This window comes from Pseudomonas marginalis (assembly GCF_001645105.1).
Lineage (GTDB): Bacteria > Pseudomonadota > Gammaproteobacteria > Pseudomonadales > Pseudomonadaceae > Aquipseudomonas > Aquipseudomonas petroselini.
The window spans coordinates 1-56,434 of sequence record NZ_LKEG01000046.1 but is presented as its reverse complement, the minus strand read 5'-3'; the positions used below and the strand labels follow the sequence as shown (position 1 = coordinate 56,434).

Sequence of the window (56,434 nt, the reverse complement as noted above, 5' to 3'; positions counted from 1 at the left end):
GGCCTTCAATACATTGGCGCCCGTGAAGTTATTTAAAATGTTATTAATTGTCGGAAAACTTCAGGCCCGACCGTACTTGTCTTCAAAGCGCACAATGTCGTCCTCGCCCAAATAAGACCCCGACTGCACCTCGATCAACTCCAACGGGATCACGCCTGGGTTTTCCAACGCGTGCACCTGGCCGATAGGGATATAGGTCGACTGGTTCTCCGAGACCAGGTACGTCTGCTCGCCATTGGTGACCCGCGCCGTGCCACTCACCACAATCCAGTGCTCGGCGCGGTGGTGATGCATCTGCACCGACAGCTTGGCCCCCGGCTTCACGGTGATGCGCTTGACCTGGTAGCGCTGGCCGCTGTCCACCGAGTCATACATGCCCCACGGCCGATACACTTCACGGTGGTTGAGGTGCTCATGCCGCCCCGCCTGTTTAAGCTGGTCGACGATGCCCTTGACCTGCTGCACCTGGTCCTTGTGCGCCACCAGCACCGCGTCCTTGGTCTCGACAATGATCAGGTCCTGCACCCCGACAGTGGCGACCAATCGGCTGTCGGCGTGGACGTAGGTGTCGCGGGTGTCGAGCGCCAGCCCATCGCCGCGCAGCACATTGCCGTTGGCATCTTTGGCACTGGCCTCCCACAGCGCCGACCACGAGCCGATATCGCTCCAGCCGGCCTGCAACGGCACCATCACGGCCTCGCTGGTTTTTTCCATCACGGCGTAGTCGACGGAGACGTCCGGGCACGCGGCAAACGTTGCGCTGTGCACGCGGGTGAACGGCAGGTCCTGGCTGCCACCTTCCAACGCCACGCGACACGCTTCGAGGATCGCCGGCTGAAAGCGCTCCAACTCTTCCAGGTAACGGCTGGCACGGAACATGAACATGCCGCTGTTCCAGGCGTAGTCACCGCTGGCCACGTATTTCGCGGCGGTGGTGGCGTCCGGCTTCTCGACAAAGCGCTTGACCCGGTAACCGCCCTCGCCCACCGCCACGCCCTGTTCGATGTAGCCGTAGCCGGTGTGCGCACAGGTGGGGGTGATGCCGAAGGTCACCAGCTTGCCGGCCCGGGCCAGGGGCAACGCCACTTCCAGGCTGGCATGGAACGCCGGGATGTCTTCGATCAGGTGGTCCGCCGCCAGCACCAGCAGGACCGGGTCGTGGGCCTCGGCCACCGCCTTGCACGCCGCCAGCGCGATGGCCGGCGCCGTGTTGCGCCCCACCGGTTCCAGCAGAATGCTCGCCTGTTCCAGGCCCAACTGGCGCAATTGCTCAGCCACCAGAAAGCGGTGCTGCTCGTTGCAGATCAACTGGGGCAAGCCCACGTTGGCGCCGGTCAGGCGTGTGATGGTCTGCTGCAGCATCGACAGGTGCGCATCGGTCAGGCGCAGGAACTGCTTGGGGTTCAATTGCCGCGAGAGCGGCCACAGGCGCGACCCCGAACCGCCAGCCATGATCACGGGTATTAACATGAGGGCATCCTTGGGCGAGAGCATCAGAAATAGGCGCGGGTGTTGGCATGCACCCGCTGGCTGAAGCGCAGTTCATCCTCCGGCCACCAACGGTATTGCTGGTGTTGTTCCGTAGGCGGCTGCAGGGTTTCGTCGCTGGCCAGCTCCAGGCAGTAGCTGAGCACCACATAGTGGGTGTCCGGCCCGGCCCCGGCGTTGGCAAACACACTGTCATCGTAGAAATGCTCGAACACCCCCAGCAGCCGTGCAGTCGCGCGCTCGAAGGGGTGCCCCAGTTCATCCTGGGTGATGCGTCGGAAGGCGCCGTCCAGGCTTTCGTTTTTCTGGATGCGCCCACCGGGCACGAACCAGAAGCCGTAGGCCGGTCGATTCACACGCAGGCCGAGCAAAACATCGCCACGACGGTTGCGTACCACCAGGTCGATCGCCACCAGGGGCGTCGACGCTACGACCGTTTGGAAGGTCGGTAAATCAAGCCACATACTCGTCAGACCTGTGCCAGAAAACGTTGCAGAATGCGTTCCTTGTCGAGGAACTCCTTGGCGTAGTTCAACGCCACACTATTGCCCGCAGGCAATGCCAGAACCTGCTCGATCCCGGCGTTCAGCGCCGCGAGCGATTCCGGTTCGATCAACACCGCAATGCCTGGGTGCTCCTCGCACAGGCGGCCGAGGGTGGTGCCGGGGTCGGCGGTGATAATTGCATGACCGCCCACCGCCAGAATGTTGGTGAGCTTGGACGGCAAGACGGAATCGGCCACCCCACGTTTCTGGATCACCAGGTGCCCGTCAGCCGAGGCCAGCAGCGCGGGTAAATCCTCGTAAGCCTGCAAGGGCGCGAACAGCACATTGCGCAGGCCTTCGTTGTGTACACGCTCAAGCAAACGCGCCTTGCCAGTGCCCTGGCCGACAATCAGGAACACCACCTCCGTACGATCGACGTGGGCCCGCGCCGCATCCAGAATCAGCTCCAGGCCTTGCTTCTCACCGATATTGCCGGCGTACAACAGCACCTTGGCGCCCGGCGGCACACCCAAGCGTTCAAGCAACGCGCGGTTGTGCGGCACCTGGCGAAAACGCGCAGTCTCCGACCAGTTGGGAAAGAACATCAGCCGCTTGCTGTTCACGCCTTTGCCACGGGCCTTGTCGAGCATGCCGCTGGAAATCGTCGAGACCCGATCAAAGCGCCGCAACAGCCAGCGCTCGATGCCGAACGCCAAGCGTCGCAGCAGCGAGCCGCTGCCCATGCCCAGGCCAAACATCGCATCCACTTCATAATCCTGGATATGCAGCACCGAGCGCGCGCCACTCAGCTTGGCCAGCAGCAGCGCCTGGGGCGCACAAAACAGCGTGGGCACCACCAGGATCACCAGGTCCGGCTTCCAGCGCAGTTGCCCCAGGACCGCCAGGCACGAGCTGGCGGAAAAGCTCACCAGGTGCAGCAGGCGCGTCAGCGCCGTGGGCTGGCGCGGCACATACAGCGGGCAGCGAATCACGGTGACGCCGGCGTCCTGCTCGGTGCGAAAACGCCACGGCGAATAGCCCTCGCCCACCTGCCACTGCGGGTAATACGGCGGTGCGGTCACCACGCGCACTGCATGCCCTTGCGCCGCCAGCCAGCGCGCCTGTTCCCCGCTGTATTTGCCGATGCCGGTCAGCTCCGGGCTGTAATTGATGCCGTACAAAAGGATCTTCATCACTGGCCCCGAGGCTGTTCGAGCGCGGCGAGGTAAGCGTTGTAGGCATCGCGCAGGCCCTCTTCCAACGGCACGTAGGCTTCCCAACCGAGGGCGTTGATACGGCTTACATCCAGCAATTTGCGCGGCGCGCCGTCGGGCTTGCTGGCGTCGAAGCGCAAGCGCCCCCGGAACCCGGTGACCCGCACCAGCGCCTCTGCCAGCTCGGCGATGGTGCAATCCACGCCAGTGCCGACGTTCAGGTGCGAGCGCATCGGCTGGGTCTGCTCGCGGTAGCGCGCGGCGTCGAGTTCCATCACGTGCACACTGGCCGCCGCCATATCATCTACATGCAAAAACTCACGGCGCGGGCGGCCGCTGCCCCAGATCACCACCTCGTCATCACCGCGCTGGGTCGCCTCATGAAAACGTCGCAACAAGGCTGCAATCACGTGGCTGTTCTCCGGGTGATAGTTATCACCCGGCCCATACAGGTTGGTCGGCATCACACTGCGGTAATCGCGCCCGTGCTGGCGGTTGTAGCTCTCGCACAGCTTGATCCCGGCAATCTTGGCCACCGCGTAGGGCTCGTTGGTGGGCTCCAGCGCGCCGTCCAGCAACACCGCCTCGATCATCGGCTGCGGCGCATGCACCGGGTAGATGCACGATGAGCCAAGGAACAACAGGTGCTGCACGCCGTGGCAGTGGGCAGCGTTTATCACGTTGGCCTGGATCATCAGGTTCTGGTAAATGAAATCGGCCGGGTACGTGGCGTTGGCGTGAATCCCGCCGACCTTGGCGGCCGCCAGGTACACCTGGTCCACACGGTGCCCGGCGAAGTACGCCTGCACCGCCGCCGAGTCGAGCAGGTCCAGTTCATCGCGGCCAGCGGTAAGGATCTGCGTATACCCCAGCGCCCACAGCCTGCGAACAATGGCCGAACCGACCATGCCGCGATGGCCGGCGACAAAGATCCGTGCATCAAGATCGCGTGCCATGCTCAGTTCTCCACGGCAATCGGTGCGTCGTGCCCATGCAGGCGCAACAGGGCGTGACGCTGGGCGACCTTGAGGTCTTCGCGGACCATTTCGGCACACATTTCCTGCGCACTGATCTCCGGCACCCAACCTAAAGAACGCTTGGCCTTGGACGGGTCGCCGAGCAGCGTCTCCACCTCTGCCGGGCGGAAATAACGCGGGTCCACCCGCACAATCACATCCCCCACCAGGATGCCAGGGGCCAGGTCGCCGTCGATCTGCTCGACCACCGCCACCTCCTCCACGCCTTCGCCGACAAAACGTAACTGCAGCCCCAACTCCGCCGCCGACCAGCGAATAAAGTCGCGCACCGAATACTGCACGCCGGTGGCAATCACAAAGTCTTCCGGGCGGTCCTGCTGCAGCATCATCCACTGCATGCGCACGTAGTCCTTGGCGTGGCCCCAGTCACGCAGGGCATCCATGTTGCCCATGTACAGGCACTGTTCCAGACCCAAGGCGATGTTAGTCAGCGCACGGGTGATCTTGCGTGTCACGAAGGTTTCACCACGGCGCGGCGACTCGTGGTTGAACAGGATGCCGTTGCAGGCATACAGGCCGTAGGCCTCGCGGAAGTTCACGGTGATCCAGTAGGCGTACAGCTTGGCCACCGCATAGGGCGAGCGCGGGTAGAACGGCGTGGTTTCCTTTTGCGGGGTCTCCTGTACCAGGCCGTACAACTCGGAGGTCGAAGCCTGGTAGAACCGGGTCTTCTTTTCCAGGCCCAGCAGGCGGATCGCTTCGAGGATGCGCAGGGTGCCCAAGGCATCCACATCAGCGGTGTATTCCGGCGAATCAAAGCTCACGGCCACATGGGATTGCGCGCCGAGGTTGTAGATTTCGTCGGGCTGGATCTGCTGGATGATGCGCGTCAGGTTGGACGAATCGGCCAGGTCGCCGTAGTGCAGGATCAGGTTTTTATGCAGGGCCTGGGGGTCCTGGTAAATGTGATCGATGCGCTGGGTATTGAACGACGATGAACGTCGCTTGAGACCGTGCACGGTATAGCCTTTTTCCAGCAGCAGTTCCGCCAGGTACGAGCCATCCTGACCGGTAATCCCGGTAATAAGCGCGACTTTGTTCATGTCTGTCTCCCGATTGATAGGCGAGCGAAGGCCGACACCCAAACTTGGGTGTTTGTTAAAAACGGTCAGTTACTTCGGTGTGGGCAGGTTCAAGTTATGTCCGGTCAACTTTGAAAGTTCGCGGACAATGGCTTCCTTATCGTTTAAATGCGCAATCGCGGTTTCCAGTTCGAGCACTTTCGCGCCCACCAGAAAGCGGTACCAGTAACCCTGGAGCAGGTGATAGACCAGGCCGCTGCGGCCATCGAGAAACCCCATTTGAATGATGTAGCGCCACAAGAAATACGCCGTCGAGCTCAGGGTGAACGGCACGCGGTTATACAGGCGGTTCTTGATCAGCCGCTTGGCCTTGGCCTGGAACGAACTCTGCCCCGTATGCACTTCATCGCGGATCGCGAACAACCCGAGCCGTGCGTTGAGCACTTCTATGGCTTCGCGGGTGGCGTACTGGTTGTGCTTGTGGGTGAAGAAGGTCAGGTCATGCAGGTTATGGTCGGCAAACCCGCCTTCCAGCGTGATGGTGCGGCCCTCGGCCACCGAGATGTGCTCGTCCATCCAACGGTCTTCCATGCGCCCCAGGCCCGTGCGCCACAGCCGCAGCATCTTCAGGGGATAGCGGCCGCCATGGCGTACCCAGCGGCCCATGAAAATATGCTTGCGCTTGAAGTTGATGCCGGTGATGTCGCTGGCCAACGTCGACAGGCGGGAATTGATCGCGGCGGCAAGGTCCGCCTCGATGATTTCGTCGGCGTCCAGGCGCATCGTCCAGTTGCCGGTGATCGGCAAGTTGTCCAACGCCCACTGGAACTGCTTGGCCTGGTTGATGAACGCGTGCTGCACCACCCGCGCGCCGTGGCGGCGGGCGATGTCGCAGGTGTCGTCGCTGGAGAATGAATCTACCACCAGCACTTCATCACTGAAGGCGCGCACCGAGTCGATGGCCCGGGCGATGTGCAGGCTTTCGTTGTAGGTGAGGATGATGACGCTGATGGTTTCGCGGTTCATCTCAGGCCCCATGCAATTGCAGGACTTCACTGCACAGCCGGCGCGGTGAACGCGCGGCGCGGAAGTGGCTTTCCAGGGGCAGGCCCACAGCGATCATCATGATCAAGCGTTCGCTGGCCGGGATGGCGCCGAGGCTGCGGATCTTCCTTTCCACCGAATTGAGGATCGCCAGGTTCAGCGGGCAGGCACCCAAACCATTGGCGTGGCAAGCCAGTAACAGGCCCATGGAAAACAGTGCGCCGTCCACATACAGCTGGTTGCGCTGGCCGGCGCCGCCCCAGGCGGTGACTTCCGACGTGACCACGAACAGGTTGTCCACGGACTGGGAAAAACCACGCGAGCCGCCTTGCAGCTCAAGCAACTGCGCGATCACCGCACGGTCCTGGTACACATGCACCCGCGACGATTGGCGGTTGCATTGCGAAGGTGACGACTGCGCCAGTTCCACCAGCGAGGTCAGCAAGCCGCTGTCGATCTTGCCGGCCTGGAACATGCGGCAACTGGAGCGCGACTGCAGGAAGGCCTTGGCGTCCAACCCCTCACTGCCGGGCCACGGCGCGGCGCGCTTGATGCCGCCCGTGCCAGGAGTGCCGTCACGCTTGAGGTGCTCGACATAGGCTTCCAGGTAGAACACAAAGTCGTCGCTGATGCCCAGGGTGCGGTGCAGGTCGAGGTAGCCCTGGAACGCGCCGAGGGCCATCTCCAGCGGCAGCGCCGAGTACGTGCGGTCGTAGTCGTTGAGCATGCGGATGATGGCGTTGATCTTGTCCTTGCCGAACAGCGGCTTGGGCTCCTTGAGGGACAGGCCCTTTTCCACCGTGTGGGTTTCGATGAGGATCTTGTAGAACAGCTTCTTGTTGCGGCTTTCCAGCGGCGAGTACCCGTTGTGGCGAATAAACGTGAGCATGTCGCGGAAAAATTCGCTGACGAACAACATCAACTTCCATGCCTTATCCATCATGCGTTTCACCTGTTTCATAGTGCGATGTCTCTCGGTTTGAGGGGGCGGCACGGCGCACCGACGCAAATCATCCAGGCCGGCAGGCTGGTGATGACCACCGACCGCGCGCCCACCACACAGCCCTCCTCCAGCACACAACCGGGGTGAATGAAGGACTCGGCGGCGACCCACACGTGGTCCTTGATCACGATCTCGCGGGTCACCAACGGCCGCAGCAGGCTGCGGGTGTCATGGGTGCCGGTGCACAAAAAGCTGCGCTGGCTGATGGCGACCTTGGAGCCCAGGGTGATCCTGGCCATGGCGTACACATCCACGCCGTCGGCGATGGCGGTGTAGTCGCCGATCTCCAGGTTCCACGGCGCCCAGATGCTGCACGTGGGCGCGATCCGGCAGCCGACGCCGACCTTGGCGCCAAAGCGGCGCAGCAACCAACAGCGCCAGCTGTGCAGCATCCAGCGTGGCGTGGGGCGAAACAGCAAGTGGTAGATGATGCTCCACCACAGGCGACGGGCCTTGTCGCTGCGCGGCAAGGTGTCGACGTACTTGAGTTGGGCGAAGTCGCTCATGGCTTGAGCGCCGCCAGTTGTTCCAGCAAGTAGCGTTCGCCCACCTGCTGCAAGGCCTGGCGCCGGGCGCTGACCGCCACCCAATCGATGGGGGCGGCGATCAACGCCTGTACCTGGTCGATGTCGTCCGCCGGCAGGAAGCGCTGGGACAGTTCCAGCTTCTGCAGCAGGTTGCGCACCCGGGCATTCAGCGAGGCCTTGTTGCCCGGCAGGCCCACGGCGATAAAGGGCTTCTCGAAGATGATCGCGAACACCGTGGCATGGAACGAGTTGGTCACCACATAGGCCGACTCCTTGAGCAGCTTGAGCCAGTCCTGCGGGCCGACCTGCACGGTCTCGCCGATCTGCCGCCAGCGCCGGTGCGCGTTGTACGGCGAGACAATCGGGCCGGCCACGTACCGGGACAGCGCCTGCGCCACTTCACGCACCCCCACGCCGGTGCGCAATGCGTAGCAGAACACGTGACCGGTGCGGGCCTGGGTGGCCGTGGCGAGCAGCGCCGAATAATCACGGTGCAACAGCGTCGGGTCGGGCACGCATTCGGCGGCCAGCCCCGCGACCTGCTGCACGATGCCCACCCCGCTCTCTTCGCGCACGCTGATGGCCGACAGTTGCTTGAGCAGGCCCTGCGCTTCGGCGTGGTATTCGGGCTCCAGGTACTCCTTGCCGAAACTGGCGGCGTAAGAGATGCGCCGGGTCGCCGGGTCGCAATCGAACGCCAGGAAGTACGCTGGGTCCAGGCCGGTCTGGCCCGAGGGGTTCCAGATCTGGTCACTGCCCGCCACCAGCAAGTGCTGGCCGGCTACTGCCTGGTTGAGCTGGGCGGCATGGGCGTAGCGCAGCTCCTGGACATTCAGAAACCGCGCCTTGAACGCCTGGAACTGCTGCGACTGCACATTCGGCCCCAGCACCTGGGTTTTCAACGCCAGGGCCTTGAGGTACAGCGCCTTGAGATTGGCCTTGAGCTGACGTGGGTTGAGCACCTGGCGAATCTCGCTGCCGTCTTCCACATAAGCCGGATGGTAGTTGATCAGGCTGACCTGCAAGCCCTGTTGCTGCAGCCAGCGCTGCAAGGCGTAGGCTTGCAGCACCGCGCCGAAGTTCTCGCTGAAATGGTACGTCAGTATCCCGGCCCTGACGGGGCGTACAGATGCGCTCATGATCCAGCCTGCTTCAGTAAGTAAGGGGGGTAAACCGTCTGGCGCGCAGGCGTGACTTTGTTGAGCAGGCCGATGCACATCGACCACACCAGCAAGTAGCTGCCATCAAACGTGGTGAAGAACTGGTAGCTGGTCTTGAACGAAAAAATCAGCAGGATCGCCACCACCGCCAGCGACACGGGGTTACGCGGCAAGCCACTGAACAGCAGGCAGAACAGCGCCACGCCGACTACGCCGAGCTTGGCTGTCACGCCCCAGTAGCCGTTCTCGATATCGAACTTGGAGTTCTCGAACCAGCGCTCGTCATTGGTAGGCACGCCAGGGGTCAATTGCTTGGCCAGGCCATTGCCGAGGAACACCGTGGCCGGGTTTGCCAGGAACGACTCCTTGGCATGGGCAATCTCGAACGCACGGGTTACGTCCTCACCCTTCTCTTCGAACAGGTAGGTGGCAAAACGCGATACCGCCAGGGGGCTGCTATAGAACGTCAGCGTGCCCAGGGCGCCGATGGCCAACACCAGCACTGCGAGGGATTTGAGCTTGCGCTGGGTAATCGCCGACAGCAGGATCATCACCGCCATCGCCGCCAGGATGGTCTTGGAACCGGCGGCCAGCAGTGTGACGGCCAGGATCAGCATCAACCCGACTTTGCGCTGGCAACAGGCGTAGAAAAACAGCAGCACCGCCGAGCTGGTGGGGAACAGCATGATGCGGCCCACCTCGTCGCTGGATTTGGACGCGGCGTTGGTCAGGTCGATACCCACACCGTACAGGCTCACCTGCAACAACTGGCCGAGGGCGAAGACATAGATGACTCGCTCGAAGATGCGGCGGTAGTTGATGCTATGAGCCAGGGCGATTTTTTCCAGATTGGCCGCCACATAGCCGTACCCGGCCAACAGCAGCACAAAATAGAAGAACGGAATGCCCGAACGCAGGAACTGGTACAGGGAGATCTTCGCGCCGCTGCTGACCAGCACCTGCAACACGCTGGACGCTACCACCAGCGCCAGCAACGGCAAAGCGCGGGTAAAGCCTCGCGCCGCATACACCACAAAAGGCAGCAACAGCAGCAACGCCAACGGCTGCGACAGGTTGTTGCTCAACGCCAAGGGCAAGGCAAAGAACGTCAGCGGCAAGTAGAGGGTCAGGCGCGCCTGGGACAGCATCATGGGCGCACCTCCCCGACACCGACTACCCGCAGGTACACCAGCACCACCAGCTCGGGCAACGACAACAACAGCGAGGCGCCCAACAACGGGTCAATACGTTCCTTGCACGCCAGCCACACCACCAAGGCCGCCGCGCTGCTCAAGGCATAGATCAGCGACGTGCGGGTGTGGCGGTTGGTGGAAATCAGCAGCGCCGCGAGGATGAACCAGGCCACATTCAAGATCGTGTGCGAGCCGATCAGCGCCAGGGACAGTCGGTCGACCTGCACCAGACCGTGGCTCCACCACAGGATGATCTGCGGCCCGGCCCAGATCCCGGCGACGTACACCAGCACGCACAGGCTCAGTACCCGTGAACTGGCGCGCCGGGTAAAACGCCGCGCCTCGTCGAGTTGCCCACGCCCGGCCAGGCGTGAGATCTCCGGTGTGAGGGCATTGCTGCACGTGATCCCCAGCTGGATGATCAGCCGCATCAAGGTACGCGCCATGGTGTAACCCACCACCACCGCCGGGCCGGCGATCTGGTTGAGCACTTGCAGCCCGCCTTGCAGGGTGATCGCCTGGGCCAGCGGGATCGCCGCACTGCCCACCGCCGGTTTCCAGATACCGCGAAATTCAGCCCAGGAAGCTGATGCCAGGCCCAGCAGCGGCCAGGGCGAAATGCGCCGCACAAACACCGTCACCAGCAACAGGAACAGCACCTGACTGAAGAACATGCCCTGGGCCAATTGCAGCTCCGTGCCGCCGAGCAGCAGTACGGCGATGGACAGTACGATATCCAAAGTCCTGCGGTTGGCCATGATGAAGACACCGCCGACCGTCCTGTCAATGGTGCGAAACCAGGCATCGATCGGTCCACCCAACAGGCGCGTGCACAGGTAGCCGGACATGAACACCACCACCAGGCTGGCCTGCTCGGGCGCCAGGGTCTTGAGCTTGAGCAACGCGACCCAGTCGAGCCACTGGCCGAGGGTCAGGGCAAACAGCAGCACCAGCGCGACCACCGCCAAGGTGAATGCCAGCGCGGTCTGCACGCTGCGCCGCGCCCCCGCGACATCGCCTTGGCTGGCGCGCAACGTGGCACTGGTGGCCGACGCCTGGGCTACCCCAAGGTCGAGCAGGCTGAGCATCGACGGGATACCTGTGAGCACCAGCCAATCGGCATAGCGTCCGGTGCCCCAGGCATGCAGGAAGAACGGCACCAGCACCAGTTGCGCCGCCAGCGTCACAAGTTGGGTGTAGCCGTAGCTCAGGACGTTGAGGCGAAAACGACGCGACAACGAACGAGGCATTTCAAGCACTTTGTTCATCGCGCATCAGGCCTTGTCGGACTGATAGGCATAGCTGTAATAGCCGTAATCGCCATAGCCATAACTGGCGGAACGACGTTTTTCCACGCCATTGAAGATCGCGCCCTTGAGCTCAATGCCGTTCTGATGGAAGCGCCGCAGGGTCAGTTCGATCTCCTTCGCCGAGTTCACCCCAAAACGTGTGACCAGCAGGCTAGTACCGACCTGGCGTCCGATAATCGCGGCATCCGTGACGGCCAGCAGCGGCGGCGTGTCGATGATCACCAAGTCATAGCGCTCGCTGACTTCAGCCAGCAACGCAACAAAATTGGGGTGCATCAACAGTTCTGACGGGTTGGGCGGGATCTGCCCACGGCCGATGAAGTCGAAGCGCTCGATCTGGGTCGGTTGAATCGCCTCGTGCAGGTCACAGCGTTTGACCAGCAGATCGGATAAGCCCGCCTCCACCACCTTGCCCAGCATCTTGTGCAGGTAGCCTTTACGCATGTCGGCATCGATCAGCAGCACGCGCTGGCCGGCCTGCGCGATGATGGCTGCGAGGTTGGCCGAGACAAACGTCTTGCCGACCTCCGGGCTTGGGCCGGTGATCATCAAGCGGTTGTTCTTGGACTCGAGCATGGCGAAATGCAGGCTGGTGCGCAGGCTGCGCATCGCCTCCATCACCAGGTCCTGGGGGTGATTGAGCGCCAGTAACGAGGGCGCCGCCGAGCGGCTCTTTGCCGCGTTGACCTCCTCGGCCTTTTGCAGCAGGCTGAAGGGAATCGACGCGTACACCGGCAAACCGAGTTTCTCGATGCCATCCGGCGTTTCCAGGCCACGGTTGAGCAGGCTGCGCACCAGCACCAGGCCCACCGACAACATGCCGCCGAGCAGCATCGCCAGCAGCACCACGATGATTTTGCGCGGTTCCACAGGCTTGGCCAGGTTGGCATCGGCACTGTCGATCAAACGCACGTTGCCGACCGTGCCGGCACGCATTACGTCCAGCTCCTGGGAACGGTTAAGCAGTTGGGTGTAGATCTCGGTGCCCACCTGCACGTCGCGGGTCAGGCTGAGCAACTCCTGCTGGGTGCTGGGCAAGCCTTCCACGCGCTTGGTCATCTGCGCCTGCTTGGCGTTGAGCTCAGCCAGCTTGGCGATCAAGGCGCGGTAAGCCGGGTGCTGAGGGGTGAACTTGCGGTCCAGTTCGGCCTGCTGCAGCTTGAGCTCGGAGATGCCGGTGTCGAGGGCCACCACCTGATCAAGCATGGCCTTGGCCTCAAGGCTGATGTCGATGGATTTGCTGCGGGTCTGGAAGCGGTTCAAGGCGTTCTCGGCCTTTTCCAGGTCACGACGCACCTGGGGCAACTGGTCATTGAGGAACGACAGGCTCTGCGCCGCCTCGGCCGAGGTGCGGTCGACGTTCTGCTTCACATAGAGGTTGGAGATTTCATTCAGCGTACGAATCGCCAGGGCCGGGCGTGTGCTCTCCAGGGACAGACTGATGATGCCCGACTCCTTGCCGCGCTCGATCACGGTCAGCAGGTCTTGATAATCCGCCACTGCATCCAGGCGTGGCTTGCGCACGATCTTGAAATGTGCGCCGGGGTTGGCACGCAATTCCTTGACCAGCACCTCGACACCGTTGGCCGCAAACGGCTCGCCGACGTGGCCCGCGGCGATCTGCCGGTCATCCTCATCAAACAGGGCATAGGCCTGGGCTTCGCCGGCCACGAGCACCAGGGAGGTACCGAGCAGCGCGGTCGGCAGCTTCAAGCTGCTCAACTCCAGTTGCTCGCCACCCGCCGAGTAGCGGCTGACACCAAACAGCGGCGGCGCGATATCGCCCTTGTGCTCCGGCATATACCGCCGCGCCAGGAAGCCACCGATCAACGGGAAATGCTGCGGTGTAATCGTGATATCCAGCGCCAGGGTGTCGACGGTCTTGCCGATGATGGTCCGCGACTTGATCAGTTCGATCTCGGTCACCGCCGGCGACTCCTTGCCCAGCAGGCTGCTCACATCGGAAAAACCGAGCATGTCGTTTTTCTTCGGTTCCACCTGGATCAACGCATTCGCCTGGAACACCGGCGCCGCCAGAATGGCGTAGGCCGCGCCGATGAGCATGCAGGTGCCGGTGATCCCTGCGATCAGCCATTTGTGATCGATCAGGGTGCCGAGCATGCCGAGCACATCGATCTCGTCGCGATGAGGGCTATCCGGGGAAGCGTTCTGGGGTGAATACATAAATCGCGTCTTCGTCCTTGCAATCATTTAAAGAGGGAGCGTCAGCGCGCCAGGCGCTGGGCCCAGGCTTGGGCGGCTTGTTCGATCAATGCATAGGCCTGTACAAAGGCAGGTTTGCCCTGGCGATAGGGGTCAGTGATCTCGCGGTCGTGCTGCCACTTGCCCAGCAGGAACACCTTGCCCCGCGCCTCGGGAGCCAGGTTGAGCACGCCGTCGATGTGCCGCTGCTCCATCACCAGGATCAGATCGGCCTCGCTCACCGCTTGAACGCTCAGTTGCCGCGCCTTGTGCGCCTGGGGCGCATGCCCGTGCTCCTGCAACACTTGCCCCGCCAGAGGCTCAAGCGGATGGTCACGCAACGCCGCCAGGCCGGCCGACCTCACCGTGATCCCACAGGGTTCGAGCGCGGCGCCCAATAACTGTTCTGCCGTGGGGCTGCGGCAGATATTGCCGATGCACACAATCAATATGTTTTTGAACAAGGCAACCTCCCACGCACCGCACACTTATTCTTCGGCAAAAGGGATGACCTTATTGGAATACCACCAACTAACGACCGGGCAATTATGACCACAGCCCCCTAAGTACGACTATCTATCGCGCAAGACAAAAAATAACAATCGCGCAACTAACCGACTAAAAATAACATTCCAGCACTTTTCCACCCCCGCATAATAAAGTGCCACTCGAGTGCAACAACAAGGGGACGGCCATGAACACTTCGAAGTTATTGGTAGAGCGTATTGGCCTATTTCCTTCTTCGGGAAATATTCATGTTGAAGTGAATAACTCGACCCGCGTCGTCGAGCGCATGCAGGTGTTGTATGCCGATAACTCCCTGGACAGCGATGAGTCCGGCTCTGGGCTGTCGATGGTGTTTGCCGATTGGCGTTTCAAGTTGCAGGTCAGTGATGCGGCGTCGGTGTGCCTGTGCGTGGAAAGTCGTGGCGACAGCCAGTTCATGCAGGTCAAGACCGCCGAATTGCTGGCGAATATCTCCGGCACTGAGGAGCGGCCATGAGCCTATTGGACGATGTAATACGCAGTTACGCGCTGAGAAAGCTCACGGGGATGTTTGAAGGTTTCGCCGAGCCGGCGGTGGGCACACAGTACCGGCGCAATACCCTGGCGATCGGCCGTTGGCTGGAACAGCTGCAGGGCAGTTCGCCGCAGCAGATCACCCATACGCTGTTCAAGCAGATGATCGAGGCGCGGCGTCGCGGTGATGTGCAGCGCTTCAACGCGCAGACGGTGTTGCTGGAACTGATGGTGGAAAGCAACCGGGCGCTGGACCTGGTGACTTACTCAGCCCTGCTGTGCGCCGCTTCCAGTCGCCAGGAAGGCTCTTGATGGGCGCGTTCGGCACCTGAGAGGGTGATTGCCACGCGGTTGAGCAACAACTCGGCGTTGTACTTGGGCGCCATGGCGCACACCAGCAAGGCTGCCAGGCCGGCACCGATGTAGGCCGGGGAAACCTTGACGTCAACGGGCTCGATTCGCCACAGAAACGCCATGGCCGCCACAGCCCCCAGCGTGGCACCGGCCAATGCTTCGTTCAGCGGATGGATGTAAGGCGCAACACAATACGCACTGAACCAGGCACTGGCCATTAACCCCACCCCCGCCGCCGGCCAGCGTAATCGCGGATTGAACTGGCGCGCAATCAGACTCGCTGCCACCGTGATCATCAGGGTCGTGTTCATGGCATGCCCACTTAATACGGCAATGTCCAAAGGCTCAAACGACAAACCCCAGCCTTTGAACAGCAACTTACTGAACGCGACAATCGAATAACTAACGCCGACGGTGATGACCCAGGCGCGAAGGGCCCATGGGTTCGAATACCTCAGCCACACCGCAATGATGATGGCGGCCGGAATCATGACGGTAATGCCGCCATAGTGTGCAAGTTCTGCGCGCATCATTCCCCAACCATCGACGTGCCCCTTTCGGCGCCCATCAGACCTGAGCATCGGGGAAATTACAACGTTATCTACGGTCAGGATGGTGCTGAAAGCCCGGCGAGGCTTCAGGCTAAAATGCATTTTCCTGATACAGCCAAAGCTTAATACTATTTTTTTTAATAATTAGGTTAGAACCAAACGGCATTTTACAGGCGCCGTCCCTGCCCCTACTTTGGACATGAATATCCGACCCCCTGCCCGGTGGAGGTGCCCATACCGCAAGAGACCACGCCCCAGATAAGGACAGACCATGAGCATTGAATTCATCGGCTACATCGGCGGCCATCACGCTTCCGAAATCCATCCACGCAGCGGCCCTACCCTGCAACCCGACTACGTTGAGACCGTGGCCCGCGCCCACGAAGACGCCGGTTTCGATCGTGCCCTGGTGGCCTTCCATTCCAACAGCCCGGACAGCACGCTGATCGCCTCCCACGCCGCCAGCGTGACCAAGAAGCTGCAATTCCTCATCGCCCACCGCCCGGGTTTCACCCAGCCCACCCTGGCCGCGCGCCAGTTCACCACACTCGACGTGTTCAACGGCGGGCGCACCGCCGTGCACATCATCACCGGTGGCGACGACCGCGAACTGCGTGCCGACGGCAGCCATATCGGCAAGGACGAACGCTACGCGCGCACCGACGAATACCTCAGCGTGGTGCGCCAGGAATGGACCAGCGAACAGCCTTTTGATTTTGACGGCACCTACTACCAGGTCGAAGGAGCGCACTCCACCGTTAAATCGCCGCAGCAACCGCACATCCCGTTGTATTTCGGCGGCGCCTCCAAGGCCGCGATCGAAGTGGCGGGCAAGCATGCCGACGTCTACGCGCTGTGGGGCGAAACCTACGAGCAAGTGCGTGAAATCGTGACCCAGGTACGCGCCGAAGCCGCCAAGCATGGGCGCACGATTCGCTTCAGTTTGTCGTTGCGACCGATCCTCGCCGAGACCGAAGCGTTGGCCTGGGCGCGCGCCGACAGCATCCTGCAGCAGGCCACGGCGCTGGCCGAGAAGAATGGTTTTGTACGACGCGAACCGCCGAACGAAGGCTCGCGTCGGTTGCTCGCGGCAGCGGCGCAGGGCTCGCGGCTGGATAAGCGCCTGTGGACCGGGATTGCCGGGTTGCTGGGCGCGCAAGGCAACTCCACCTCGTTGGTGGGCACCGCTGAGCAAGTCGCGGAAGCACTGGTGGATTACTACGACCTGGGGATTACCACGTTCCTGATTCGTGGGTTTGATCCGCTCAATGATGCGATCGACTACGGCAAGCGCTTGATCCCCCTCACCCGCCAACTCATCGCAGAACGCGAGCAGGCCAAGCAGGTAGCCTGAGAACAACACAAAACCCAAGGTGGAAGGGGCTTGCCCCCTCCCACATTAAGATCAGTTTTTATAGTCGGTATCGCTACGCTCCAACTGCCGAATCAACGCATTCCAATGCCGCGCCACCCCAGGGCCTTCACCCGTCGAATGCGCCTTGGCCTGCTGCTCGACCTTCTCCACCACGTCCTTCGGCGGGAAGATCAACTCCGCATTCCCCGCCGCCTGCGCCGCGACCTGGATAGTGCACGCGCGCTCCAACTGCTGCAGTTGCTGGAACGCGTGTTCTACGCTGACACCGGCAGTCAACAAGCCGTGGTTACGCAGGATCATTACGCTCTTGTCGCCCAGGTCCGCCACCAACCGCTCGCGTTCGTCCAGGTCGAGGGCAATGCCTTCATACCCGTGGTACGCCACCCGCCCGGAAAAACCGATGGAATGCTGGGAGATCGGCAACAGCCCGTCTTTTTGCGCCGACACCGCGATACCGTCGCGGGTGTGGGTGTGCAGCACCGCTTGCAGGTCGTGGCGTGCGCCGTGGATGGCGCTGTGAATCACATAACCGGCGTAGTTGATGCCCAGGCCGGTAGGGTCATCGACGATCGTGCCGTCGAGGTCAACCTTGACCAGGTTGGAGGCGCTGATTTCGTCGAACAACAGGCCGAAGGCGTTGATCAGGAAATGCTCCTCGGGGCCCGGCACGCGGGCGGAGAAGTGGGTATAGATGTGGTCGGTCCACTTGTACAAGGCCGCGAGGCGATAAGCGGCGGCCAGTTTGACGCGCACTTCCCATTCTTCCGGAGTGACGCGTTGGCGAACATTGTTGGAAACGCTGGAAATCGAGGTGACGCTGCTCATGGCAAAACTTCCTGGATGGCCTTAAGGACTTCCAGGCAAGCCTAGGGGATGCAAAAAAATAATAAAAAGCACATTTTAATCTAAGCTAATTATTATTTTTTTTCATATCAGGCAGCATCCTTGATCTTGTGCAACGAGGCAGCCACCCACTTGCCAAACGCATCCACCGGGCCCTGCAGGTTGCCGAGGAAGTGCGGGTAGATCAGCCAAAGATCCATGACCGGCTTGAAGTCCTTGAGCGGCATCACCGCCAATTGCTCGCGATGCGCGCTGCGTTCCAACAGTGGCCGAGGCACCAGGCCCAAGCCCAGGCCGTCCGCCACCAAACCCAGTTGCAGCTCGGTGCCGAAGGTTTCCAGGTTGACCCGCAGGGCCAGGCCTTGATCGGACAAGGTCCGCTGTAAACCGGCACGGAAACCGCAGCCGTCCGGGTTGAGGATCCAACCGTTCTGGTAGACGTCCGCCAGTTTGCACGGCTTTTTCGGCAGCTGGGATTTGGCGCACACCACCACCAGTTCCATCTTGCCGATGGACTCGCCGATGATGTTATCCGGGAAGATCTTGCCCGCTGGGAACAACGCCGCCGCCGCATCCAGCTCGCCGCGCTCGATCTTGCCCACCAGTTGGCTGCCCCAGCCGGTGGCGACCTGGGCACGCAGTTCAGGGTATTCGGTACGCAGGTGCTTGAGCGCGTCCAACAGCACCACATCGCCGATGGTCTGCGGCACGCCCAGGCGTAACACGCCGGTAGGCGGTGCGTCGGTGGCCACCAGCTCGCGCAGGGCATCCATCTCGCGCAGGATCAGCCGGCACTGCTCGTAGACGCGAGTGCCGATCAGCGTAGGCTTGAGAGGTTTGGTATTGCGGTCGAACAGCTCCACGCCCAGCGCCTGCTCGAAGTTCTGCACACGGCGGGTGATGGCCGGCTGGGTCAGTTGCAACGACTCGGCGGCATGGCTGATGGACTGGCAACGAATCACTTCGACAAAGGCATCGATATCGTCAATTTTCATTTGGGCCGCACATAGAGAACAGTCATTAAGATGTGTGCGAAGCATAGTTGCAGGAAGGCTGCCTGGATAGCCCACCCTGTGATCGATAACGTCTAACACTATTCAGACCCGTTATAAATTACCTTCAGCTATAAGCTAATCATTAAAAAATAGCATATTAACCATTAACATTATGCTTAGATAAACCCATCACTACCGACCACACGATGGAATTGTCATGACCCAGGCCCGACACCCCGAGAGACTCAGAGCCTTCATAGGCGCCCTGGCGGAATTGATCGACGGCAATCCACGCGAAGGCGACCTGCTGCACCGTGGCGGCAAGCTACTGGCGCAACTGGTCAGCCATGATGACTGGCTGCCCGATGAATACGCCCAACCCGACCCCGAGCGCTACCAGCAGTTCTTGCTGCATGCCGATTCGCGCCAGCGTTTCAGCATCGTCAGCTTTGTATGGGGGCCGGGGCAAAGCACGCCGATTCATGACCACCGGGTGTGGGGGCTGATCGGCATGTTGCGCGGGGCAGAGTTTTCCCAAGGTTTTGAACGTGCCCCCGATGGCCGCCTGGTAGCCGAAGGCAAGCCGATCCAGCTGGTGCCGGGTCAGGTTGAAGCGGTGTCGCCCAAAGTCGGTGACATCCACCAGGTGAGCAATGCCCACAGCGACCAGGTGTCCATCAGCATCCATGTGTACGGCGCCAATATCGGTGCGGTGCGCCGCGCGGTGTACCAGCCTGACGGCAGCGAGAAACTGTTTATCTCCGGCTACTCCAACGCCTTCCTCCCGAACATCTGGGATTTGTCCAAAGAAAAGAGCCCTGCCCTATGACCACCGTATCGACTCGCAGCTTTGCCCGGATTCGCCAGGCCCTGTTGGACCATGAAGAAGTCGCCCTGGTCGACGTGCGCGAAGAAGCGCCGTTTGCCGAATCCCACCCGTTGTTCGCCGCCAATATCCCGCTGTCCAAGCTGGAGCTGGAGGTGTATTCGCGCATTCCACGGCGCGATACCCAGGTCACCGTCTACGACAACGGCGAAGGCTTGGCCGCCCGCGCCGCCGAGCGCCTGGTCGCGCTGGGCTACACCCAGGTAAGTGTGTTGGAAGGTGGGTTGGACGGTTGGCGCAAGGCCGGTGGCGAGCTGTTTATCGACGTGAACGTGCCGAGCAAGGCGTTTGGCGAATTAGTCGAGAGCGAGCGCCACACGCCGTCACTGGCCGCCGAAGAAGTGCAGGCGCTGCTCGACAGCCAAGCCGATGTGGTGGTGCTCGATGCACGGCGTTTCGACGAATACCAGACCATGAGCATTCCCACCGGCATCAGCGTGCCGGGCGCCGAACTGGTGTTGCGTGCCCGTGAACTGGCGCCGGACCCGGCCACCCGTATCATCGTCAACTGCGCCGGGCGTACACGCAGCATTATCGGCACCCAATCGCTGATCAATGCCGGCGTGGCCAACCCGGTGTCGGCCCTGCGTAACGGCACCATCGGCTGGACATTGGCCGGGCAGAAACTTGCCCATGGTCAATCGCGACGTTTTGCACCGACGTCGGAAGAACATCGCCAGGCTGCCGCTGCCGATGCACGCCGAGTGGCCGACAAGGCCCGCGTGGGTCGTGCCACCCTCGCTGACCTGCACGCCTGGCAGCAGGAAAAAACCCGCACCACCTACCTGTTCGATGTACGTACTCCGGAAGAATTCGAAGCCGGTCACCTGCCGGGCGCGCACTCCACGCCCGGCGGGCAGCTGGTGCAGGAAACCGACCACGTCGCCAGCGTGCGTGGCGCCCGGCTGGTGCTGGCGGATGACGACGGCGTGCGGGCCAATATGTCCGCATCCTGGCTCGCGCAATTGGGCTGGGAAGTGCATGTACTGGATGACCTGCACGCGGCGCACTTCAGCGAAAAAGGCGCCTGGGTCGCGCCGGTACCGGCCCCGCCTCAGGCCGAGCTGATCAGCCCGCACACCCTGGCCGAGTGGCTGAAGCATGGCGACACCGTGGTGCTCGATTTCACCGCCAGCGCCAACTACGTGAAACGCCATATCCCTGGTGCCTGGTGGGTGCTGCGCGCCCAACTGTCCCAGGCCCTGGCCAAGGTGCCCTCCGCCCAACGCTACGTGCTGACCTGCGGCAGCAGCCAATTGGCGCGCCTGGCGGTGGCCGAAGTCGAAGCCATCACCGGCAAACAAGTGTTCCTGCTGCAAGACGGCACCGCCGGCTGGATCAACGCGCAACTGCCGCTGCAAGAAGGTGAAACCCACCTGGCTTCACCGCGCATCGACCGCTACCGCCGCCCATACGAAGGCACCGACAACCCCAAGGAAGCCATGCAAGCGTACCTGGATTGGGAGTACGGCCTGGTCGACCAATTGGCTCGCGACGGCACCCATGGTTTCTACGTGATCTGATCCACCTGAAACGCCTGCCCCCCAAAACCAGCCACCGGCGCTCTANCCCGAAAAAACACGGTGGCATTGATAGGGCTGCTACGCAGCCCAGCGCAGGGCAAGCCTGCTCACCACAAAAAGCCCTCCCCTTATGCGCATTTGCTCCTGTCTGGCGCAGGCCAGGTCCAGACGCGTTTTGACCCTGTTACCCCAACCCCTGTAGTGAGCAGGCTTGCCCTGCGCTGGGCTGCGAAGCAGCCCCAAAACCAGCCACCGAAGTTCTACCCGAAAAACACGGCGGCCNTTGATAGGGCTGCTACGCAGCCCAGCGCAGGGCAAGCCTGCTCACCACAAAAAGCCCTCCCCTGATGTGCATTTGCTCCTGTCAGGCGCAGGCCAGGTCCAGACGCGTTTTGACCCTGTTACCCCAACCCCTGCGCCGGGCTGCGAAGCAGCCCCAAAACCAACCACCGAAGTCCTACCCGAAAAAACCCGGCGACATTGACAGGGCCGCTTCGCACCCCAGCGCAGGGCAAGCCTGCTCACCACAAAAATCCCCCCTGACGAGATATTCGCCTTGGCACGCAACGCACCAACAAATGCAATTATCGAATAATCAATTCACACATAATCAAATATTTTAATAATTAACTTATAACCAAAAAGAACTTCACAGCGCGTTTTTATGGGCATAACGTTAACCCATGCACCGACCCCTTCTCCAGGCGGAGGTAATCAAACCCTTTCTTGATCTGCCTGGAGCCTGCATCCCATGGTCCTTACCACCCCTTTCAAAAGCCTGCTCTTGGCCACTGCCCTCGCCTTCGGCCTGATCGGCAGCGCACACGCCGCCGACCTGCAACCCCTGCGCGTGGCCAATCAGAAATCCACGATCAAGGCATTACTGGAAGTCTCCGGCGAAACCAAAAACGTGCCCTACGAGATCCAGTGGTCGGAATTCCCGTCCGCCTCGCCCCTGGGCGAAGCCTTGAATGCCGGCGCCGTGGATATCGGCGCCCTCGGCGATGCGCCTTATGTGTTCGCCCTGGGTGCCGGTGCGTCGCTCAAGGTGGTCAGCATCATCCACGCCGAAGGGCGCAACACCACTGCCTTGCTGGTGCCCAAGGACTCGCCGATCAAGACCGTCGCCGACCTCAAGGGCAAGAAGATCGTCACCGGGCGCGGTTCCATCGGCCATTACCTGGCGATCAAGGCCCTGGCCACCGCCGGCCTGACCACCAAGGATGTGCAGTTCATTTTCCTGCTGCCCAGCGAATCACGCCTGGTGCTGGATAACGGCACTGTCGATGCCTGGGCCACCTGGGACCCGTACACCACCGTGGTCACTTCGCAAAGCCAGGCTCGCGTGTTGATCAGTGGTAACAAGCTGCTGAGCAACCACCTGTACCTCGCGGCCACCCAAAAAGCCATCGCCGACAAGCGCCCGCAACTGGATGACTTTGTCGCACGCGTCGACCGCGCTTACGCCTGGGCCAACACCCACCCTGATGAGTACGCCGCCGCCCAAGCCAAGATCACTGGCCTGCCGTTGGCCGTGCACATCGAGGTGGCCAAGGACACCCACCTGACCCCGGTCGCCATCGACGACTCCGTCATCAGCGGCCTGCAAGCGACCGCCGATACCTATCAAAAAGAAGGCCTGCTGACCCAGCACATCGACGTGTCACAGGGCTTCGATAAGAGCTTCAACGCCAAGCGTGCCCCCCTTTCCCAAGCATCGCGCTAACAGGAGCAGAACATGAGCAAGCCACATCAAGCAAAACCACGTCATTTGAAACTGGGCGCCATGGTCCACGGCGTGGGACACGGCTGGGGCGAATGGCGCCACCCGAACGCCCAACCGAATGCCAGCACCAGCTTCGGTTTCTACAAGCAGCAGACTGAATTGGCCGAAGCCGCCAAGTTCGACTTCGTCTTCATCGCCGACAGCCTGCACATCCACGCCAAGTCCAGCCCGCACTACCTCAACCGTTTCGAGCCGCTGACCATCCTGTCGGCACTCGCGGCGATCACCACGAATATTGGCTTGGTCGCCACCGTGACCGTCAGCTACACCGAGCCCTACCAGGTGGCGCGCCAGTTCTCGTCCCTGGACCATATCAGCGGCGGCCGCGCCGGTTGGAACGTGGTCACCTCGTGGCTGAGCGGCACCGCTGACAACTTCAGCAAGGCCGAGCATCCACCCCATGCCGTGCGTTACCGCATCGCCAAGGAACACGTGAACACGGTCCAGGGCCTGTGGGATTCGTGGGAAGACGATGCCTTTACCTACAACAAACAGACCGGCGAGTTTTTTGCCCCGAGCAAGCTGCATGCACTCAACCACAAGGGCGATTTCTTCTCGGTGAAAGGCCCGCTGAACATCGCCCGCTCGCGCCAGGGCCAACCGGTGATTTTCCAGGCCGGCACCTCGGAGGATGGGCGCAACTTTGCCGCGCAGAACGCCGATGCGATCTTTGTGCACGTGGACAGCATCGAAGATGGCCTGGCCTATTCCCAAGACCTGAAACGTCGCGCCAAAGGCTTTGGCCGCGACCCGCAAAGCCTGTCGATCCTGCCGGGCATCCGCCCGATCGTCGGCCGCGATGAGGCTGAAGTGGAAAGCCGCTATCAGCAAGCCGTCGACCTGGTCACCGTGGAAGACGCAATCGTCGCCCTCGGTCGCCCGTTCAACGATCACGACTTCAGCAAATACCCCTTGGACGCGCCGTTCCCGGAGCTCGGCGACCTCGGTTCCAACAGCCAGAAAGGCGGCTCCGACCGCATCAAACAACTGGCCAAGGACGAAGGCCTGACCCTGCGTGAAGTCGCCCTGCACTTTTCGCGGCCAAAACGTGATTTTGTCGGCACCCCGGAGCAAGTCGCCGATGCGATCCAGACCTGGTTCGAGACCGGCGCCAGCGATGGTTTCATCATCAACTCGGTGCTGCCGGACGGTTTGCAGTATTTCACCGAATGGGTGGTGCCGGTGTTGCAGCAACGCGGCCTGTTCCGCAGCGAATACACGGGCCATACCCTGCGCGACAACTTGGGCCTGGACGTACCGGCCAACCGCTACAGCGTCGCCGCCGAGGTTGAAGAGCAGCAAGAGGCGCTGGCATGAGCCAATCCTCACAACCTTCCTTACGCTCCGTGGAAGTCGCCAACTTCGAAGCCCTGCTCGAACGCCTCAGCACCGAGCTGGCCAGCACCGCGCACCTCTATGACGAGAGCGGCGCCTTCCCTCATGCCAACTTCACGTTGCTGCACGAACAAGGCCTGGTCGCCCTCACGGTGCCCAAGTCCCTGGGCGGCGGCGGTGCCAGCCTGCCCCAGGCGCGCAAGGCGATCAGTGCGATTGCCAAGGGCGAACCGTCCACCGCGCTGATCCTGGTGATGCAGTACCTGCAACACACACGCCTGCAAGACAGCAAGACGTGGCCGGCGCACTTGCGCACGCAAGTGGCGAATGACGCAGTGCGCGACGGCGCCCTGATCAACGCCCTGCGCGTCGAGCCCGACCTGGGCACCCCGGCCCGTGGCGGACTGCCGGCGACGACCGCCGTGCGCACTGCCGAAGGCTGGCGCATCAGCGGACGCAAGATCTACTCCACCGGCAGCCATGGCCTGAGCTGGTTCAGCGTGTGGGCGCGCAGCGATGACGCCGATCCATTGGTCGGCGCCTGGCTGGTGCCAAAAGACAGCCCCGGCGTGAGCATCATCGACACCTGGGACCACCTGGGCATGCGCGCCACCTGCAGCCATGAAGTGGTGCTCGACAACGTGCGGGTGCCACTCGATCACGCCGTCAGCGTCAGCCCGTGGAGCGCGCCCTCGCCGGAGCTGGACGGCGAGGGTTTCCTGTGGATGTCGGTGTTGTTGTCCTCAGTGTACGACGCCGTGGCCCAGGCCGCGCGAGACTGGCTGGTGAACTGGCTGGAAGAGCGCCAGCCGTCCAACCTTGGCGCCGCGCTGTCGACCTTGCCGCGCTTCCAGGAAACCGTCGGCCACATCGACACCCTGCTGTTTGCCAACCGCAGCCTGCTCGACGCCGCGGCCGAAGGCCATACCCCGTCGGCCAATGCCGCGCAGTTGAAGTACCTGGTCACCCACAACGCCATCCGCGCCGTGGAGCTGGCCATCGAGGCCTCGGGTAACCCAGGCCTGTCGCGCCATAGCCCGCTGCAACGGCATTACCGCGATGTGCTCTGCAGCCGCGTGCACACCCCGCAGAACGACGCCGTGTTGCAAGGTGTCGGCAAAGCCGTCTTCGCCCAACGCCACAAGGAACGCCCATGAGCCAGGTGATTATTGCCAGCCAGTTGGACGAAGATTACAACGACGTGATCCGCCAGCGCCTGGCCTCGATCCACCCCGGCGCGCAAGTGATCGGCGTGCCCGTTGGCGTACCCAGCGACCTGCCGCCCCAGGCCAACATTCTATTGCTGCGCCCGATCAACGTGCGTGGCTACACCGCGCCGGACACGCCGCCACCGGGTTGGCCGTACGGCGCGCAGTGGGTGCACCTGGTGTCGTCGGGCATCGACTTCTACCCGCAGTGGCTGTTCAACGGGCCGCCGGTGACCACCTCGCGCGGCAGTGCCGCCGACAACCTGGCCGAATTTGCCTTGGCCGCGATCTTTGCCGCGTCCAAGCATCTACCGGAGATCTGGGTGAAGGACGCCCAGTGGCAATTCACCCCGCTGCGCCCGCTCAAGGGCACGACGCTGGGCATCCTGGGGTTTGGTGCGATTGGCGAAAGCCTGGCGCAAAAAGCCCTGGCCGTGGGGATCAAGGTGGTGGCACTGCGTCAAAGCCCGGCGCCGTTCAGCACGGGGGTTGAAGCCGCCAAGGACATTCACGACCTGTTCGCGCGCGCCGATCACCTGGTGGTGGCGGCACCGCTGACCGAGTCCACACGGCATATCATCAACAGTGATGTGCTGGGCAGCGCCAAGCCAGGGCTGCACTTGATCAATATTGCACGGGGTGGCTTGCTGGACCAGGAGGCGCTGCTGGAAGCGCTGGATAACGGGCAGATCGGGCTGGCATCGCTGGATGTAACCGAGCCGGAGCCGTTGCCGGATGGGCATCCGTTGTACACCCATCCAAGGGTGAGGTTGTCGCCGCACACATCGGCGATTTCGACCAATAGCCGCAACGAGATTGCCGATACGTTTTTGGCGAACCTGGAACGGTATATCGACGGTCGGACGTTGGAGAATCTGGCGAATTCATAACGCCGAACAGCAATCAACAGGTGGGAGGGAGCAAGCCCCCTCCCACATTGGGTATTGTGGTCAGGCGGAAAGCATCATCCCCATAACGCATAAAGGTGGGTTACTTGATGCGGTAGTGGAACGTGTTGCGCACTGCTGGCACGGGCACGGGTTTTCCCTCAACAATCCGTGGCTGGTAGCGGAAAGTATTTGCCGCCGCCAATGAAGGTCGCATGAACAACGGGTGGCAGCCGTCCAGCACTCTGGGGTTTTCCACACGGCCCTGAATGTTGACGGTGTATTCCACGGAGCAATCGCCTTCGATGTTCTTGTCCAGGGCACGCTCGGGGTAGTCCGGCGCTTCCTTGCTCAAGGGCTGGTATTGACGGCTGTCAAAGGCTGGCGCGGGGGCGGGTGCTGCGGGACGGGCGCGTTCAGCGGCGAGGCGTTCCTGGCTCACTCGCTGTTGCTCCAGCTCGCGGTTGCGCTGTTCAGTCGCCAAGCGTTCTTGTTGCTGCTCGATTTTCTTGTCTTCGACGCGCTTGCGCGCCAAGGCGGCCTTCTCAAGTTTCTGCGCCTGGATCTGCGGATCGACGGTGGGCTTCACCGGTACGGGAACAGCGACGGGCTCCGGAGGTGTAAGGGCCACCGGCTCAGGTACGGGAGCGGGAACAGGAACAGGAACAGGCGCAGGTGGCATCATCACCCACTGGGTATGCATCACCCTGGGTGCTTGCACCGGCGTTTTTTCTGTTGACCCACCCAGCATCAGCGCTGCCAGCACGCCCACGTGCAGCGCCACCGCCAGGCTCGCCGCGAAGCTGTTTCTCCAGAACCCGGACGGTTGCCCGTGCGCCATCGTTAACGTCGGACTGTGCATGATCATCGCCGTCATTGCGGGGCCTCGGTCACCAGCCCCAGGTTGCTCACACCACCTTTCTGCAACACCGCCATGGCCGCGACCACCCGGCCGTATCCGGCGTTGTCATCGGCGCGGATGTACACCTGGGTGTCGCTGCGCGCCGCCACCACCTGCATGACCTTGGCGCCCATTTCTTCCAGGGTCACGGCGCTGTCGGTCTGGTGCCGGGTGTCGAGCTCGCCGCCGAGGTTCCAGTAGTAACCCCCGTCGGCCTTCACCGACAGCGTGAGGATCTGCTGGCGGGTGTCGGTGGCCAGCGCTTCGGCGGCGACCTTGGGCAGTTCGATCTTCACGCCCTGGGTCAACATCGGCGCGGTGACCATGAAGATCACCAGCAGCACCAGCATCACGTCGATGTAAGGCACCACATTCATCTCAGCCTTGGGCCCGTGCTTGCGTTGCGGCCTGGTCAACATCGGTTTGCTCCTTGTTCAGGCGGCCACGGCCAGGTTGATCGGCGTACCGCGCAAGGTGCGGTGCAGACGCACTTGCAGTTCATTGCCGAAGGCGTAGTAGCGGGTGAGCAAGGTCTGGCCGCGTGCCGCGAAGCGGTTGTAGGCGATCACCGCCGGGATGGCGGCAAACAGGCCGATGGCGGTGGCGATCAACGCTTCGGCGATGCCCGGCGCCACCGTCGACAGCGTCGCCTGCTGGACCTGGGACAAGCCGATAAAGGAATTCATGATCCCCCACACGGTACCGAACAGACCGATGTAGGGACTCACCGAGCCCACGGTCGCGAGGAATTGCAGGCCCTTTTCCAACTCGATTTCCTGCTCGGTGATCGCTACCTGCAACGCACGTTCGACACCTTCCAACACGGCCGGATCATGGCTGTGCAGGTGCTGGTATTCCTGCACGCCTGCGATAAAAATCGGCGCAATGCCGCCCTCGCCCGCCTGCACCGTTTCGCGGTACAGCGGCTGCAGGTCGGACGCGGCACGAAAGCGCAGCACAAAGCCGTTCAACTGGCGCTCCAGGCGGCGCAGCACACTGCCGCGCTGGATGATCAGGTACCAACTGAGCAGGGACGCCAGCAGCAAAGTGACCATCACCGCCTTGACCAACAGGCTGGCGTCGCTGATCAAACCCCAGATCGTCATATGTTCCATCGTCGCGTGCATGGTTAGGCTCCTATTCGATTAAAAAGTGATGACCGGCTGATGACCGTTCAGGGCAATTTCAGTGTGCGGGTCACCTCCGCCCACGGCACGAACTTGAAGTTCTGGGTCTGCTCGGGCATGCGCTTGCGCCCGTCCTGCACCACCAGCATGCCTTGGCTCCAGGGCCCGCCGAGGTTGAGGGCGGTGACTTCCAGGCCATCGGTTTCCGACGCGCCGTCTATGCCGGCGGCGGCGTTCAGGCCCACGCGAAAAGCACCGTGCGTGGCGAACGGCGGCTCGGCATCCACCACTACATAGCTGTCGTTGCCTTGACTGGAGATCACCAGGTAATCGCGCTTATCGCTCTGGTACAGCGCCAGGCCCTCGACATCCGCCTGCAGTTGCGGGCCGACCTTGATCACGCTGGTGAGCGTGGCCGGTTGGTCGGCACGCGCATCCACCGCCCACACGCCGACATCTTCTTCACCGATAAACAGCCGCTGGCGCTGGTCATCGGCCACACAGCCTTCGGGCTGGCTGTCGACCTTGAACTGGCGCACCAGCTCGCCCTGCACGCGGCCATCCGGCGCGCTGAGGCGGTATTGCAGGAAGGTGCCGTCCTTGCCGTTGGCGATGGCGTAGAGGTCCCCGCCAGCGGGCTGGAACAGGCAGATACCGTAGATGTCCTTGAGCGGCGTCGGCACTTCACCGGCTTCACGCAGTTCGCCGCTCTGGCGGTCGATGCTGAACAGGCTCAGGCTGTTGCGATCACGGTTACTCGCCACGGCAAGGTCAACGGTGTGCGCGCCGAGTTTGAAGTGGGGGCGGACGTCGACGTTGTTGAGACGGCCGACCGCCAGTTCCTGCAACAGCTTGCCGTCGAGGTCATAGGCCAGCAGGCCCTGCTTCTTGTTAGTACCGAGCACGCGGCTTTTTTCCGGCTGCGTGGGGTGAATCCAGATCGCCGGATCATCCGCTGCATCGCCCTGGCGGCCGACCGGATCGGTTTGGCGCAGCGCAGCGACTTCCGGCAGTACCGGCGCGGCCGCCACAGGTTTGGCTTGCCAGTTGAGTGTGCCTTGATACAGCTTGCCGGTATCGTCATCACGCACCAGCAGGTGCTGGCCATTAACGCTGAGTTGTTCCGGTTCCTTGAGACCTGGCAGCGTCAGGCTCGATTGCTCGACCCAACGCTCGCCGGTGTGCTGGAACAGGTGCAGTTGGGCGGTCTTGGGGTCAAGCGCCACCACACCGCCCGGTACCAGCGCCATGGCCCCGGCTTCGCGCTTGGGGTTGTCGAACAGGGCCACCGGGGCGCGTTTGACATCGGCTTCCGGGTGCGCCGGGTAGGCCCACCAGCCGACGTTTTCCTCATTCACCACCAGTTGCTGGGTGGCGTCATCCACCTGGCAGAACTGCGCCGACGGCGGCAGCGGCAAGCCGCGTACACGCTGGGCTTCGGCGAGCAACGTCGAGCCGTTGCCTACCAGCCATTGCTCGCCCTTGCCCTCCTCGCCCACCAGGAACACAAACAGGTTGGCCGCCCCGTCGCGGTACAGGCACAGGCCATTCACCGGGTAATCGCGGGTGGGCAGGTACAGCGGTTGGCCAAAGGTCTTGGTGGACGCATCGAGGCTGATCAGCAAGGCCTGTTGGCGGTCGTTGTCGAGGCTGGCCACCAGCACCTGGGCACCGACGACGCGGGTGTCGAGGCTGCTGAAATTGCCTGCGAAGCGGGCCAGTTCGGCGCCCTTGCTGTCGAGCAGTTGCAGGCCGTCGCGGGTGCCGGCGGCCAGGCGTTCGCTGCCGTTGGGCAGGAAGGCCATGGCTTCGGCATTCAGGCTGGGTGCCCAAGGCGTCAGCGCCAGGTCGGCGGCCATTACCGGTGAGCAAGCGGCCAACGCGATCAGCAGGTACAGCTTGGAAATTCTCATGAACGAACAAATCCTTCGAAAGCAACGGAGATCCATGTGGGAGGGGGCTTGCTCCCGATAGCGGTGTATCAGCCAATAAACGTGTACCTGACCCCTCGCCATCGGGAGCAAGCCCCCTCCCACATTGGAATCGAGGTGTGGGTTAGAAATGGGTGAACGTCAGGCCCAGCTTGTAGGTAGGGCCGTACTCCTCGTACTGGCCGTTGTAGCCACGGTGGCCGGTGTAGACGAAGTACGACTCATCGGTGAGGTTCTGCGCCTCGAAGCTGACTTGCAGGTTCTTGGTCAGCGAGTAGCGCGCGCTGAAGTCGACAAAGGTCTGAGCGTCGACGTGCAGGTCGTGAGCCTTGTCGTTGATCGAGGCCAGCTCATAGAGGTACGCCGATTTGTAGTTGGCCGAGACGCGCAGGCTGAGCTTGTCGTCTTCCCAACCGAGCATCAGGTTGCCGACGGTGTCGGACTGGTTGGGCAGGCTGATGTTGCGCTTGCGGTTCGTGCCGCTGGTGCTGTCGAAGCCTTCGATGTCGGCGCTGGAGCGGCTGAACGTGCTGTTGGCACCGATCAGCAGGCCGTTCCACGGTGCAGGCAGCCAGTCGAATTTCTGTGAGTAGGCCAGTTCCAGGCCGTAGAGCTTGGCGCTGTCGCCATTCGCGTAGGTGTGGGCCTCGGCGAAGTTGGTCCAGGCGCCGGTACCGGCGAGGTCGGTGTTGTAGACGAAGTTTTTGATGTCTTTGTAGAACACGAAGGCCGAGACGGTGCCGGCGCGGCCCATAAAGTGCTCGATGCCCAGGTCCAGGTTGCTCGACTCCAGGGGCTTGAGGTCCGGGTTGCCAAAGGTGGCTTCGTCATCGTCGATGACAAACCCCGGCGCCAATTGGCCGAAGGTCGGGCGCACCACCGACTTGGTCCAGGCCGCGCGCACCTGGGTGTGCTTGTCGATCTGGTAGCGGGCATGCAGGCCCGGCAGCCAGTGGTGATAACGGCGCTTGGTCTCGGTCGGCGTGAACACGCCATCGGTGGCGCCAGTGCCCTTGGCTTCAAACTCGGTACCCTCGTAGCGCAGGCCGGCGATGAAGCGCCAGTCGTCGATATCGACGGTGTTCATCAGGTAGCCGGCGTTGATGTCTTCGCGAATGGTGAAGTCGTTGACCCGTGATTCGGTCTCGTCATAGAAGTCCGCCGGGTTGAGGCTGCCGATCAGTTGCTTGATAGCGCCGGGGCTGATGCCGGGCCCGTAGTTACCGAGACGGTAGTCGACGCTGCCCTTCTGGAATTGGCTGAGGTTGAGCTGGTCGGCGCTGAAGCCGAGGGTGTCGAAGTCTTTGTAGACCCAGGCTTCCAGGTCGTTGTCTTTGTGGCGGCGGCTGACTTTGCCGCCGAACTTCACCTGGGACGCATAGCCGCTCAGGTCGTAGTCGCGGGCCAGGTCCAGGCGCAGGTTTTTCTCGGTGTCTTTTGTGTTCTGTTTTTCCCAGTCGACTTTGTCGAGGGTGAAGTTGCGCGCGTCGTAGAAGCCGCTGCCGATGATCGGGCGTGGTTTGTCCTGGTCATAGAAGCCGCTGTTGGCAAAGTCACCGCCGTCGAAGGTGGCACCGGCGATGTGCGCCGGGCTGTCTTCGCTGGATTGGCTGTAGCCGGCCTGGCCGCTCAGGGTCCACAGGCCGAGCATGCGTTCGCCGCCAAACACGTAGGATTGGATTTCCTGGGTTTCTTCGCGGTTTTTCAGCTTGCGCTTGGCTTCGGCGTCGCCCAACTCACCAGGTGCCTGGGGGTCGGCAAATTCGAGGCTGGCGGCGTTGCGGGTTTCGGTGTCTGTGTAGCGGCTGTAGAGGGTGCGCAGGTAGTAGCTGCTGAGGTCGTCGGGCTTGTAGTCGAAGTTCAGGCCGCCGCCGGCGCGCTCGCGGCTGATGTCGTAGTCGCGCTGTTCGAACTCATTGAGCTTGGCGCCGTCGGTGAAGTCCCAGGCGCCGCCGGTCTCGACATTGTCCGAGCCGAAGTCACGCTTCTGCCAGCTCAGCGCGGCGGCCACGCCGAAGTTGTCGATGCCGTCGCCCAGGCTGAAACGGTTGCTGGCCGCACCGGAGAATTTCGGGCTGGTCTGGCGCGTGTTCTTGTCGTAGCTGGCTTCGGTACTGCCGGTGTAGAACACGCCCTTGTGGTCGAAGGCCGACAGGCTTTGCACATCGACCGTGCCGCCGAGGGAGTTGGCGTCCATGTCCGGCGTGAGGGTCTTGATCACCGACAGCGACTGCACCAGTTCCGAGGGCAGCACATCCAGTGCGACGGCGCGCCGCGCGCTTTCCGGCGCGGGCACCAGGGTGCCGTTGATGGTCACGCTGTTGAGGTCCGGGCCCAGGCCACGCACGCTGACGAAGCGCCCTTCGCCCTGGTCGCGCTCCACGCTGATGCCTGGCAAGCGCTGCGCCGCTTCGGCGACGTTTTCATCCGGCAACTGGGCCACGCCGTCGGCATGCACCACGCTCTTGATGCTGTCGGACTTGCGCTGCTCCTTGAGTGCCTGGTCCATGGCCGCCGCCTGGCCGACCACTTCGACGTGCTCGGTGGTGGCTGCGTCGGCCGCATTCAGCCGCTCGCTGGCCATCGCCAGGGCCAAGGCGGTAAGCGTGAAGCTGACGAGCCCGGTGCGCTTGTACATGCAACTCTCCCCAAGAATCCGTTGGCGTCAGGCAACGGGCCCGGCAACTGGGAGGGCACGCTAGGGGTGGGGGATGACGGTTCTGTGACAGCGATCGGCGGGGAGCCCCGTAAACCGGGGGTTTTGCCTAATTCTCTGCTTGGAATGAGCTGATATGACCTATGGAGATCAACTGTGGGAGGGGGCTTGCCCCCGATAGCGGTGGGTCAGGGACACATTTATTGGCTGATACACCGCTATCGGGGGCAAGCCCCCTCCCACATTTTTTGATCCACAGCGTGTTTGAGATGAGCTGATTCGACCCTCCCCCACCGTCATCCAACCGTCACATCCATCTGCTGTGCTGGCGCCCATCGCTCATTTTCCCGAGGACCCGCGGCCATGTTTTCCGTGCTCAAGCCCCACCGCTGGAAACTCTCCCTGTTGCTGATCGCCGCCAACCTCGGGCTGATCCTGCACCTGGCCTGCGGTGAGTTGAAAAGCGTCAGCGAATGGGTGTGGCTGGACATCTTCGGCGAAGGCGGATCCGCGCTGTTGGCGTTGGTCTGGCTGGGCCTGGTGCTGAAAAGCCGCCCGGCCGGGCGCGTCACCAATTACCTGGCGCTGGGCCTGTCATGCATCTTTTTTTCCTGGTGGATCGACAGCCTCGACGAGTTTATCCGCCTGCCCGACAGCATCACCTGGGACCACTGGCTGGAGTCCGGGCCGATGCCGGTGGGCATGATCCTGCTGACCATCGGCATCTACCACTGGCACCGCGAACAACTGGCAATCAGCGCACAGATGGAGAAGCGCGAGCGGCTGTTCCGTGAGCATCGGCTGTTCGACAAACTCACGCCCCTGGCCGGTGCCGACTACCTCAAGCGCCAGTTGGCCGACAGCCTGCAAGACAGCCACGACCAACAGCAACCGCTGTCACTGCTGGCGCTGGACCTGGACAACTTCGCCGCCATCAACCAGGCCTACGGGCATGCCGAGGGCGATGCCGTGTTGCAGGCCCTCAGCCATTTGTTGCTGCTCAACCTGCGCCGCCAGGACCTGCTGTGCCGCCTGGCCGGCGACCGCTTTGTGGTGCTGCTGCCCAACACCGGTGAGCGCCAGGCCAAGGAGCTCGCGCTGGAGTTGCAGCAAGCCGTGCGCGGCCTGGCCCACAAGACCCGGTTGCACGGTGAGCGCTTGCAACTGGCGGCGACCACCGCCGTGGTCATGGCCCTGGAGGAATCGCCCCTGGACTTGCTCAAGCGCCTGAACCTCGCGCTGGCGCGGGCCAAGCAACCGCTCGCGAAAAGCGCCTGAGATGGCGGTGAAAACCAACTGGTATGAAAGCGACAGCCGCTTCATCCCAGGGCATTACCAACCCGCCACGCTGATCGACCTGGCGTTGTCCCGCGACATCGACAGTCATCGCCTGCTGCGGGGTACCGGGCTGTTTCACGAGGATATCCTGGCGGGCAACGCGCGGTTGAGCCCCCAGCAGTTTCTCGCCTTGATCGGTAACAGCCGCAAGTTACTCGACGCCGACGACAGCAGCTTCCTGTTTGGGCAGCGGTTATTGCCGGGCTATTACGGCGCCGCCAGCCATGCCCTCGGCCATGCGCAAAACCTGCACCAGGCCTTGGACATATTGATCCAGCAACAGGTGCTGCTCAGCCCGTTGGTCACCCTGCAACTGGAGCTGGATGAACACCACGCCTACCTGTACTGGCTGGACAGTTGCGGCGCCGGGGAGCACTGGCGCTTTTTGCTGGAAGCCAGCATGACGTCGGTGGTCGCCATGAGCCAATGGCTCAGCGGTGAGCGGCTGCCGTGGGTGTGCAGTTTGAGCCATGCCGAGCCGCGTTACGTCGAGCAATACTGGGTAAACCTCGGGGAAGACACACGCTTCGAGCGGCCGCTGGACATGCTGAGTCTTCCGCGCGAATACCTCACCCGCGCCTGGCCGGGTGCCTCGGCCACCGCGGGCCAGGTGGCGCGCCAGCAAGCCCGCGAGCAGATCGAACAGTTAGGCTTCGCCGGCAGTTTTCTCGACTGCCTCTACGCCTATTTACACGAGCAGGTGCGCCAACCGCCGAGCCTGGAACAGGCCGCGCACGCCTTCGCCATGAGCCCGGCCACCCTCAAGCGCAAGCTGCACAAGCACGACACCGGTTTTCAGCAGCAGGTGGACCGTGTGCGCAAGCAGGTGGCGTTGCACCTGTATCAGGTCAAGGGCTACAGCAATGACGAAGTGGCGGCGTACCTGAACTTCAACGATGCGGCGAACTTTCGCCGTGCGTTCAAGCGCTGGACCGGCAGCACGCCCAACCTGATCCGCCAGCTGTTCAGCAGCCGCTAGCCAGGCGTTCGCGCAGGAACTCCACCAGCGCTTGCACCGGCCGCGAGCTTTGCCGGTGTTGCGGGTACACCGCCGACAGGGTCAGCGCCTCGGGGGCGAACTCGTCCAGGACCGTCACCAGGCGGCCGTCCTTCACCGCTTCGCCGACGATAAAGGTCGGCAGGTAGGTCACGCCCAAGCCCGCAATGGCGGTGTCGCGCAGCAGATCGCCGTTGTTTACACGCATGCGCCCGCTCACATTCAACGCCTGCACCTTGCCCTTGAAACGCCATTGCACCTGGCGGCCATGGCCGTAGGGCAGGCAATCGTGTTCGGCAAGGTCATCCGGCTTTTGCGGTGTACCGCGCAGGGCCAGGTAGTCGGGGCTCGCGCAGTAGACCCGTGGGATGCTGGCGATACGGCGGGCAATCAAGGTGGAATCTTCCAGGGTGCCGATGCGCAGCACCAGGTCGTAGCCTTCGCCGATCAGGTCCACCGGACGGTCGCTCAAATCGACCTCCACCGACACCTGGGGATGGCGCTGCAAGAACAGCGGCAACAGGCAGCCCAGGTGAGCCATGGCAAACGACAACGGCGCGCTGAGACGGATGGTGCCACGCGGCTCGCTGTTCTGGCCGGCGATGCCCTGCTCCACTTGCTCGACTTCACTGAGCAGGCGCAAGGCGGATTCGTAGTAACTCTGGCCGAGTGGCGTGACATCCAAACGGCGCGTGGAACGGTTGAGCAGGCGTACGCCCAGGCGGTCTTCGAGTTGGATCAGGCGGCGGCTGACGAATTGCTTGGACAGGCCCAACTGTTCGGCGGCGGCGGTGAAGCTGCCGGACTCCATGACCTGGCAGAACAGGCGCATGTCTTCAAAGGGATTCATTGTCGCTTCTCGGTGGACATTTTCGGTTTTTATAACGGGTTTGTCGCCGCACCACAAATCGAAATGTGGGAGGGGGCTTGCCCCCGATAGCGGTGGGTCAGTCAAAGAAATTTAGACTGAAGCACCGTCATCGGGAGCAAGCCCCCTCCCACAAGGGATTACCGACAGACTTGAGAGCAGGTTATTTGGCAGTAAACGCCGAGTAGCTGTTCATCAGGTTGCGGTAGTTGGGAATGCGCGGCGACAACAGATTGGCCAGGCCTTCCATGTCGTTGCGCCAGTCCACTTGCAGCTCGCAGGCCACGGCGAACCAGTTCACCAGTTGCGCACCGGCAGCGGTCATGCGTGCCCAGGCAGCCTGTTGCACGGTTTCATTGAAGGTGCCCGACGCGTCAGTGACCACGAATACCTCAAAGCCTTCGTCGAGGGCGCACAGGGTCGGGAACGCAACGCACACATCCGTCACCACACCGGCAATGATGATTTGCTTGCGGCCGGTCGCCTTGACCGCCTTGACGAAGTCTTCGTTGTCCCAGGCGTTGATCTGGCCAGGGCGGGCGATGTACGGCGCGTCCGGGAACAGGGCCTTGAGCTCGGGAACCAGTGGGCCGTTAGGACCGCCTTCAAAACTGGTGGTCAGGATGGTCGGCAGGTTGAAGAACTTGGCGACGTCGGCCAGGGCCAGCACGTTGTTCTTGAACTCGTTCGGGGAGAAGTCCTGTACCAGGGAGATCAGGCCAGTCTGGTGATCGACCAACAGTACGACAGCGTCATCTTTGTTCAAACGTTTGTAAGCCATGGGAATATCTCCTAACGGGTTTGGGAAATCAGAACGCAAAGCACGAGCAGCCGAACGCACCCCAGAATCCCTGGAAGTCGCTGACCGGCACGCTGGAAAGGCGCGCTTTTTCGTGGCTGTGGGCGTGCACGCCGCACGGGCCGCTGCACTGGTGAACCTGTGCCTGCAAGGGCGAAGTCGGGCGCCAATGACCCGGCACCTTGACCACAGGCGACCAGTCCGGCAGCACCGGCACACGCGGCGGTGCGAAGTCTTCGAAGTCGCCGGCGCCGTAGACCACCTTGCCGCCGACCACGGTGAGTACCGACTCAATCCACTTGATGGCTTCTTCGTCGACGCTGAAGAAGTCCGCCGACAGGGCCGCGACGTCCGCCAACTGGCCGACTTTGATCTGGCCCTTCTTGCCCTGCTCGGACGAGAACCAGGCGCTGCCATGGGTGAACAGTTCCAGCGCGGTGAGGCGCGGCAAGCCTTCGGCGTGCAGTTCCAGGCCGCCGACGGTGCGACCGCTGACCATCCAGTACAACGAGGTCCAGGGGTTGTAGCTCGACACCCGCGTGGCGTCGGTGCCCGCCCCTACCGGCACGCCTTCGGCAAGCATGCGCTTGATCGGCGGCGTGGCTTCGGCCGCCTTGGCGCCGTAACGCTCGACGAAGTATTCGCCCTGGAACGCCATGCGGTCCTGGATCGCAATACCGCCGCCAAGGGCGCGTACACGCTCGATGTTTTTCGGGGTGATGGTCTCGGCGTGGTCAAAGAACCACGGCAAGCCGTTGAACGGGATGTCACGGTTGACCTTCTCGAACACGTCGAGCATGCGCGAGATGGACTCGTCATAGGTGGCGTGCAAGCGGAACGGCCAACGCTGCTCCACCAGATGGCGCACCACCGGCTCCAGCTCCTGCTCCATGGTCAGCGGCAGGTCCGGGCGTGGCTCAAGAAAGTCTTCGAAGTCGGCCGCCGAGAACACCAGCATCTCGCCGGCGCCGTTGTGGCGCAGGTAGTCATCGCCCTGGTGCAGGGTGACGCTGCCGGTCCAGTGCTTGAAGTCGCTGAGTTCTTCCTTGGGCTTCTGGGTGAACAGGTTGTAGGCGATGCGTACCGTCAGTTGTTCGTCCTTGGCCAGTTGCTCGATCACCGCGTAGTCATCGGGGTAGTTCTGGAAACCACCGCCGGCATCGATGGCGCTGGTGAGCCCCAGGCGATTGAGTTCACGCATGAACTGGCGGGTCGAGTTGACCTGGTATTCCAGCGGCAGTTTCGGGCCCTTGGCCAGGGTCGAATACAGGATCATCGCGTTCGGCCGTGCCACCAGCATGCCGGTGGGGTTGCCGTTGCTGTCCCGCACGATCTCGCCGCCCGGCGGGTTGGGTGTGTCCTTGGTGTAGCCGGCCACGCGCAGGGCGGCACGGTTGAGCAAGGCGCGGTCGTACAGGTGCAGCACGAATACGGGAGTGTCAGGCGCCGCCTGGTTCAACTCTTCCAGGGTTGGCATGCGCTTTTCGGCAAACTGGAATTCGTTCCAGCCACCCACCACGCGCACCCATTGCGGGGTGGGCGTACGGTCGGCCTGGTCCTTGAGCATGCGCAGGGCATCGGCCAGGGACGGCACGCCTTCCCAGCGCAGTTCGAGGTTGTAGTTCAAGCCGCCACGGATGAGGTGCAGGTGCGAGTCATTGAGGCCGGGGATGACGGTGCGGCCCTTGAGGTCGATGACCTGGGTGCCACTGCCACGCAGGGCCATGGCCTCACCGTCGGTGCCCACGGCGACAAAGCGCCCCTGGCTGATGGCGACGGCGGTTGCGCGCGGGTTTTCACGGTCCACGGTGTGGAACTGGCCATTGAACAGAATCAGATCGGCGTTCATAGGGTTTCCTTTACAGAGGCTTCAAGCCAGGGAGCGAACAGGCGGGTGGCCGCCGGCATCAGCAGGTAGACCACCAATACAACGATCGTCACGGTGACCAGGAAGGTGGCGACCACGTAGTTGGAGAGGAACGGGTGCAGGCGCAGAACCGGGCCCCACACGATGGGTACCAGCAGGGTCAGCGGCAGGATCACGCACAGGGTGACCACTGCTTGCTTCCAGCGGGGAGGTTTGGCGGCGCTGTCGGCCAGCGGCGCGAACCAGAATTCATTGACCGAACCGATTTCGGTTTTGTCGCCATCGGCCAGCAAGGGGTAGGCTTCGTCGATCAGCGATTTGCGCTCGGGGGAATCAAGCCAGGTTTCCAGGTCATCGGTGGAGCGGTAACGCAACACACAGGTGAACAGCGCCAGCTTGCCCTGCTTGCCGCGCACCACGTCGACACCCAGGTGGCCGGGGCGCGCGCCGGCGATCCGCACGATGCGACGCAGCCAGGCTTCGTAGTCGGTTTCGCGGCCTTGTTTGATCAGGTGCTTGACGACCAAGGTGACGACTTCGTCGGGGCTGGTTTTGGGTGTTGGGTCCATGGCTGTGTATTCCCACCTGCAGAGTTGAGCGATGGAGGGAGTGTGGTTGGGATTGGAGCCGGGGAATTGGATGTATGTGCTGTTTGACGTGGCGGCTCGCGGGCCAATCGATTCGACAAGGCAAAAAAAACCGGAAGGCCGCAGGGGCCTTCCGGTTTTTGTTACGTGTCAGGCCTTAGCGCCGTAACCCGCGCCCTGAAACGTAAAATAGACTTCCTGACCTTTACCCGCCACTTTGGTAACTTCCTGATCACCGATCATCGCGTTTTTGTACCGACCATAGAACCCGTCACTCCTGACTTCACCCGCCTTGACCGTGCCGTCAGCCTCCGTCGTAAAGGGTGCGAAAAAACTGCCGCGCGTCGGTGCGATCTGGGAGCTTCGGCTGATATCGGCACCGTAGTGCTCGACAAACCCTGTGTTACTGGCCGCAAACACAAACTTCTGGTCGACATCAAGGTCTTCGACATGCTGCTTTATCCCAGGGTGAGCGGGGTCCGTGACATCCTGAATATAGCCCTTCAGCCTCTGGGGATTGTCAGGGTCTCGGGTCACCGTCAGGTTATATTTATGACCAAACTCAAAATCGACCAGTGTGCTATTGCTGCCTCCTTCCCCCCCATCCGCCTCGGCACGGCCTTTGGGCGCACTGAAGTGCGAACCAAAACCGGAAAACATCACCAGCGCCTTGCCATCCTGCCGTGGCTGAATCCCGATATAGCCGCCATCAAGAGATTTACCTTGCTCATTGCTGACGTCGAACAGCATCGCGTAATAAATCCCAGGGTCCTGGGCCGTCTTTCGTTGGAGGCCCTCGTCAATGATCATTGGAAACGTAATGTTGTTCAGCCCGGAGCCGGCGACAGGAATTGAGTAACTCACAGCAAACAGCCCGTTGGGTGAGGTGGCCTCTTTCTTAATCTCAAGTTTCGGATCGTCGACCCTGTCTAACCTTGAGGCCTCAACCGTCCTCGACGACGAACCCGGCGTGACTGCCACCTCTCTTCTTGAACGCGTGACGGGTGTATCCGACGCGATCACAGGGCCGTTCGGTGGTTCCACCGGCGGCGGCACGGGAACATTAGGAGAAGGCTCTGCCACTGTTTGTGGGATAAATTGCGGTCTTTGAATATGCATATCAGCGACAAGCCTCCTCTGGAAAAGTTAACCCATGCTAGAAGGTCTTCACCCACGCAGGCTGCCGGAAACAACGCTCAGAAGGACAAGACTTTGCTTAACATCGATGCCGATCAGATTCAAATTATTGCGGCTGTCTGCCAACCACACCTAAAGCGCCCTCGACATATGCTCCGCAATCCGCCCCCGTAGCCAACGCTCCGCCGGATCATTGTCATGCACCCCGCTCCACACCATCGACAACTCCGCGGCATCAATGGCAAAGGGTGGGTCCTGCGCGCGTATCGCAGTGCCCTCGGTCAACGCACAGGCCGCATAATCCGGCACCGTCGCAATAATCTGCGTACCCGCGAGCAACGCCCGCAGCCCGCTGAACTGCGGCACCGCCAACACCACTCGCCGTGCCCGGCCGATACGCGCCAGGTCCAGATCAATGTTGCCGCTCAAGTCCCCGGAAAACGACACCATCGCATGGGGCCGCTCGCAGTAGTCGTCCAGGGTCAGCGGCTCAACACCGTCATCCCCACGCAGTACCTTGCAAGGGATATCCCGCAGTTTCTTGCGCTTGGCATTCGCCGGCAATTCGGTGGTGTAGCTCACGCCCACCGTGATCTCGCCACTGGCCAATAACGACGACATCAACAGGTAATTGGCGCGGCGCACCACCACGACGATGCCTGGGGCTTCTTCGCGCAGTTGGCTGAGCAACGGCGGGAACAGGCCGAACTCGGCGTCGTCGGACAGGCCGATGCGGAACACTGCGCAGCTGGTAGACGGGTCGAAATCCTTGGCGCGGCTGACAGCACCCGAAATGATGTCCATGGCCGGCTGCAACTCCTTGAGTATCGCCACGGCACGCGGCGTGGGTTCCATGCCCCGCCCGTTGCGCAGCAGCAACGGGTCGTCGAACAAATCGCGCAAGCGCCCCAGCGCCGCGCTCACCGCCGGTTGGCCCATAAAGAGTTTTTCGGCGACCCGGGTCAGGTTCTTTTCGAACATCAGCGCTTCGAAAATCACCAGCAGGTTCATGTCGACGCGGCGCAGGTCGTTGCGGTTCATGGTGGTATCCAAACGGTTGGCAAGCGCACAGAGAAGCACGCGGAGCGCTGGCGCGATTGCACGTCTGTGCTGTCTTTTCCGCGTACGTACCTGGCGAAATTAACAACGATTAACTCGTCAGCCAGGCGGTCCGGCAACAAGATTAGCGGCGTCTACACTGCACCCATTCACCGGGAACGCTCCCATCGACTGCGGATTTTCGTCATGGCCCGACTTGAGCAGCATGCTCCTCGCTTATCCGCTACCGGCGGTCTATGCCCCCGGCGCGAGCGTATCGCCAAGCAATTGATCCTCGCCAACCTCGGCGAAAGCCTGGCCATTGCCGACCTGGCACAGGCCTGCGCGTTGTCGCGCAGCCATTTTTCCCGCGCGCTCAAGTGCACCACCGGGCTGTCGCCGCAGGAGTGGATTCGCGAGCAGCGCATCCAACGGGCCAAGGAACTGATCACCGGTTCGCGCCTGAGCCTGACGCAAATCAGCCTGGAATGCGGGTTTTGCGACCAGGCGCATTTCTGCCATATGTTCACCCGCAGCGAAGGGGTCAACCCGATGACCTGGCGAAATCACCAATTGCGTCACAAGCCTCAAGTGATTGCAGCCTAGTGGTCCGCACGTACCTGGAATATGCTGGCCGCTTCCCCCTCCACGAACAGGGTCCCCATGAGTGACCTCAGCGACCAGGCCGTGCATTTCGGCCCCTACCGCATCCACCCGCGCCAACGCCTGGTGCTGGAGGCGGGTCGTCCGTTGCGGCTGGGGCGACGTGCGGTGGATATCCTGCTGATCCTGCTGGAGCAGGCCGGCAATGTGGTGAGCAAGCAAGAGTTGATCGCCCGTGTCTGGCCCAAAAGCGTGGTGGAAGATGGCAACCTGCGGGTGCACATGGCAGCCTTGCGCAAGGCCTTGGGCGATGGCCAGGCCGGGCAGCGCTATATCGTCACCGTGGCCCAGCGTGGCTACAGTTTTGTTGCGCCACTGAGCATCGAGCCGATGACGCTACCCACCGAGGGCGCCCCCCAACGCCCGTGCCACAACCTGCCGTTGCGCCGCACCCGCATGATCGGCCGCCAGGCCCTGATCGACAGCCTGGTGCAGAATCTGCCCGCGCAACGCTTTATCACCCTGACCGGCGCCGGCGGCATCGGCAAGACCACCGTCGCCCTGCGTGTGGCGGAATTGCTGATCGGGCATTACCGCGACGGTATACGCCTGCTGGACCTGGCGCCGCTCAGCGCGGCGTCGATGATCCTGCCCAATCTCGCCGCCCTGCTCGACCTCACCCACGCAGAACAAGAGCCGCTGGTCACGTTTGCGCGCAGCCTGCAGGAGCGCCAGTTGCTGCTGGTGATCGACAACTGCGAGCACCTGCTGGACGACATCGCCCTGATCAGCGAAACCCTGCTGCGCCACGCGCCCCGCTTGCACATCCTGGCCACCAGCCGCGAGGCCTTGCGCGCCGAGGGCGAGTACGTGCAGCGCCTGGAACCGCTGGCCTGCCCTCCGGCCACCGGTAACCGCGCCCAGGCGCTGGGCTACCCGGCCCTGCAACTGTTGATCGAGCGGGCCATGTCCCATCAGGACAGCTTTGAATTAAGCGAAGCCGAACTGCCACTGGCGATTGATATCTGCCAACGCCTGGACGGCATCCCCCTGGCCATCGAGTTGGTCGCGGCGCAGATCGAACGCTTTGGCCTGCCCGGACTGCTGGTGCAGATGGAGGATAATTTCCGCTTGCTCACCCGTGGCAGGCGCAACGCACTGCCCCGCCATCAAACCCTGCGCGCCACGCTGGACTGGAGCTTTGAGCTGCTGACGGCCTGCGAGCAGATCTGCCTGCGCCGGCTGGCGGTGTTCCGGGGCGGGTTCAGCCTGGCCAGCGCGGCGGCGGTGATCGCCGGGGAACAGGTCGCACCCGCCGAGGTGCTGGGTTCAATCACCCAGTTGGTCGCCAAGTCCTTGCTCAATGTGGAGGTCGGTGATGACGAGATGGTCTATCGCCTGCTGGATATCACGCGCACCTACGCCCTGGAAAAACTCAGCGTCGCCGATGAGCTCGATGCCACCCGCGGGCGCCATGCCGAGCGCTGCCTGGCGCTAATGGAGCAAGCGCGCGAGGACTGGCAATTGATCGCCACCCAACCCTGGATCGACCGCTATGCGCCGCTGCGTGAAGACATCCGCTCGGCCCTTGACTGGGGGCTCGCGCAAGGGGGCGAACACTTGCTGGCAATCCGCTTGACGGTCAGCGCCATGCCACTGTGGCAAGAGTTGTCGTTACTCAGGGAGCACCGGTTGTATGTGGACCAGGCGTTGGCGCTGATGAGCCGGGCCGCCTCGCCCTGCCCGCGCTTGACGATGCAACTGCAATTGGCGCTGGGCAGCCTGTCCTATCACGCCATGGGCGGCGCCCCGCAGACCATCGCCGCGTTTGTCAGCGCCCGCCGCCTGGCCGAGGAGCGCCAGGACGTCGCGGGTCAATTGCGCGCGGTCTCCGGGCATATGGCGGTGAACCTGTGTGCAGGCCTGTATCGCCAGGCACTGACGCAGAGCGAGCAGTTCGATCGCCTCGACCCGCGCACCGACCCGCAACTGGACGTCAGTGCCCAGCGCCTGCGCGTACTGGCGCAGCACTACAACGGCAATCAGGCGCTCGCCCGGCACAATGCTGAGCAAGTGATCCAACGCATGGCGCACAGCGGCCACCTCAATCGGTTCGCCCACGGCATTGGCGTGCAATACGACCAGAGCGTGGCCTCACTGACGGTGTTGGCGCGGATCCTGTGGCTGCAGGGTTTTCCCGAGCAAGCCTGGCGTACCGCCAGCCAGGCGTTGGCGTTAGCGCTGCAGATCAATCACGGCACCTCCATCTGCTACACCCTGGCCCTGGCAGGCGTGGTCATCGCCCGTTACAACGGTGACGAGCACGCCGCCCAGAGCCTGCAAGCGTTGTTGCTGGAACACGCGCACAAGCACTCGGTGCAGTTGTTTCAGACCTGGGCGGGGCACTATGCCGGCATCCTGGGGCACCAGGATCTGCAAGGCTTGGGGCTGATCGAGGACATCCTGATCACGCTGGGTGCACACACCGTGGATGACCCAGGGTTTGAACGCGCACGCACGGGCGGCGCGGGCTGGTGCGCAGCGGAAATCCTGCGGGTACGCGCCGCAAGCATCGCGGATCCCCGTGCGAGCGAAACGCTGCTGCTCGACGCCCTCGGGCTGGCGCACCAGCAAGGCGCACTGGCCTGGGAGCTACGTTGCGCGACGTCGTTGGCGCAGCTGTGGCAGACCCAAGGTCGCCTGCAGGCTGCACGCGACGTGCTGGGTTCGGTCCATGCGCGCTTTACCGAAGGCTTTGCCACCCCGGACCTAGTCCGCGTACGCCGCCTGCTCGACGAGTTGCAAGACAAACGGCCGGCCTGAGAACGGCCCCAAATAATGCCCATCGCCCTGCTGCAACCGTGCCACCTGCACCGGGTCACGCAGGTGGGCCAGCGCATAGCTGCGCACGCAGTTGAGCAGGCGATAACGCGAATGGCCCGGGCCGGGTTCAAGGGTCAGCAATGAGGTGTCCACCAGACGCCCCAGCAGGTAGGACAGGTCGGCATGTTCCAGCTCCGAGCCAGCGACCAGCTCGCTCAGGGTGGGTAAGGTCACCGCCATCTTGAACAACCCCAATTGCAAGAACAGCCAGCGCTCCGGCAGGCTCAGCCGCTGGTAGGTCCAGTCCAGGGCTGCGATCAGCGATTGGTGACGCTCCACCGCCGTGCGACGGCCTCGGGTCAGCACCTGCAAACCCTTGCACAATTGCTGCTGCAAGCCACGCACGCCCAGGGCATCCACTTGGGCCGCAGCCAGCTCCAGTGCGAGAGGGAGACCATCGAGGCGTCGGCAGATATCGCGCAGCGGCGCCAGGTCCTGGAGCCGCAACACAAACCCCTGTTGCCCGGCGCTTGCCCGCGCCACGAACAGTTGTACAGCCGGGTAGGCCATGGCGTGTTCGACACTGCCCAGCGCCGACGGTGCAGGCACCGCCAACCGGGGCACGCGCTGCACCCATTCGCCCGGGACATGCAAGGCTTCACGACTGCTGAGCAGCACGCTGACCTGGGGGGCTGTTTCACGTAGCACGCGCACCAGGTGCCGGCAGGCGCCAAGCAGCAAGTCGGCACCATCCAGCACCAGCAATAGCTGACGGGAGGCCAATTGACGGCACAGCTGTGTGGCGTTGGCGCTGGGTTCAAGGTGCAGCGCCGTGGCCAGGTGGCGCAGCATGGTCATCGGCGCCTCCACCGTGGCCAGGTCGACCCACCACACGCCGTCCCGGTAACGCGGCAATACCCGTTCGGCCAACGCCAGGGCCAGGGTACTCTTGCCGACACCGGCGCACCCGGTCAGGGTCATCAGGCAGTGCCCGGACAGGCGTCGCGTCAGCACGCCCAACAACGCCTCACAGCCGATCACCGCACTGAGGCGTGCCGCCAGGTTGTGTCGGGGTGTCATGGCGGGCATGGCCCCCTGCACCTTGGCGGCGAAGCAATAGCCACGCAGGGGATCGTTGAGGATATAGCGTTGCCCATCGAGGGCGCGGCGCAGTGCCGCAATGTGCACACGCAGGTTGTTTTCTTCCACCACGCTGTCCGGCCACACCCGCTCGATCAAGGTGGACTTGCTGACGTACTGCCCGGGCGTTTCCAACAGCACCGCGAGGATATCCAGCGCACGCCCACCCAGAGGCACCGGCAAGCCTATCTTGCTGACCAACCGCTGTTGCCGGTGAAAGGCATAGATGCCGAAGCGCACCGTGCCATCAACGTCAATCGCCTGAGGGTTGTTCATGTCTGTCATCGCGCTGAAACACCCGGCCTTGGGCGCCTGCGCATCCTTTTCCATGGGCTTGACGCTATCTTGCCAGCTACCAATGACAGGACAATGCTGGCACGGGGAGCGATACGGACAATCGAGTGCGCCAGACGGACATTCTGTCGTTAACTGAACTGTTGTCGGTATTGGGTCGGGTTGAGACCGAGTTTTTCACTGAACAGAAAGCGCATATGCCGCACGCTGCCGAAGCCTGCGTGGAAGGCCACGGTCTTGAGCGGCAGGTCGGTGGACTCCAGCAACTGCCGGGCACGGTCGATGCGCGCGCCTTGCAAGAAGGCCATCGGCGTCATCTGCACCTCCCTGGCAAACAGCCGTGCAAAGTGGCGAGCGCTCATGCCGGCCAGCTCAGCCATGGATTCGATGGTGAACGGCTGGTCCAGGTGCGCCAGCACGTGGTTCTGCACGCGGGTGATCGCGGTTTCCTGGGGTGCCACGGCAGCCGTCATCGGGCTGAACTGCGCTTGGCCGCCCTGGCGTTTCATCACCACCAGCAGCACCTTGGCCACTTCCACCGCGACTTGCTTGCCGTGGTCCTGGGCAACGATCGATAACGCCAGGTCGATCCCGGCCGTCACCCCGCCCGAGGTGATCAGCCGCCCGTCCTGCAGGTAAATGCGATCGGTCTCGACGATCGCCTTGGGGAACGCCTTGATCAGCCGCTCGGTGTAGTGCCAGTGGGTGGTCACACGGTGATTGTCCAGCAGGCCGGCATGCCCGAGCACAAAGGCACCGGTGCAGATCGAACCAAAGCGTGTGGCGCGAGGTGCAGCCTCTTTGAGCCACGGCAACAACGCGGGGTGGCATTCGTTGTAGGCGCCGGGGCCACCGGGAACGAGTAACAGGTCGTAGGCGTCGTGCGCCTGGTCCAGCAACAGGTCGGCCTGCACCACGACGCCATTGGAGGCACGCAAGGGGCCAGGTTCGGTGCCGAGGGTGAGGATCTGGTAATGCGCCGCCGCCGGCAGGTAGCGGTTGGCAATCGAAAACACTTCCAGCGGCCCGGCCATGTCGAGCAGGAGGAAGTCCGGAAACAGCGCCATGGCCACGGTTTTCATAAACACAAAGATCCATCGAGAAAGAATGCGGCGGGCATTATGACACGTTCGAAACTGTCAACTCAGATGAGACAGTTATTCAGTTTTCATCTTCTTAATGAATTCTACAGTAACCATTAATCTTCTTCTCAACGCAGGAGCCCTGCATCTCGCAGCCCGCTCCCACTTGAGGACAAGACCATGCTGACTCTTCGCAAAGCTTCCGAACGCGGCGCCGCCAATCACGGTTGGTTGAAGTCGTTCCACACCTTCTCGTTCGCCAACTACTGGAACCCGAATGAACAGGGTTTTTCCGACCTGCTGGTGATCAACGATGACCGCGTCGCCGCCGGTAAAGGCTTCGGCCAGCACCCGCACCGCGACATGGAGATTTTCTCCTATGTGCTTGAAGGCGCGCTGGAACACAAGGACACCCTCGGCACCGGTTCGGTGATCCGCCCTGGCGATGTGCAACTGATGAGCGCCGGCAGCGGCGTGGCCCACAGCGAGTTCAACCACAGCCAAAGCCGTGGCGTGCACTTCCTGCAAATCTGGATCGTGCCTGCCGTGGCTGGCGCCGAACCGCGCTATCAGCAGGAGCACTTCAGCGAGGCGCAGAAACGTGGACGCTTGCAGTTGATCATCTCGCCGGACGGCAATGACGGTTCCCTCAGCGTGCGCCAGGACGCACGGGTATATGCCGGACTGTTCAACGGTGATGAAACCGCCACCCTCGACCTGCCGCCAGATCGCCATGTGTACATCCATGTGGCCCAGGGCAGCGTTGAAGTCAACGGCCAGCGCTTGCAGGAAGGCGATGGCGCCCGAGTGCGGGATGAGCGGCAGATCCGCCTGAGCCAGGGCGAGGACGCCGAAGTGCTGGTGTTCGACCTGCGCCCGCAGGAACTGCCGCAGATGCCATGACGGGCGCTGCGATGGCCCCGTGTACCGGGCCATCGCTGGCATCGATAGTCACCATCAGCGCAATGAAGTTCTCTAAAAAAATGCAACGCGTAACATCAAACCCATACCAGCAACATCCAAACTAAAACACTCGGAGCACACTCTCATGAAACGCCAAATCTTGCTTAGCCTCGCTTTCTCGGTACTCGCTGCAAACGCATTTGCTCACCCTGTTGTCGCTGAAGGCGGTGCGGATCGCCTGATCGACAGTCGTGTGGCAGAGGGTGGCGCCGACCGCCTGCAAGGCAACCGCGTAGCCGAAGGGGGTTCCGATCGCCTGCTGGAACGCCGTGTCGCTGAAGGTGGTGCTGATCGTCTGCAGGAACGTGGCCTGGCTGAAGGCGGTGCTGATCGTCTGCAGGAACGTGGTCTGGCTGAAGGCGGTGCTGATCGTCTGCAGGAACGTGGCCTGGCTGAAGGCGGTGCTGATCGTCTGCAGGAACGCGGTCTGGCTGAAGGCGGTGCTGATCGTCTGCAGGGCAACAACGCATAATCCCGCGCTGTTTGCGGGAACCCCAAACCGGCCTGATCAGCCGGTTTTTTTTCGTCTGTTGTTTCTCCCCACAGCGCCGCCCTGTCGATCGGTTGCCGCGTTTCGATACGCTGTGGTGAGGGCGTTTTTGGTCGCGTGTATCGAGGGCGAAGCGCAGCTGCGTCGTTGAATCAAACCGGATGGGCGAGGAATTTCTTGCGATACGCCGCCGGCAACAGGCCCACCCGCTGCTGGAACAGGCGCCGGAACGAGTTGCTGTCTTCGTAGCCCACCGCGTAGGTGATACTTTCCAGCGTCATGCGGGTCGACTCAAGCATCTGCTTGGCCCGTTCCAGGCGCAGGGTTTGCAGGTAGGCAATCGGCGTATAGCCGGTGGCCTCCTTGAAGCGCCGCTTGAAGTTGCGCACACCAAAACCGAAGCGCTGGGCGACCGCGTCGATGACCAGCGGCTCGGCGAAGTGCTGCTCCAGCCAGTGCTGTACCCGCAGGATCTCGCCGTCGCCATGGCTTTTGGGCAGCGACCACATGGCGTACACCGACTGTTCGCTGCGCACAGTATCGATCAACAGGTATTTGCCACAGGTGTGGGCCAGTTCCGGCGAGCCGAAACGCCGAATCAGGTGCAGCATCAAGTCCATCGCCGCACTGGCGCCACCGCAGGTAATCACGCGATTTTCTTCACACAGAAGCTGCGCGTCATCCAGGCTCACGTCCGCGTAGCGACGCCGAAACAGCTCGGCGAACGCCCAGTGGGTGGTGGCGCGCAGGCCTTGCAGCACACCGGTTTCGGCCAGTAAGAACGTCGCGGTACACATCGAAGCCAACACCGCGCCGCGTGCATGCTGCTCGCGCAACCAGGGGCCGTAGGCGGGAAAGCTCGGCAGGGCTTCTTTCAAGGTGAACAGAAAACCTGGGATCAGCACCAGGTCGGTCTGCGCGATCTGCGTCACCGCGCGGTCCACCTGCAAGCGCTGGCCGCCCCAAGCCTCCACGGCCTGGCCGTCCAGGGAGGCGACCACGACTTCAAAAGGTGGGCTGTCGGCAAACAGGTTGGCGGCGCTGAGCATCTCCACCGCCAGGGTGGCGCTGGCGGCGGAACAACGTTCAGCCAGGAGCAAGGTGATGTGCATAAAAGAAACCCGGATTGCGCTTTTCGCATGTAATAAGTCATTTGCGCACCTACCTTAGCCGATTCCGCGCCCTTACAGTGCAGCCATTAATCAACTGCCTGGCGTGTTTATGAATCTCTGGTTTCGCTTGCTCTTCATGCTGTCCCGGCGCCCCTGGCGCAAACCGGCCCATGGCCTGGCCACCACCGTGGTGCGCATGCGCGTCTGGCCGTTGGACCTGGATCTCAACCGGCACGTCACCAATGGCCGCTACTTTTCCCTGGCGGATGTTGCACGCATGGATTTCGTGTTGCGCACCGGCGCGTTTCGCGTGGCGTTGCGCAACAAGGCGCTGCCGATCGTGGGCGATACCTGGGGCAAATTCCGCCGCGAGTTGAAGCTGTTTGAAGTGTTCGAGGTGCACACCCGCATGCTCGGCTGGGACCATAAGTGGAGCCTGATGGAACACCGCTTTGTCAGCAACGGCCGCGTGGTCGGCGTGGTGGTCATGCGCGGGCTCTTCCGTTCGGCCAAAGGCACCCTGCCCCCGAGTGATTTTGTGCGCGAGCTGGGTTTGGATGAGACGTCGCCGCCAATGCCGCAATGGCTCAGCGACTGGGCGCACAGCTGTGATCAGATGAGTGTGCAGTTGCGGGGGGAGGAGCAGGCGTGAGGGCGGGCGGTTAACGAGCGCCGGCCAATTTTTTCAAGTTGGCTTCGGCGTCCTCCCTGGCAATGTACAGAAAACCTTTGCCCTCTTGCACCTTGAACAGCACCTTCATGGCGACGCCTTTTTCCAGATCATTGCGGGCGGTATTTTCCGAAATATCATAGTCATGGGTAAGCTCCTTGGGCGTGAAGATGCGCCCAGGGTGCTGCAGCACTTTCTTCAAGAAGTGACCCTGCCGATAATTCAGCCCATCGTTCAATTGCAGCATCTGCACCCACGCCATCAGCTCAACCGCTTCCAGCCGCTTGCGCTCGAAGTAGTGCATGAATGCGTTGATGGCCCGCTCGATCACCCGCAGCTGATAAATCACGAAATAGGTCAAGTCGTACGAATCGGTTTCGGTATGAACGTACGAGCGCCCATATTGCATGGGCGCCTCCTTCAGCAACGTGCTGATGGAGATGTACTCAAACGGCCAATAGCCATTTTTGAGCATGAACCAGTAAAACAGGCAGCGCGCGGTACGCCCATTGCCGTCCCGGAAGGGATGCTCATAACCGATCATGAAATGCAGGATGATGGCCTTGATCACAGGATGGATGAAGGGCCTGCCCTCCTGGCCATCGTGCCGTTCATTGGCAAACCGGCAGAGCGCCTCGAGCCTGGCAGGCAACAGCGATGCACTGGGGGTTGGTGGACGACTTCATCACCTGGGCCACCGACAAAAATGTCGTCATCCTCACGGAGATGGCCAGGATGCGCCTCCTCTTCATCGACACCCGCAGTTGCGATGCTTTGAAACTCGCAGATCAATGCCACGGACAGGCTTTCGTCCTTGTTGTACTTGGCATGCTTCATCAGTTGATAGTTGTTGAGGATCATCCGCTCATCATCATCCTGGGGCGCACGCTCCTTGGCCAGCATGTCCTTGGCGATTTTACGGGTCGTCGACGCCCCCTCCAATTGCGCACTGGAGATGGCCTCTTCCATCATCAATGCATCAACCAGGTACTTGGCGTTGTCTCGATAGTGCGGGGAAGACGCCGCCGCCCCGCCCAACCGGGAGGTGACCTGCTCGATAGCATGGATCACGGCGTCGCAGAAATCGGTGGTGTACAGAAAAAACGGGCTGCCGCACTCGCTGCGAAGCTCGAGGGACTTGCTGCCACACGCCCGCGACAACTTGATCGCTGCCCACGCGACCTCCTTCTTCACACCCGGCGACGGGTACCGGCGAAATTCGTCCCAATGCAGGTAGCGACCTTTGTCATCGACCGCCTTGTAGGTACGGGCAAGCTCAAATACCTCCATGCCGTACTGATTCAGCAGGAGGTTGAAATCGATCGGCTTGTGGACTTTAGCCATCGCTGAAACTCAATTTCTGAAAATTGAGTTGATCGTTGCGCGCTCGCTTCAGCGTGTCAAGGCTTATACCCTTTCACCAACTCTCCCCCAGCCCCAGCAGGCCCAGTATCTGCCGTCGCAGGTCCACCAGATAAGGATCATCCCGGTGCCGTGGGTAAGGCCGGTCAATCGTCAATTGCGCCTGGATCTTGGCCGGACGGTCGCTGAACACGATCACGCGGGTCCGGGCCGGTGATGGCTTCACCGTCGGCCAGCAACCGGCCGGAGTCCGCCGGTTCCAGGCCGGCCACCAGGCGCAGCAAGGTGGACTTGCCGCAGCCCGAAGGCCCGAGCAGTGCCCAGGCAAGTGCCATGATCAGTAATGCGGCGTACATGTTTGCGTAGGNCGGCCCACCCTTGGGCCCATTGCAGGTACCAGCCGATGCCAGAAAATATCCCTTTTATCAACTCAGTAATGAAGCCCGCTCACCATTCTTTGTAGTGAGCGGGCTTGCTGTGGTGAGCGGGCTTGCCCCGCGCTGGGCTGCGAAGCGGCCCTAAAACCCCACACCACGTGTTACCTGAAAGAACGCGGCGATCTTAGTGGAGCTGCTTCGCAGCCCGGCGCGGGGCNAAGCCCGCTCACTACAGGATGAATAGCTGCTCAACCCTGCAGCTCGGCGAGGCCCAGGTGCTCGCGCAGCGTCGACCCTGCATACGCGGTGCGAAACAAGCCCTTGCGCTGCAAATGCGGAATCACGCTCTCGACAAACTCGGTGAACGACCCCGGCAGGTACCCCGGAGAGATCACAAACCCGTCGCAACCGCCCTGCTCAAACAGCTCGGCCAATTGATCGGCAATCTGCGCCCCGGTGCCCACCAATTGCGGCACGCGCACGCTGCTGGCGAAGATTCGCCCCAGCTGTTCCAGAGTGGTTTGCGGGCCTTGCATCAAGAGCTTTTCCGCGGCGGCCGGAGGGATCCGCGGCGACTGGGCAATCTCGGCCAGCGTCGCCGACAGCGGGAATGGCGACAGGTCCACATTCAGCTGCGAAGCCAGTGTCACCAGCCCCAACTCCGGCCGGGCCAACGCGTTGTGCTGATCGCGCTTGGCGCGGGCCTCGGCTTCGCTGCCGCCAATGAACGGCATCACCGCCGTCAGTACTTTGCAGCTGTCGGCGTCACGGCCTTGCTGCACCACTTGGGCGCGCACGTCATCACGGAACGCACGCATCGCCGCCAAATGCGGATGGATGGTGAAGATCGCCTCGGCCCAACGCGCGCCGAAGCGCCGCCCACGGCCTGACGAACCGGCCTGGATCAGCACCGGTCGGCCCTGGGGCGTTCGCGGAATATTCAGCGGGCCTTCAACCTTGAACCATTCGCCCTGGTGCTGCACCGAACGGATCAACTCCGGGTCCGCCAGCACACCGCTTTCGCGATCCAGCTTCAGCGCGTCCTTGCCCCAGCTGTTCCACAGTTTCAGCGCGACTTCGACAAACTCATCGGCGCGGTCGTAGCGCAGGTCGTGCTCCAGGTGCTTGTCCTTGCCGAACAGGCGCCCTTCGCTGTCGTTCATCGAGGTGACGATATTCCACGCCGCGCGGCCCTTGGACAGGTGGTCCAGGGTGGCGAATTCACGGGCGATGTGCGCCGGTTCGTAATAAGTGGTGGACCGCGTCGCGCCCAGGCCGAGCTTGCTGGTTTTGCCGACCAAGTAAGAGAGGATCGGCAACGGGTCCAGGCGCGTAGCGTCCTGGGCGCCATAGCGCAAGGCGAACGCGCGGGAGCCGCCCATTTGATCGCCCACCGCGAGGCGGTCGGCGAAGAACAGGAAGTCGAATAGCCCTTCCTCCACCACCTTGGCCACCCGTGCGTAGTACTCGGGGTCGAGGTAATTGCCGACGGTTTCCGGGTGGCGCCACACCGCATGGCTGTGCACCACCGGCCCACTCAACAGGAACGCGGATAAATGGATTTGGCGGCTCATGGCTTGGGTGTCCACACGCTGATGGCGCTGACCTTCAACGGCTTGGGAATCAGCTTGGCGGTGTAGTAGGTGTCGGCGATGCGCTGCTGCTCGGCGAGGTTTTCCACCTTGACCGGAATGATGTCGTAGCTGCGTCGGCTATTGGCGCGCTCCACGGTGGCCGGTGCGATATTGCCCCACAGCGGGCCGAGGATGTCGGCGGCTTCCTTGGGGTGGACCTTCACCCATTGGCCGGTCTCGCGCAGGGTGTCGAAGGTCACCTGCAACACGTCCGGGTGGGCCTTGGCGAACTTAGTCGTGGCCAGGTAGAAACGGTTGTAGTCGGCCAGGCCGTCCTTGCCGTCGGCGATCACACGCACGTGGTGATCCAGTTGCTGGGAGGCGAGGAACGGGTCCCAGATCACCCAGGCGTCGACACTGCCATTGGCGAAGGCCGCGCCACCGTCCGGTGCTTCCAGATAGCGCGGGGTGATATCGGCCAGGGTCAGCCCGGCCTTTTTCAAGGCGGAAATCAGCAGGAAGTTACTGCCCGAGCCCTTTGACACCGCGACGGTCTTGCCCTTGAGGTCAGCGATGCTGTGGATCGGCGACTGGTCCGGAACGATGATCGCCTGGGCGCCCGGCGATGAGTTCTCCTGGGCGTAATAGGTCAGCGGTGCATCGGCGGCCTGGGTGAACAGCGCGAAGGCGTCGGCCACATCGGCGTGCAGGTCGACGCTGCCGGCGTTCAACGAGCTGAGCAGGCCGGTGCTGAATTCATGCCAGTTGACGGTGAATCCCAAGGGCTTGAGGCGCTGCTCCAACTGGCCGTTCTGCTTGAGCAAAATCCACAAGGTGGACGAGCGTTGGTAACTGATGTCCAGGGTTTGCTCGGCATGGGCCAGCGCAGCAGCGAACAGCAAACTGGCGGCGACGATTAGTTTCTTGAACGTCATGAAAGGCCTTGGCGTGGGTGAGAAGAAGACAGCTGCATATGCCAAAAAACCGCGCAGGGCCTGGCAGTAAAGTTAATTCGATTATATTAATGACGAGAAATTATGAAAGAACCCTATAATTCTATCGTTATGCCCAATTCGTCAGAACGCGGAAAAAGCGCCCTAAGCTAAGAGCCAAAGAGTATTTAACGAATGGTTTTTAGAACTTTAAGCTCAGGGCTATTTTGTTAGAGATCGAGCTCACCATGTCCCTACGTCGCCCCCTCGCCGCCGTCCTCGGGTTGCTGGCCTTTGCCGTCGCAGTCAGTGCGCAGGCCCAGGAAACCGTGCGCATCGGTTACCAGAAATCCTCGACGCTGATCACCCTGCTCAAAACCCAGGGCACCCTGGAAAAAGCCCTCAAGGCCGACAACATCGACGTGAGCTGGCACGAGTTCCCCAGCGGCCTGCCGCTGCTGGAAGCGTTGAACGTGGGCAACGTCGACATCAGCGCCGACGTGGCCGACACCGTGCCGATCTTCGCCCAGGCGGCCCAGGCCAAGCTCACCTACTTCGCCCAGGAAGCAGCCTCGCCTTCCGCCCAGGCCATCGTGGTGCGCAAGGACTCACCGATCCAGCAGCTGGCGGACCTCAAGGGCAAAAAGATCGCCGTGACCAAGGCGGCCGGCACGCACTACCTGCTGATCGCCGCGCTGGCCAAGGCGGGGCTGGCCTTTTCGGATATCGAACCGGCCTACCTGTCACCCGCCGACGGTCGCGCAGCGTTCGAGAACAACAAGGTCGACGCCTGGGTCACCTGGGAGCCCTTCCTTACCAGCGTGCAACGTCAACTGCCGACACGCACCCTGGCGGACGGCACGGGGCTGGCCAGCTACAAGCGTTATTACCTGACCGGCACGCCGTACGCCAAGGCGCATCCAGACGTGTTGAACGTGGTGTATGCACAGCTGGAAAAGGCCGGCCAATGGGTGAAAACCCACCCGCAAGACGCGGCCAACATGCTTGGCCCGCTGTGGGGCAATCTGGATGTGGCCACGGTTGAAGCAGCCAATGCGCACCGCAGTTATCAGGTGCAACCGGTGACGATCGATCAGTTGGGCGAGCAGCAGAAAATCGCCGATGCATTCTTCAAGGCAGGGCTGTTGCCCAAGGCCGTGGACGCCAAGGATGTACAAACCTGGAAGCCTTGAGCCCGTAACAGGTAACCACGATGCGAAGCGAGCCGCTGTTGATCTTGATCCTGATCTTGATCTAGCTTTTGATCTCAGGCGCCCCGTCAAACACGCTGGCCGGAATTCGACAGGGATTTGGGGGG

The 56,434-nt window shown here is 62.2% G+C and carries 51 protein-coding genes and 1 pseudogene; 17 read left to right on the top strand and 35 right to left on the bottom strand.

The genetic code is table 11. The annotated features are described in order from the left end of the window. Positions 1 to 60 precede the first annotated feature (60 nt). The 13 genes from AO064_RS20430 to AO064_RS20370 form a co-directional block, all read right to left on the bottom strand. Positions 61 to 1,470: a mannose-1-phosphate guanylyltransferase/mannose-6-phosphate isomerase gene (locus AO064_RS20430; protein WP_064054451.1), complete on the bottom strand. Its 1,410-nt coding sequence runs from the start codon at positions 1,468 to 1,470 to the stop codon at positions 61 to 63. Positions 1,471 to 1,493: 23 nt separating this feature from the next. Then, positions 1,494 to 1,952, bottom strand: coding sequence for a GDP-mannose mannosyl hydrolase (locus AO064_RS20425; RefSeq protein ID WP_064054450.1), 459 nt, complete (start codon positions 1,950 to 1,952; stop codon positions 1,494 to 1,496). Positions 1,953 to 1,957: 5 nt separating this feature from the next. Next, positions 1,958 to 3,166, bottom strand: coding sequence for a glycosyltransferase WbuB (locus AO064_RS20420; RefSeq protein ID WP_064054449.1), 1,209 nt, complete (start codon positions 3,164 to 3,166; stop codon positions 1,958 to 1,960). After that, on the bottom strand, positions 3,166 to 4,143 hold the full coding sequence (gene fcl, locus AO064_RS20415; RefSeq protein WP_064054448.1) for a GDP-L-fucose synthase: 978 nt from the start codon (positions 4,141 to 4,143) through the stop codon (positions 3,166 to 3,168). The genes AO064_RS20420 and fcl overlap by 1 nt, the downstream gene beginning before the upstream one ends. Positions 4,144 to 4,145: 2 nt before the next feature. Further along, positions 4,146 to 5,267 carry a GDP-mannose 4,6-dehydratase gene (gmd, locus tag AO064_RS20410; protein ID WP_012724815.1) on the bottom strand — a complete coding sequence of 374 codons (1,122 nt, stop codon included), beginning with the start codon at positions 5,265 to 5,267 and terminating at the stop codon, positions 4,146 to 4,148. Positions 5,268 to 5,336: 69 nt separating this feature from the next. After that, entirely contained in the window at positions 5,337 to 6,272 is a 936-nt protein-coding gene (locus tag AO064_RS20405) for a glycosyltransferase family 2 protein (RefSeq protein WP_064054447.1), read from the bottom strand. 1 nt (position 6,273) lies between these two features. Further along, entirely contained in the window at positions 6,274 to 7,233 is a 960-nt protein-coding gene (locus AO064_RS20400) for a nitroreductase family protein (protein WP_167355338.1), read from the bottom strand. A gap of 14 nt (positions 7,234 to 7,247) precedes the next feature. Next, positions 7,248 to 7,799: an LbetaH domain-containing protein gene (locus AO064_RS20395; RefSeq protein WP_064054445.1), complete on the bottom strand. Its 552-nt coding sequence runs from the start codon at positions 7,797 to 7,799 to the stop codon at positions 7,248 to 7,250. Further along, positions 7,796 to 8,959, bottom strand: coding sequence for a polysaccharide pyruvyl transferase family protein (locus tag AO064_RS20390; RefSeq protein ID WP_064054444.1), 1,164 nt, complete (start codon positions 8,957 to 8,959; stop codon positions 7,796 to 7,798). Before AO064_RS20390 ends, AO064_RS20395 begins: the two co-directional genes overlap by 4 nt. Then, complete coding sequence (locus tag AO064_RS20385; protein ID WP_064054443.1) at positions 8,956 to 10,131, bottom strand: O-antigen ligase family protein; 1,176 nt, start codon at positions 10,129 to 10,131, stop codon at positions 8,956 to 8,958. Before AO064_RS20385 ends, AO064_RS20390 begins: the two co-directional genes overlap by 4 nt. Then, entirely contained in the window at positions 10,128 to 11,423 is a 1,296-nt protein-coding gene (locus AO064_RS20380; RefSeq protein ID WP_147469655.1) for a lipopolysaccharide biosynthesis protein, read from the bottom strand. Before AO064_RS20380 ends, AO064_RS20385 begins: the two co-directional genes overlap by 4 nt. A gap of 24 nt (positions 11,424 to 11,447) precedes the next feature. Next, on the bottom strand, positions 11,448 to 13,667 hold the full coding sequence (locus AO064_RS20375) for a polysaccharide biosynthesis tyrosine autokinase (protein ID WP_064054441.1): 2,220 nt from the start codon (positions 13,665 to 13,667) through the stop codon (positions 11,448 to 11,450). 41 nt (positions 13,668 to 13,708) lie between these two features. Next, positions 13,709 to 14,149: a low molecular weight protein-tyrosine-phosphatase gene (locus tag AO064_RS20370; protein ID WP_064054440.1), complete on the bottom strand. Its 441-nt coding sequence runs from the start codon at positions 14,147 to 14,149 to the stop codon at positions 13,709 to 13,711. Positions 14,150 to 14,379: 230 nt separating this feature from the next. On the opposite strand from AO064_RS20370, the gene AO064_RS20365 reads away from it, so the two are divergent. Then, positions 14,380 to 14,688, top strand: a complete 309-nt coding sequence (locus tag AO064_RS20365) for a phosphomannomutase (RefSeq protein ID WP_224265927.1) — start codon at positions 14,380 to 14,382, stop codon at positions 14,686 to 14,688. After that, positions 14,685 to 15,017 carry a hypothetical protein gene (locus AO064_RS20360; RefSeq protein WP_012724826.1) on the top strand — a complete coding sequence of 111 codons (333 nt, stop codon included), beginning with the start codon at positions 14,685 to 14,687 and terminating at the stop codon, positions 15,015 to 15,017. Before AO064_RS20365 ends, AO064_RS20360 begins: the two co-directional genes overlap by 4 nt. Here the strand turns inward: AO064_RS20360 and AO064_RS20355 are convergent. Further along, the gene (locus tag AO064_RS20355; protein ID WP_375232525.1) at positions 14,969 to 15,589 is read right to left on the bottom strand and encodes a hypothetical protein; all 621 of its coding nucleotides are present in this window, start codon (positions 15,587 to 15,589) and stop codon (positions 14,969 to 14,971) included. The genes AO064_RS20360 and AO064_RS20355 overlap by 49 nt on opposite strands. Before the next feature lie 292 nt (positions 15,590 to 15,881). On the opposite strand from AO064_RS20355, the gene AO064_RS20350 reads away from it, so the two are divergent. After that, positions 15,882 to 16,964, top strand: coding sequence for an LLM class flavin-dependent oxidoreductase (locus AO064_RS20350; RefSeq protein WP_012724828.1), 1,083 nt, complete (start codon positions 15,882 to 15,884; stop codon positions 16,962 to 16,964). Positions 16,965 to 17,015: 51 nt separating this feature from the next. On the opposite strand, the gene AO064_RS20345 is transcribed toward AO064_RS20350, so the two are convergent. Together AO064_RS20345 and AO064_RS20340 are read right to left on the bottom strand one after the other, a co-directional pair. Continuing rightward, the gene (locus AO064_RS20345; RefSeq protein ID WP_064054438.1) at positions 17,016 to 17,810 is read right to left on the bottom strand and encodes a class II aldolase/adducin family protein; all 795 of its coding nucleotides are present in this window, start codon (positions 17,808 to 17,810) and stop codon (positions 17,016 to 17,018) included. A gap of 107 nt (positions 17,811 to 17,917) precedes the next feature. After that, a complete protein-coding gene (locus AO064_RS20340; RefSeq protein WP_046034664.1) occupies positions 17,918 to 18,823 on the bottom strand; it encodes a LysR family transcriptional regulator in 906 nt (301 codons plus the stop codon). Positions 18,824 to 19,040: 217 nt separating this feature from the next. Between AO064_RS20340 and AO064_RS20335 the strand changes: the two genes are divergently transcribed. The 6 genes from AO064_RS20335 to AO064_RS20310 all read left to right on the top strand — a co-directional run bounded on the left by AO064_RS20335 (position 19,041) and on the right by AO064_RS20310 (position 26,451). Next, on the top strand, positions 19,041 to 19,652 hold the full coding sequence (locus AO064_RS20335; protein WP_012724831.1) for a cysteine dioxygenase family protein: 612 nt from the start codon (positions 19,041 to 19,043) through the stop codon (positions 19,650 to 19,652). After that, a complete protein-coding gene (locus AO064_RS20330; protein ID WP_064054437.1) occupies positions 19,649 to 21,232 on the top strand; it encodes a rhodanese-related sulfurtransferase in 1,584 nt (527 codons plus the stop codon). Before AO064_RS20335 ends, AO064_RS20330 begins: the two co-directional genes overlap by 4 nt. Before the next feature lie 751 nt (positions 21,233 to 21,983). Beyond that, on the top strand, positions 21,984 to 22,958 hold the full coding sequence (locus tag AO064_RS20325; protein WP_064054436.1) for an ABC transporter substrate-binding protein: 975 nt from the start codon (positions 21,984 to 21,986) through the stop codon (positions 22,956 to 22,958). Positions 22,959 to 22,970: 12 nt separating this feature from the next. Then, complete coding sequence (locus tag AO064_RS20320) at positions 22,971 to 24,335, top strand: LLM class flavin-dependent oxidoreductase (RefSeq protein ID WP_064054435.1); 1,365 nt, start codon at positions 22,971 to 22,973, stop codon at positions 24,333 to 24,335. Continuing rightward, entirely contained in the window at positions 24,332 to 25,510 is a 1,179-nt protein-coding gene (locus AO064_RS20315; protein ID WP_064054434.1) for an acyl-CoA dehydrogenase family protein, read from the top strand. The genes AO064_RS20320 and AO064_RS20315 overlap by 4 nt, the downstream gene beginning before the upstream one ends. Further along, entirely contained in the window at positions 25,507 to 26,451 is a 945-nt protein-coding gene (locus AO064_RS20310; protein WP_064054433.1) for a D-isomer specific 2-hydroxyacid dehydrogenase family protein, read from the top strand. Before AO064_RS20315 ends, AO064_RS20310 begins: the two co-directional genes overlap by 4 nt. Positions 26,452 to 26,551: 100 nt before the next feature. Here AO064_RS20310 and AO064_RS20305 read toward each other — a convergent pair whose 3' ends face one another. The 5 genes from AO064_RS20305 to AO064_RS20285 form a co-directional block, all read right to left on the bottom strand. Continuing rightward, complete coding sequence (locus AO064_RS20305; RefSeq protein WP_064054432.1) at positions 26,552 to 27,325, bottom strand: energy transducer TonB; 774 nt, start codon at positions 27,323 to 27,325, stop codon at positions 26,552 to 26,554. Next, positions 27,322 to 27,768 (bottom strand): protein TolR, encoded by a 447-nt coding sequence (tolR, locus tag AO064_RS20300; RefSeq protein WP_064054431.1) that lies wholly within the window; start codon positions 27,766 to 27,768, stop codon positions 27,322 to 27,324. Before tolR ends, AO064_RS20305 begins: the two co-directional genes overlap by 4 nt. 15 nt (positions 27,769 to 27,783) lie before the next feature. Further along, entirely contained in the window at positions 27,784 to 28,476 is a 693-nt protein-coding gene (tolQ, locus tag AO064_RS20295; protein ID WP_064054430.1) for a protein TolQ, read from the bottom strand. Between the two features lie 47 nt (positions 28,477 to 28,523). Beyond that, positions 28,524 to 30,389 (bottom strand): phytase, encoded by a 1,866-nt coding sequence (locus tag AO064_RS20290; RefSeq protein WP_064054429.1) that lies wholly within the window; start codon positions 30,387 to 30,389, stop codon positions 28,524 to 28,526. A gap of 142 nt (positions 30,390 to 30,531) precedes the next feature. Beyond that, the gene (locus AO064_RS20285; RefSeq protein WP_064054428.1) at positions 30,532 to 33,045 is read right to left on the bottom strand and encodes a TonB-dependent receptor; all 2,514 of its coding nucleotides are present in this window, start codon (positions 33,043 to 33,045) and stop codon (positions 30,532 to 30,534) included. Positions 33,046 to 33,426: 381 nt separating this feature from the next. Between AO064_RS20285 and AO064_RS20280 the strand changes: the two genes are divergently transcribed. Together AO064_RS20280 and AO064_RS20275 are read left to right on the top strand one after the other, a co-directional pair. Beyond that, positions 33,427 to 34,341: a GGDEF domain-containing protein gene (locus AO064_RS20280; RefSeq protein WP_064054427.1), complete on the top strand. Its 915-nt coding sequence runs from the start codon at positions 33,427 to 33,429 to the stop codon at positions 34,339 to 34,341. 1 nt (position 34,342) lies between these two features. Next, positions 34,343 to 35,380: an AraC family transcriptional regulator gene (locus AO064_RS20275; protein WP_064054426.1), complete on the top strand. Its 1,038-nt coding sequence runs from the start codon at positions 34,343 to 34,345 to the stop codon at positions 35,378 to 35,380. Here AO064_RS20275 and AO064_RS20270 read toward each other — a convergent pair. The 6 genes from AO064_RS20270 to AO064_RS20245 form a co-directional block, all read right to left on the bottom strand. After that, a complete protein-coding gene (locus tag AO064_RS20270; protein WP_012724845.1) occupies positions 35,367 to 36,248 on the bottom strand; it encodes a LysR family transcriptional regulator in 882 nt (293 codons plus the stop codon). The two genes, AO064_RS20275 and AO064_RS20270, sit on opposite strands and share 14 nt — an antisense overlap. A gap of 181 nt (positions 36,249 to 36,429) precedes the next feature. Then, the gene (ycaC, locus tag AO064_RS20265) at positions 36,430 to 37,047 is read right to left on the bottom strand and encodes an isochorismate family cysteine hydrolase YcaC (RefSeq protein WP_012724846.1); all 618 of its coding nucleotides are present in this window, start codon (positions 37,045 to 37,047) and stop codon (positions 36,430 to 36,432) included. Between the two features lie 28 nt (positions 37,048 to 37,075). Continuing rightward, positions 37,076 to 38,914, bottom strand: coding sequence for an amidohydrolase (locus AO064_RS20260; RefSeq protein WP_046036777.1), 1,839 nt, complete (start codon positions 38,912 to 38,914; stop codon positions 37,076 to 37,078). After that, positions 38,911 to 39,501: an antibiotic biosynthesis monooxygenase gene (locus tag AO064_RS20255; RefSeq protein WP_064054425.1), complete on the bottom strand. Its 591-nt coding sequence runs from the start codon at positions 39,499 to 39,501 to the stop codon at positions 38,911 to 38,913. Before AO064_RS20255 ends, AO064_RS20260 begins: the two co-directional genes overlap by 4 nt. 168 nt (positions 39,502 to 39,669) lie before the next feature. Further along, positions 39,670 to 40,638: a hypothetical protein gene (locus AO064_RS31335; protein ID WP_244159537.1), complete on the bottom strand. Its 969-nt coding sequence runs from the start codon at positions 40,636 to 40,638 to the stop codon at positions 39,670 to 39,672. Positions 40,639 to 40,788: 150 nt separating this feature from the next. Further along, positions 40,789 to 41,697 carry a LysR family transcriptional regulator gene (locus tag AO064_RS20245; protein WP_012724850.1) on the bottom strand — a complete coding sequence of 303 codons (909 nt, stop codon included), beginning with the start codon at positions 41,695 to 41,697 and terminating at the stop codon, positions 40,789 to 40,791. Positions 41,698 to 41,901: 204 nt separating this feature from the next. Between AO064_RS20245 and AO064_RS20240 the strand changes: the two genes are divergently transcribed. Next, complete coding sequence (locus AO064_RS20240; RefSeq protein ID WP_064054424.1) at positions 41,902 to 42,300, top strand: helix-turn-helix domain-containing protein; 399 nt, start codon at positions 41,902 to 41,904, stop codon at positions 42,298 to 42,300. Between the two features lie 57 nt (positions 42,301 to 42,357). After that, positions 42,358 to 45,120, top strand: a complete 2,763-nt coding sequence (locus AO064_RS20235) for an ATP-binding protein (RefSeq protein ID WP_064054423.1) — start codon at positions 42,358 to 42,360, stop codon at positions 45,118 to 45,120. On the opposite strand, the gene AO064_RS20230 is transcribed toward AO064_RS20235, so the two are convergent. Beyond that, a complete protein-coding gene (locus tag AO064_RS20230; protein ID WP_064054422.1) occupies positions 45,067 to 46,590 on the bottom strand; it encodes an ATP-binding protein in 1,524 nt (507 codons plus the stop codon). The genes AO064_RS20235 and AO064_RS20230 overlap by 54 nt on opposite strands. A gap of 95 nt (positions 46,591 to 46,685) precedes the next feature. Continuing rightward, positions 46,686 to 47,636 carry a GlxA family transcriptional regulator gene (locus AO064_RS20225; RefSeq protein ID WP_043205512.1) on the bottom strand — a complete coding sequence of 317 codons (951 nt, stop codon included), beginning with the start codon at positions 47,634 to 47,636 and terminating at the stop codon, positions 46,686 to 46,688. Positions 47,637 to 47,816: 180 nt separating this feature from the next. Between AO064_RS20225 and AO064_RS20220 the strand changes: the two genes are divergently transcribed. Then, positions 47,817 to 48,539, top strand: coding sequence for a pirin family protein (locus AO064_RS20220; protein WP_046036771.1), 723 nt, complete (start codon positions 47,817 to 47,819; stop codon positions 48,537 to 48,539). Positions 48,540 to 48,684: 145 nt separating this feature from the next. Next, positions 48,685 to 49,071, top strand: coding sequence for a hypothetical protein (locus AO064_RS20215; protein WP_043205513.1), 387 nt, complete (start codon positions 48,685 to 48,687; stop codon positions 49,069 to 49,071). A 170-nt stretch (positions 49,072 to 49,241) separates the two neighbouring features. On the opposite strand, the gene AO064_RS20210 is transcribed toward AO064_RS20215, so the two are convergent. Next, entirely contained in the window at positions 49,242 to 50,201 is a 960-nt protein-coding gene (locus tag AO064_RS20210) for a GlxA family transcriptional regulator (RefSeq protein ID WP_012724855.1), read from the bottom strand. Between the two features lie 109 nt (positions 50,202 to 50,310). On the opposite strand from AO064_RS20210, the gene AO064_RS20205 reads away from it, so the two are divergent. After that, entirely contained in the window at positions 50,311 to 50,853 is a 543-nt protein-coding gene (locus AO064_RS20205) for an acyl-CoA thioesterase (protein ID WP_012724856.1), read from the top strand. Positions 50,854 to 50,863: 10 nt separating this feature from the next. Here AO064_RS20205 and AO064_RS30400 read toward each other — a convergent pair whose 3' ends face one another. The 5 genes and pseudogenes from AO064_RS30400 to AO064_RS20185 form a co-directional block, all read right to left on the bottom strand. Next, entirely contained in the window at positions 50,864 to 51,523 is a 660-nt protein-coding gene (locus AO064_RS30400; RefSeq protein ID WP_167355337.1) for a Fic family protein, read from the bottom strand. Further along, the gene (locus AO064_RS30750; RefSeq protein ID WP_122313613.1) at positions 51,439 to 52,215 is read right to left on the bottom strand and encodes a Fic family protein; all 777 of its coding nucleotides are present in this window, start codon (positions 52,213 to 52,215) and stop codon (positions 51,439 to 51,441) included. Before AO064_RS30750 ends, AO064_RS30400 begins: the two co-directional genes overlap by 85 nt. A 218-nt stretch (positions 52,216 to 52,433) precedes the next feature. Then, positions 52,434 to 52,553: pseudogene (locus tag AO064_RS31850) on the bottom strand (ATP-binding cassette domain-containing protein); the annotation flags it as partial. Between the two features lie 305 nt (positions 52,554 to 52,858). Then, on the bottom strand, positions 52,859 to 54,184 hold the full coding sequence (locus tag AO064_RS20190) for an LLM class flavin-dependent oxidoreductase (protein WP_064054420.1): 1,326 nt from the start codon (positions 54,182 to 54,184) through the stop codon (positions 52,859 to 52,861). Next, positions 54,181 to 55,119 carry an aliphatic sulfonate ABC transporter substrate-binding protein gene (locus tag AO064_RS20185; RefSeq protein ID WP_064054419.1) on the bottom strand — a complete coding sequence of 313 codons (939 nt, stop codon included), beginning with the start codon at positions 55,117 to 55,119 and terminating at the stop codon, positions 54,181 to 54,183. The genes AO064_RS20190 and AO064_RS20185 overlap by 4 nt, the downstream gene beginning before the upstream one ends. A gap of 245 nt (positions 55,120 to 55,364) precedes the next feature. Here AO064_RS20185 and AO064_RS20180 point away from each other — a divergent pair, with 245 nt between their 5' ends. Then, positions 55,365 to 56,309 carry an aliphatic sulfonate ABC transporter substrate-binding protein gene (locus AO064_RS20180; protein ID WP_064054418.1) on the top strand — a complete coding sequence of 315 codons (945 nt, stop codon included), beginning with the start codon at positions 55,365 to 55,367 and terminating at the stop codon, positions 56,307 to 56,309. Positions 56,310 to 56,434: the final 125 nt, after the last annotated feature.

Excerpts from the sequence above, each read along its gene's own strand:
- AO064_RS20430 (WP_064054451.1), bottom strand. The coding sequence starts at position 1,470 with ATGTTAATACCCGTGATCATGGCTGGCGGTTCGGGGTCGCGCCTGTGG.
- AO064_RS20425 (WP_064054450.1), bottom strand. The coding sequence starts at position 1,952 with ATGTGGCTTGATTTACCGACCTTCCAAACGGTCGTAGCGTCGACGCCC.
- AO064_RS20420 (WP_064054449.1), bottom strand. The coding sequence starts at position 3,166 with ATGAAGATCCTTTTGTACGGCATCAATTACAGCCCGGAGCTGACCGGC.
- fcl (WP_064054448.1), bottom strand. The coding sequence starts at position 4,143 with ATGGCACGCGATCTTGATGCACGGATCTTTGTCGCCGGCCATCGCGGC.
- gmd (WP_012724815.1), bottom strand. The coding sequence starts at position 5,267 with ATGAACAAAGTCGCGCTTATTACCGGGATTACCGGTCAGGATGGCTCG.
- AO064_RS20405 (WP_064054447.1), bottom strand. The coding sequence starts at position 6,272 with ATGAACCGCGAAACCATCAGCGTCATCATCCTCACCTACAACGAAAGC.
- AO064_RS20400 (WP_167355338.1), bottom strand. The coding sequence starts at position 7,233 with ATGATGGATAAGGCATGGAAGTTGATGTTGTTCGTCAGCGAATTTTTC.
- AO064_RS20395 (WP_064054445.1), bottom strand. The coding sequence starts at position 7,799 with ATGAGCGACTTCGCCCAACTCAAGTACGTCGACACCTTGCCGCGCAGC.
- AO064_RS20390 (WP_064054444.1), bottom strand. The coding sequence starts at position 8,959 with ATGAGCGCATCTGTACGCCCCGTCAGGGCCGGGATACTGACGTACCAT.
- AO064_RS20385 (WP_064054443.1), bottom strand. The coding sequence starts at position 10,131 with ATGATGCTGTCCCAGGCGCGCCTGACCCTCTACTTGCCGCTGACGTTC.
- AO064_RS20380 (WP_147469655.1), bottom strand. The coding sequence starts at position 11,423 with ATGCCTCGTTCGTTGTCGCGTCGTTTTCGCCTCAACGTCCTGAGCTAC.
- AO064_RS20375 (WP_064054441.1), bottom strand. The coding sequence starts at position 13,667 with ATGTATTCACCCCAGAACGCTTCCCCGGATAGCCCTCATCGCGACGAG.
- AO064_RS20365 (WP_224265927.1), top strand. The coding sequence starts at position 14,380 with ATGAACACTTCGAAGTTATTGGTAGAGCGTATTGGCCTATTTCCTTCT.
- AO064_RS20360 (WP_012724826.1), top strand. The coding sequence starts at position 14,685 with ATGAGCCTATTGGACGATGTAATACGCAGTTACGCGCTGAGAAAGCTC.
- AO064_RS20355 (WP_375232525.1), bottom strand. The coding sequence starts at position 15,589 with ATGCGCGCAGAACTTGCACACTATGGCGGCATTACCGTCATGATTCCG.
- AO064_RS20350 (WP_012724828.1), top strand. The coding sequence starts at position 15,882 with ATGAGCATTGAATTCATCGGCTACATCGGCGGCCATCACGCTTCCGAA.
- AO064_RS20345 (WP_064054438.1), bottom strand. The coding sequence starts at position 17,810 with ATGAGCAGCGTCACCTCGATTTCCAGCGTTTCCAACAATGTTCGCCAA.
- AO064_RS20340 (WP_046034664.1), bottom strand. The coding sequence starts at position 18,823 with ATGAAAATTGACGATATCGATGCCTTTGTCGAAGTGATTCGTTGCCAG.
- AO064_RS20335 (WP_012724831.1), top strand. The coding sequence starts at position 19,041 with ATGACCCAGGCCCGACACCCCGAGAGACTCAGAGCCTTCATAGGCGCC.
- AO064_RS20330 (WP_064054437.1), top strand. The coding sequence starts at position 19,649 with ATGACCACCGTATCGACTCGCAGCTTTGCCCGGATTCGCCAGGCCCTG.
- AO064_RS20325 (WP_064054436.1), top strand. The coding sequence starts at position 21,984 with ATGGTCCTTACCACCCCTTTCAAAAGCCTGCTCTTGGCCACTGCCCTC.
- AO064_RS20320 (WP_064054435.1), top strand. The coding sequence starts at position 22,971 with ATGAGCAAGCCACATCAAGCAAAACCACGTCATTTGAAACTGGGCGCC.
- AO064_RS20315 (WP_064054434.1), top strand. The coding sequence starts at position 24,332 with ATGAGCCAATCCTCACAACCTTCCTTACGCTCCGTGGAAGTCGCCAAC.
- AO064_RS20310 (WP_064054433.1), top strand. The coding sequence starts at position 25,507 with ATGAGCCAGGTGATTATTGCCAGCCAGTTGGACGAAGATTACAACGAC.
- AO064_RS20305 (WP_064054432.1), bottom strand. The coding sequence starts at position 27,325 with ATGACGGCGATGATCATGCACAGTCCGACGTTAACGATGGCGCACGGG.
- tolR (WP_064054431.1), bottom strand. The coding sequence starts at position 27,768 with ATGTTGACCAGGCCGCAACGCAAGCACGGGCCCAAGGCTGAGATGAAT.
- tolQ (WP_064054430.1), bottom strand. The coding sequence starts at position 28,476 with ATGCACGCGACGATGGAACATATGACGATCTGGGGTTTGATCAGCGAC.
- AO064_RS20290 (WP_064054429.1), bottom strand. The coding sequence starts at position 30,389 with ATGAGAATTTCCAAGCTGTACCTGCTGATCGCGTTGGCCGCTTGCTCA.
- AO064_RS20285 (WP_064054428.1), bottom strand. The coding sequence starts at position 33,045 with ATGTACAAGCGCACCGGGCTCGTCAGCTTCACGCTTACCGCCTTGGCC.
- AO064_RS20280 (WP_064054427.1), top strand. The coding sequence starts at position 33,427 with ATGTTTTCCGTGCTCAAGCCCCACCGCTGGAAACTCTCCCTGTTGCTG.
- AO064_RS20275 (WP_064054426.1), top strand. The coding sequence starts at position 34,343 with ATGGCGGTGAAAACCAACTGGTATGAAAGCGACAGCCGCTTCATCCCA.
- AO064_RS20270 (WP_012724845.1), bottom strand. The coding sequence starts at position 36,248 with ATGAATCCCTTTGAAGACATGCGCCTGTTCTGCCAGGTCATGGAGTCC.
- ycaC (WP_012724846.1), bottom strand. The coding sequence starts at position 37,047 with ATGGCTTACAAACGTTTGAACAAAGATGACGCTGTCGTACTGTTGGTC.
- AO064_RS20260 (WP_046036777.1), bottom strand. The coding sequence starts at position 38,914 with ATGAACGCCGATCTGATTCTGTTCAATGGCCAGTTCCACACCGTGGAC.
- AO064_RS20255 (WP_064054425.1), bottom strand. The coding sequence starts at position 39,501 with ATGGACCCAACACCCAAAACCAGCCCCGACGAAGTCGTCACCTTGGTC.
- AO064_RS31335 (WP_244159537.1), bottom strand. The coding sequence starts at position 40,638 with ATGCATATTCAAAGACCGCAATTTATCCCACAAACAGTGGCAGAGCCT.
- AO064_RS20245 (WP_012724850.1), bottom strand. The coding sequence starts at position 41,697 with ATGAACCGCAACGACCTGCGCCGCGTCGACATGAACCTGCTGGTGATT.
- AO064_RS20240 (WP_064054424.1), top strand. The coding sequence starts at position 41,902 with ATGGCCCGACTTGAGCAGCATGCTCCTCGCTTATCCGCTACCGGCGGT.
- AO064_RS20235 (WP_064054423.1), top strand. The coding sequence starts at position 42,358 with ATGAGTGACCTCAGCGACCAGGCCGTGCATTTCGGCCCCTACCGCATC.
- AO064_RS20230 (WP_064054422.1), bottom strand. The coding sequence starts at position 46,590 with ATGGAAAAGGATGCGCAGGCGCCCAAGGCCGGGTGTTTCAGCGCGATG.
- AO064_RS20225 (WP_043205512.1), bottom strand. The coding sequence starts at position 47,636 with ATGAAAACCGTGGCCATGGCGCTGTTTCCGGACTTCCTCCTGCTCGAC.
- AO064_RS20220 (WP_046036771.1), top strand. The coding sequence starts at position 47,817 with ATGCTGACTCTTCGCAAAGCTTCCGAACGCGGCGCCGCCAATCACGGT.
- AO064_RS20215 (WP_043205513.1), top strand. The coding sequence starts at position 48,685 with ATGAAACGCCAAATCTTGCTTAGCCTCGCTTTCTCGGTACTCGCTGCA.
- AO064_RS20210 (WP_012724855.1), bottom strand. The coding sequence starts at position 50,201 with ATGCACATCACCTTGCTCCTGGCTGAACGTTGTTCCGCCGCCAGCGCC.
- AO064_RS20205 (WP_012724856.1), top strand. The coding sequence starts at position 50,311 with ATGAATCTCTGGTTTCGCTTGCTCTTCATGCTGTCCCGGCGCCCCTGG.
- AO064_RS30750 (WP_122313613.1), bottom strand. The coding sequence starts at position 52,215 with ATGGCTAAAGTCCACAAGCCGATCGATTTCAACCTCCTGCTGAATCAG.
- AO064_RS20190 (WP_064054420.1), bottom strand. The coding sequence starts at position 54,184 with ATGAGCCGCCAAATCCATTTATCCGCGTTCCTGTTGAGTGGGCCGGTG.
- AO064_RS20185 (WP_064054419.1), bottom strand. The coding sequence starts at position 55,119 with ATGACGTTCAAGAAACTAATCGTCGCCGCCAGTTTGCTGTTCGCTGCT.
- AO064_RS20180 (WP_064054418.1), top strand. The coding sequence starts at position 55,365 with ATGTCCCTACGTCGCCCCCTCGCCGCCGTCCTCGGGTTGCTGGCCTTT.